Origin of the sequence: Pseudomonas agarici, assembly GCF_900109755.1 — a bacterium.
Lineage (GTDB): Bacteria > Pseudomonadota > Gammaproteobacteria > Pseudomonadales > Pseudomonadaceae > Aquipseudomonas > Aquipseudomonas agarici.
Window position 1 is genome coordinate 1 of sequence record NZ_FOAR01000013.1, and the last position, 57,671, is coordinate 57,671.

The 57,671-nt window shown below is 60.8% G+C and carries 34 protein-coding genes and 1 pseudogene (1 of these 35 running past the window's edge); 21 read left to right on the top strand and 14 right to left on the bottom strand.

Annotation, left to right across the window (positions count from 1 at the left end):
• The coding region (locus BMX68_RS13535; RefSeq protein ID WP_143063288.1) for a condensation domain-containing protein at window positions 1-2,017 on the bottom strand (2,017 nt) is incomplete at its 3' end.
• Between the two features lie 174 nt (window positions 2,018-2,191).
• Here BMX68_RS13535 and BMX68_RS13540 point away from each other — a divergent pair.
• The 12 genes from BMX68_RS13540 to BMX68_RS13600 all read left to right on the top strand — a co-directional run bounded on the left by BMX68_RS13540 (window position 2,192) and on the right by BMX68_RS13600 (window position 22,118).
• A complete protein-coding gene (locus BMX68_RS13540; protein ID WP_017131855.1) occupies window positions 2,192-3,166 on the top strand; it encodes a siderophore-interacting protein in 975 nt (324 codons plus the stop codon).
• Window positions 3,167-3,385: 219 nt separating this feature from the next.
• Window positions 3,386-4,588, top strand: coding sequence for a PepSY-associated TM helix domain-containing protein (locus BMX68_RS13545; RefSeq protein WP_017131854.1), 1,203 nt, complete (start codon window positions 3,386-3,388; stop codon window positions 4,586-4,588).
• Entirely contained in the window at window positions 4,585-5,127 is a 543-nt protein-coding gene (locus tag BMX68_RS13550) for a PA2404 family protein (protein WP_017131853.1), read from the top strand. Before BMX68_RS13545 ends, BMX68_RS13550 begins: the two co-directional genes overlap by 4 nt.
• A complete protein-coding gene (locus BMX68_RS13555; protein WP_017131852.1) occupies window positions 5,124-5,471 on the top strand; it encodes a hypothetical protein in 348 nt (115 codons plus the stop codon). The genes BMX68_RS13550 and BMX68_RS13555 overlap by 4 nt, the downstream gene beginning before the upstream one ends.
• Window positions 5,468-6,040 carry a DUF6162 family protein gene (locus BMX68_RS13560; RefSeq protein WP_017131851.1) on the top strand — a complete coding sequence of 191 codons (573 nt, stop codon included), beginning with the start codon at window positions 5,468-5,470 and terminating at the stop codon, window positions 6,038-6,040. Before BMX68_RS13555 ends, BMX68_RS13560 begins: the two co-directional genes overlap by 4 nt.
• A 28-nt stretch (window positions 6,041-6,068) precedes the next feature.
• Window positions 6,069-6,998 carry a metal ABC transporter solute-binding protein, Zn/Mn family gene (locus tag BMX68_RS13565; RefSeq protein ID WP_017131850.1) on the top strand — a complete coding sequence of 310 codons (930 nt, stop codon included), beginning with the start codon at window positions 6,069-6,071 and terminating at the stop codon, window positions 6,996-6,998.
• Window positions 6,995-7,765: a metal ABC transporter ATP-binding protein gene (locus BMX68_RS13570; protein WP_017131849.1), complete on the top strand. Its 771-nt coding sequence runs from the start codon at window positions 6,995-6,997 to the stop codon at window positions 7,763-7,765. The genes BMX68_RS13565 and BMX68_RS13570 overlap by 4 nt, the downstream gene beginning before the upstream one ends.
• Window positions 7,762-8,661: a metal ABC transporter permease gene (locus BMX68_RS13575; RefSeq protein WP_017131848.1), complete on the top strand. Its 900-nt coding sequence runs from the start codon at window positions 7,762-7,764 to the stop codon at window positions 8,659-8,661. Before BMX68_RS13570 ends, BMX68_RS13575 begins: the two co-directional genes overlap by 4 nt.
• Window positions 8,662-9,579, top strand: coding sequence for a metal ABC transporter solute-binding protein, Zn/Mn family (locus BMX68_RS13580; RefSeq protein WP_017131847.1), 918 nt, complete (start codon window positions 8,662-8,664; stop codon window positions 9,577-9,579).
• Between the two features lie 294 nt (window positions 9,580-9,873).
• Entirely contained in the window at window positions 9,874-15,018 is a 5,145-nt protein-coding gene (locus BMX68_RS13585; RefSeq protein WP_060782794.1) for a dermonecrotic toxin domain-containing protein, read from the top strand.
• A gap of 725 nt (window positions 15,019-15,743) precedes the next feature.
• Window positions 15,744-19,235, top strand: coding sequence for a hypothetical protein (locus BMX68_RS13595; protein WP_074862274.1), 3,492 nt, complete (start codon window positions 15,744-15,746; stop codon window positions 19,233-19,235).
• 69 nt (window positions 19,236-19,304) lie between these two features.
• On the top strand, window positions 19,305-22,118 hold the full coding sequence (locus tag BMX68_RS13600) for a membrane-targeted effector domain-containing toxin (RefSeq protein ID WP_248672827.1): 2,814 nt from the start codon (window positions 19,305-19,307) through the stop codon (window positions 22,116-22,118).
• Window positions 22,119-22,159: 41 nt separating this feature from the next.
• Here the strand turns inward: BMX68_RS13600 and BMX68_RS13605 are convergent, their stop codons facing one another.
• The 4 genes from BMX68_RS13605 to BMX68_RS13620 all read right to left on the bottom strand — a co-directional run bounded on the left by BMX68_RS13605 (window position 22,160) and on the right by BMX68_RS13620 (window position 26,120).
• Window positions 22,160-22,384 (bottom strand): MbtH family protein, encoded by a 225-nt coding sequence (locus tag BMX68_RS13605; protein ID WP_017125732.1) that lies wholly within the window; start codon window positions 22,382-22,384, stop codon window positions 22,160-22,162.
• Between the two features lie 83 nt (window positions 22,385-22,467).
• Window positions 22,468-23,880, bottom strand: a complete 1,413-nt coding sequence (locus tag BMX68_RS13610) for an aspartate aminotransferase family protein (protein ID WP_074862277.1) — start codon at window positions 23,878-23,880, stop codon at window positions 22,468-22,470.
• A 237-nt stretch (window positions 23,881-24,117) separates the two neighbouring features.
• Window positions 24,118-25,443 carry an ATP-binding protein gene (locus BMX68_RS13615; RefSeq protein WP_017131840.1) on the bottom strand — a complete coding sequence of 442 codons (1,326 nt, stop codon included), beginning with the start codon at window positions 25,441-25,443 and terminating at the stop codon, window positions 24,118-24,120.
• Between the two features lie 2 nt (window positions 25,444-25,445).
• Window positions 25,446-26,120, bottom strand: coding sequence for a response regulator (locus BMX68_RS13620; protein ID WP_017131839.1), 675 nt, complete (start codon window positions 26,118-26,120; stop codon window positions 25,446-25,448).
• A gap of 228 nt (window positions 26,121-26,348) precedes the next feature.
• On the opposite strand from BMX68_RS13620, the gene dsbD reads away from it, so the two are divergent.
• The 4 genes from dsbD (at window position 26,349) to BMX68_RS13640 (ending at window position 32,009) form a co-directional block, all read left to right on the top strand.
• Window positions 26,349-28,085, top strand: a complete 1,737-nt coding sequence (gene dsbD, locus BMX68_RS13625; protein WP_017131838.1) for a protein-disulfide reductase DsbD — start codon at window positions 26,349-26,351, stop codon at window positions 28,083-28,085.
• Complete coding sequence (locus BMX68_RS13630) at window positions 28,086-28,955, top strand: TlpA disulfide reductase family protein (protein ID WP_017131837.1); 870 nt, start codon at window positions 28,086-28,088, stop codon at window positions 28,953-28,955.
• Complete coding sequence (dsbG, locus tag BMX68_RS13635; protein ID WP_017131836.1) at window positions 28,931-29,710, top strand: thiol:disulfide interchange protein DsbG; 780 nt, start codon at window positions 28,931-28,933, stop codon at window positions 29,708-29,710. The genes BMX68_RS13630 and dsbG overlap by 25 nt, the downstream gene beginning before the upstream one ends.
• 190 nt (window positions 29,711-29,900) lie before the next feature.
• Window positions 29,901-32,009 carry a hypothetical protein gene (locus BMX68_RS13640; RefSeq protein ID WP_017131835.1) on the top strand — a complete coding sequence of 703 codons (2,109 nt, stop codon included), beginning with the start codon at window positions 29,901-29,903 and terminating at the stop codon, window positions 32,007-32,009.
• Between the two features lie 64 nt (window positions 32,010-32,073).
• On the opposite strand, the gene BMX68_RS13645 is transcribed toward BMX68_RS13640, so the two are convergent.
• The gene (locus BMX68_RS13645) at window positions 32,074-45,090 is read right to left on the bottom strand and encodes a non-ribosomal peptide synthetase (RefSeq protein WP_026013163.1); all 13,017 of its coding nucleotides are present in this window, start codon (window positions 45,088-45,090) and stop codon (window positions 32,074-32,076) included.
• A 72-nt stretch (window positions 45,091-45,162) separates the two neighbouring features.
• Entirely contained in the window at window positions 45,163-45,921 is a 759-nt protein-coding gene (locus BMX68_RS13650; RefSeq protein ID WP_017131833.1) for a thioesterase II family protein, read from the bottom strand.
• A 300-nt stretch (window positions 45,922-46,221) separates the two neighbouring features.
• Between BMX68_RS13650 and BMX68_RS13655 the strand changes: the two genes are divergently transcribed.
• Window positions 46,222-46,770, top strand: coding sequence for an RNA polymerase factor sigma-70 (locus BMX68_RS13655; RefSeq protein WP_026013162.1), 549 nt, complete (start codon window positions 46,222-46,224; stop codon window positions 46,768-46,770).
• An 18-nt stretch (window positions 46,771-46,788) separates the two neighbouring features.
• Here the strand turns inward: BMX68_RS13655 and BMX68_RS13660 are convergent, their stop codons facing one another.
• Window positions 46,789-47,802, bottom strand: a complete 1,014-nt coding sequence (locus BMX68_RS13660; protein ID WP_017131831.1) for a GNAT family N-acetyltransferase — start codon at window positions 47,800-47,802, stop codon at window positions 46,789-46,791.
• 85 nt (window positions 47,803-47,887) lie between these two features.
• On the bottom strand, window positions 47,888-48,646 hold the full coding sequence (locus BMX68_RS13665; protein WP_017131830.1) for a substrate-binding periplasmic protein: 759 nt from the start codon (window positions 48,644-48,646) through the stop codon (window positions 47,888-47,890).
• Window positions 48,647-49,056: 410 nt separating this feature from the next.
• Between BMX68_RS13665 and BMX68_RS13670 the strand changes: the two genes are divergently transcribed.
• The gene (locus BMX68_RS13670; protein ID WP_026013161.1) at window positions 49,057-49,599 is read left to right on the top strand and encodes a 3'-5' exonuclease; all 543 of its coding nucleotides are present in this window, start codon (window positions 49,057-49,059) and stop codon (window positions 49,597-49,599) included.
• Window positions 49,600-49,708: 109 nt separating this feature from the next.
• Window positions 49,709-49,990 carry a pyrimidine/purine nucleoside phosphorylase gene (gene ppnP / locus BMX68_RS13675; protein WP_017125714.1) on the top strand — a complete coding sequence of 94 codons (282 nt, stop codon included), beginning with the start codon at window positions 49,709-49,711 and terminating at the stop codon, window positions 49,988-49,990.
• A gap of 266 nt (window positions 49,991-50,256) precedes the next feature.
• Here the strand turns inward: ppnP and BMX68_RS13685 are convergent.
• Window positions 50,257-52,016 (bottom strand): annotated as a pseudogene (locus BMX68_RS13685) (ABC transporter transmembrane domain-containing protein).
• Window positions 52,017-52,257: 241 nt separating this feature from the next.
• Here BMX68_RS13685 and BMX68_RS25940 point away from each other — a divergent pair.
• Window positions 52,258-52,434 carry a PA1571 family protein gene (locus BMX68_RS25940; protein WP_017131828.1) on the top strand — a complete coding sequence of 59 codons (177 nt, stop codon included), beginning with the start codon at window positions 52,258-52,260 and terminating at the stop codon, window positions 52,432-52,434.
• A gap of 58 nt (window positions 52,435-52,492) precedes the next feature.
• Here the strand turns inward: BMX68_RS25940 and pdxB are convergent, their stop codons facing one another.
• The 3 genes from pdxB to BMX68_RS13700 form a co-directional block, all read right to left on the bottom strand.
• Entirely contained in the window at window positions 52,493-53,635 is a 1,143-nt protein-coding gene (pdxB, locus tag BMX68_RS13690) for a 4-phosphoerythronate dehydrogenase PdxB (protein WP_017131827.1), read from the bottom strand.
• Window positions 53,636-53,751: 116 nt separating this feature from the next.
• A complete protein-coding gene (gene tusA / locus BMX68_RS13695) occupies window positions 53,752-54,003 on the bottom strand; it encodes a sulfurtransferase TusA (RefSeq protein ID WP_017131826.1) in 252 nt (83 codons plus the stop codon).
• 81 nt (window positions 54,004-54,084) lie between these two features.
• Complete coding sequence (locus BMX68_RS13700) at window positions 54,085-55,044, bottom strand: terpene synthase family protein (protein WP_248672820.1); 960 nt, start codon at window positions 55,042-55,044, stop codon at window positions 54,085-54,087.
• A gap of 413 nt (window positions 55,045-55,457) precedes the next feature.
• On the opposite strand from BMX68_RS13700, the gene BMX68_RS13705 reads away from it, so the two are divergent.
• Complete coding sequence (locus tag BMX68_RS13705; protein WP_248672819.1) at window positions 55,458-56,957, top strand: prenyltransferase/squalene oxidase repeat-containing protein; 1,500 nt, start codon at window positions 55,458-55,460, stop codon at window positions 56,955-56,957.
• On the opposite strand, the gene rlmM is transcribed toward BMX68_RS13705, so the two are convergent.
• Window positions 56,941-57,671 carry the 3' portion of a 23S rRNA (cytidine(2498)-2'-O)-methyltransferase RlmM gene (rlmM, locus tag BMX68_RS13710; protein WP_017131823.1) on the bottom strand. The gene runs 337 nt beyond the window's last position, so 731 of the gene's 1,068 nt are visible here — the last part of the coding sequence; its start codon lies beyond the right edge, outside the window; it ends in the stop codon at window positions 56,941-56,943. The two genes, BMX68_RS13705 and rlmM, sit on opposite strands and share 17 nt — an antisense overlap.

Consider the following 57,671-nt stretch of genomic DNA (forward strand, 5'->3'; position numbering starts at 1 on the left):
CTACGCCTTTGGGCCGACCGGTCGAGCCCGAGGTGAACATCACATACGCCAGGTTGTCCGGGTCGGCGCGGTTGGGCAGATCGCCGTCGTCCTCCTCGCTCCACGCCATCGCCTGGTCGAGGCACAGGCTGCGCACGCCCTCGGGAATCGGCAGGCGTTCGAGCAGCGCGGTCTGGGTCAGCAACAGGCGGCTGCCGCTGTCTTCGATCATGCACCGCAGGCGCTCCGCTGGATACTGCGGGTCCAGCGGCACATACGCGCCGCCAGCCTTGAGCACCGCCAGCAACCCCACCACCATGTCCAAGCCACGCTCGACGGCAATCCCCACCAGCACTTCGGGACCGACGCCCAGCGTTTTCAGGTGGTGGGCCAGGCGATTGGCCTGGCGATTGAGCTGGCGGTAGCTCAGGCTCTGGCCGGCGCAGATCAGCGCGATCTTGTCCGGCACCCGTTGGGCCTGCTGCTGGATCAACTCGTGAATGCACAGGTTGCTCGGATACTCGCGGTCGCGGCGGCCCCAGTCATGGGTCAGCAGCCGTTGTTCGTTCGTGTCCAGCAAAGGCAGTTCGCCGAGGCGCTGTTGCGCATCGCCAACCACCCCCCGCAGCAAGCAGGTCCAGTGAGCGGCCATACGCTCGATGGTTGCTGCCTCGAACAGGTCGGTAGCATAGGTGATCGACGCATAAAGCTGGCCGGCCTTTTCATGGGTGTCCAGGCTCAAATCAAATTGTGTACTGCGGCTTTCCCATTCGAGCGCCTCCAGCTCCAGGCCGCAGCCAAGCTTGACCGAAGTGATATCGGCAACCTCCGGCTGATGGTTGTACATCACCTGGAACAACGGATTGTGGCTCAGACTGCGCTCCAGTTTCAGCGCCTCGACCAGACGTTCGAAGGGCAGATCCTGATGCGCCTGGGCACCCAGTGCCGTCTTCTTGACGAGCTGCAACAGCTCGCCGATTCGCGTCTGGCCATCCAGTTGCACACGCAACACCTGAGTGTTGACGAAGCAGCCGATAAGCCCCTCGACCTCGCGGCGGTTACGGTTGGCTATCGGCACGCCAATACGCAGGTCGGTCTGGCCGGTGTAGCGGTGCAGCAGAATGTTGAAGGCGGCCAGCAACACCATGAACAAGGTCACCTGATGCTGGCGCGCAACCTGGCGCAACTGTTCGGCCAACGCCGCTTCCAGGGCAAACTCGAAGCGCCGCCCCTGGTAGCTGGGCAACAGCGGACGCGGATGATCGGTGGGCAGCTCCAGGACCGGCTGCTCATCGCCCAGTTGTGCCAGCCAGTAATCGAGCTGGACCTGCTGCTCGCCCGCCTCCAACCAGCGCCGCTGCCACAACGCATAGTCGCTGTACTGGATCGGCAGTGGCTCCAGGGTTGCCGTCCGCCCTTGCTCGCGGGCGTCGTGGAAATGGCAGAACTCGTCGATCAACACGTTCATCGACCAGCCATCGGCCACGATATGGTGCAAAGTCAGCAGCAGCACATGTTCCGTATCGGCCAGCTTGAGCAGGCGCACGCGCAACAGCGGCCCGTTCTCCAGATCGAAAGGCTGCAACGACTGCCGTTGCGCTTCCTGGCGCACCCGCGCTTCGCGCTCATCGACGGGCAACGCGCTCAGGTCGAGCTGATCGACGTGCACTGGCTGCCCGGCGGGCGTTTGCTGCACGGAGTCATCGGCCTGACGCTGGAACACCGTGCGTAAGGTCTCATGCCGCGCGACGAGATCGGCAAACGCCTGCTCCAGCGCTGACGTGCCCAGGCGACCACGCAGACGCACCGCCCCAGGCAGGTTGTAGGCACCACCCTGAGGATCGAGATGCCAGAGAAACCACATGCGCTGCTGGGCATAGGACAGGGATTGACGATCCGCCGCCGGGACATTGGTGGGGATCGGAAACAAGGAGAAGTCGACCCCCTCCCCACGCAGTCCCTCGAGGAACAACCGACGTTTTTCCAACGGCAGCTCGATGAATCGGCGGGCAAGTTTCAGGGACTTCTCAGCATTCATCTGGTTGCTTCCGTACAGGTTGGATACCGGGCATTGGCTCGACTACCCCTACAAAACGGATGAACTCTGGGGAAAATTAAGCCACGCCCGCCGCCGCAAAGGCCCAACCGGACTAAATTCACCGTCGTCGCGTTCGTTCATCAAAGACCTCCTTTTTTTGCAAAGGCGACGCTCATGACCACGGCAGCTTCCCTGGCAACCTCACTGGCAAAAAATCTACGCAAACTGGTGAGCGGCAACCCTTCACGCAGTAAGCCCTATGACTTGTTCGATATTGAACTCAAGCAGCGGATCACCCTCAGCCCATCGCTGACCCGCTTCGTCTTCACTGGCACCGACATCGCTCTGATGCGCACCCTGGCACCGGACCAACGGGTCAAGCTGTTCTTCCCCAGCGCCACTGGAAAACCGCCCAACCTCCCCAGGCAGGGCGATTGGCAAGCCGCGCGGCGCGATCTTTGCCCAGAACAACAACCACCGATGCGCACCTACACCATTCGTGCCCTGCGCCCCGCAATGGGCGAGCTGGATATCGACTTCGTCCTGCACGGCGAAAGCGGACCGGCATCGACCTGGGCCACTCACGCCCAACCCGGCGCCGCCCTGCAGATCGTGGCCCCCAACCGGGCACACAACGGCGATCCAGGCGGCTATGAATGGCAACCGCCGACAGGGATCCGAAAAGTTCTGCTCATTGGCGACGAAACCGCACTGCCGGCGCTCGCCGGTATTCTCGAAGAACTGGCCGATCGGCCCGAAGCCATTCAGGTACAGGCATTCATTGAAGTTCCCCACGCGCAGGACTGCCTGCCACTGCGCTGTCCGCCTGACACCGAACTGAACTGGCTGCCAAGGGATGTGCTCAATAGCCAGCACGGCGAAGCCATGATCCATGCCGCTCGGGAACGGGCCAGACTGCCCAGCGTAAAGGCAACCGACAGGCCACTCGGCCCGCTCAAGGAGGTCGACATCGACAGGGACATCCTCTGGGAGCTGGCGGAGCCGAGCAACAACGAGTTTTACGCCTGGGTCGCCGGTGAGTCCGGGGCGGTCATGGCCATTCGCAAACACCTGGTCAACGAGCGCGCCATGGATCGCAAGGCACTTACCCTGATGGGCTACTGGCGCCTGGGCAGAACCCTGGCCTGATATCGGCCTGGCCAATCGCCCTTGTTTCTGGCAAGAGCGACTGTGGAAACATTTTCTTTCATCTTTCCCTTCAGGATTCCCACGCCTGGTTCGTCTTAAAGATATATGGCCGTTTCTCATCGAAAACGGCAGTCCCTCCTGGACCGCAGACAGATCACCCGTGTTGCTGTGGCTGCTGCGCAATCCGGGCGGCCCGCCCTGGAACAAGACGCGTATTCAATGTCGAAGAAGTCCCGCTCGAAAATCTGGTTTCTCGTCCATAGCTGGCTGGCGCTGCCCATCTGGTTCTTTACTCTGATCGTCTGTATTACCGGAACCCTGGCGGTGGTCAGCCAGGAAATCATCTGGCTGGTCAACCCCGAGGTCCGGGCAAGCCAACCATCAGACGACGCGCAACCGCTCAGCTACGAGCAGATACTGGCCGCCATCAAGCGCGCCGAGCCGCACACGGTCGTCGAATCCATCAGCCGCCCGGATGAAGCCCACTTCGCTCTGAATGTCGCGGCCAGTTATCCCGATGGCCGTTCGCTGACGCTATTTGTCAATCCCTACACCGGTGCCATCCAAGGCTCCAGCCCGGAGTTCGACTTCAAGGAATTCACTCGTGCCCTGCATGGCTGGTGGCTGGTCCCATTCACCAATGGCTACAGCTGGGGTTGGTATCTGGTGTCATTGTTGGGCCTGCCGCTACTGGCCTCGCTAGTCACCGGGTTGGTGGTCTATAAGCGTTTCTGGAAGGGCTTTTTCAAGCCCACACTGCGCTTCAACCATGGCGCGAGGATTTTTTGGGGCGACTTTCATCGCCTGAGCGGTATCTGGTCGATCTGGTTCATTGCGGTCATCTCCATCACCGGCATCTGGTTCCTGATCCAGGCCATTCTCGGCGACAACCATGTCACCCTCTCGACCCAGCCCGTACTCCCAGTCATCGCCCGGGAAAACGTACCGGTCTCGCCAACGGGAGAGCCGACCCGAATGATCGGGGTAGACCAGGCCATTACCCTGGCAGCCCAGCGGATTCCGGGACTTGAGCCCAGTTTTATCAGCCTGCCGGAGAATGCCTACAGCCATCTGCAAATCGGTGGTCGCGGCTGGTATCCGTTGATGTACCAGACTGCCGAGATCAACCCCTATAACGGAGAAATTGCCGCATCGCGCCTGCTGTCCGACCGCTCCGGCCTGGAGTTCGTCACCGAGTCGATGAGGCCCCTGCATACCGGCGACTTCGGTGGTATCTGGGTCAAGCTGATCTGGTTCTTCTTCGGCCTGCTGCTGAGCATGATGGTGTTGAGCGGCCTGCTGATCTGGAGCAAACGCACGGTACTGGCCACCCTCAATGCGCTCAAGCGCGGCAGCCAGGTCGCCCGCCCACATCCCAGCACTGCCGCCCTGGCACGTGAAACGCCGGAGGGCAATCTGTGAGCAAGATTCAAACCGCACCGCCATCTTCGACCTGGCGCAGTCTGTGGCGACGCTGGCGCTTTCACCTGAACATCCTGCTTATATTGATCCCACTGGGACTCATGCCCAAGTACTTCGCCAATGAGTCGTTGTTTCGCGGAGACAGCGGCTTGGGTGAGCGCGAACTGGGGTCTATCCAGGTCGGCCCCTGGAGCCTTGAGCTGGCGGAGCTGCGCGACGAACTACCGAGATTCGCAGGTCCAGCCGGCTACATGAAGAGTTTCAATGCCGCCCTGTGCGAGCGTTGCATCAATCAGGTCAAGGCAACCTATCTGCGCATCGGCAAACCGCGCAGCCTGAGAACCGCGGGAGTGATTTTCTTCGGTTCACCCTATCGCATGAGCGCTAGCGTTCCCATCCCCGAACGTACCCGGCTCGACGAGAACCTGTGGATCACCCTGGAAGGCTGGGACGGCTCGATGTACCAAGCCGCCATCCCGCTTTCCAAGGCTTCGCCAGCAACCATCGCCTGGCTGAAAAAACGAGGTGCCAAATCATGAGATTCGCTTCTTACCACACTTCGTTGCGACGCATCGGCGCCCCTTTGCTACTGGTGCTTTGCACCGTGTTCAGTACCAGCGTCCTGGCCCACAACCCCTTGTGTGAGTGCAAGCAAGTCGACAGCGAGCATATCCGTTGCAAGGGCGGTTTCTCTGACGGCAGCGACGCCCCAGGAGTGACGCTGGATGTGATCGGCTACGACGAGACCATCCTGCTACCCGGCAAGCTGGGGGCGGACTCGACGCTCACCTTCAAGAAACCGGGCACTGACTTCTATGTACTGTTCGACGCCGGCCCCGGCCACGTGGTGGAGATCGATCAGGCGGATATCCAAGCCCCATGAGCACCTCTATCACCCAGGTCGTGCGCCCCGCCGGCGCCGGCCACGAAACCCTTTATGTCTTGCTGTTCTGCCTGGTCGTGCTGCTGGTCGCCGGTGGCGTGGTGGCGTCGCATGGCGAGAAACCAGAGGCCAGCCCGATCGCGGCCCATCAGTTGGATGCACGCCGCGACCTCACTCCTGGCGAACAGGGGGTCTACGCCGACCTGCGGGTCACTCTCGATGAAATCCACCTGCTGCAACAGGACCAACAGAGCCTGCCCACCCCCGAGCAACTCGGCGAAGAAGGTTTTGCGCCCTTCGCCCAGGACGCCAGTGCGGTGAGCCGTGGCGGCCATGTCTGGCAGTTGCTGGACCAGGCTTACCTCGGCCTGAGCCAGGCCACCGCCATCGCCGGTTCGTTCCTGATGCGGGTCGGCGGCGACAGCAACGCCGCGCCGGACATCTGGCTCAATCGCAGCAGCGCCCTGGCGGCCCCTGTCGACCTGAGCGACAACGCTCTGATCACCAGCGGCTGGCAACAGGTGGTCACGCAATTCGATGCCGGCGTGACTCGCCGGCATCGGCACTGAACCTTTCGATTCAACCTCGGGGAAGATTATGTCCATTTCAGCTCTGTTCGGCCGCCGTCGCCTGCTCCTGGCGCTGCTGCTCTGGCCCCTGTTGCTGTCCCTCCAGGTCCAGGCCGACTCGGCCAAGCGCCTGCGCATCGGCATTACCCTGCACCCTTACTACAGCTACGTCGCCAATATCGTCGGCGACAAAGCCGAGGTGGTGCCGCTGATCCCGGCCGGTTTCAACCCGCATGCCTATGAACCCCGCGCCGAAGACATCAAGCGCATCGGCACCCTCGATGTGATCGTACTTAACGGTATCGGTCACGATGACTTCGCCGACCGCATGATCGAGGCCAGCGAAAAGCCCCGGATCGCGGTGATCGAAGCCAATGCAAACGTACCGTTGCTGGCCGCTACCGGCACCGCCGCCCGTGGCGCCGGCAAAGTGGTCAACCCGCACACCTTCCTGTCCATCAGTGCCTCCATCGCCCAGGTCAACAACATCGCCCGTGAACTGGGCAAGCTCGACCCGGATAACGCCAAGACCTACACCGCCAATGCCCGGGCCTACGCCAAGCGCCTGCGACAGATGCGCGCCGAGGCCCTGGCCAAGCTGAGCCAGGCACCCAAGGCCGACCTGCGGGTGGCCACGGTGCATGCGGCCTATGACTACCTGCTGCGCGAGTTCGGCCTGGAAGTCACCGCCGTGGTCGAGCCGGCTCATGGCATCGAACCCAGCCCGAGCCAGTTGAAGCAGACCATCGACCAACTGCGCGAGTTGGACGTGAAGGTGATCTTCTCGGAGCTGGACTTTCCTTCCACCTATGTCGAGACCATCCAGCGTGAGTCCGGGGTCAAGCTCTACCCGCTGTCGCATATTTCCTATGGCGACTACAGCGCCGACAAGTACGCCAAGGAAATGACCAGCAACCTCGACACCGTGGTTCGGGCAATCCAGGCAGCCGGCGCATGACGGTCGCCGAAAGCATTACCCGCGAGACTGTCGGGCCGGCCCTCGATTTCACTGCCGTCAACCTGACGCTCGGGCGTACCGCCATTCTCGACCATGTCACCTTCCAGGTCCGCCCCGGCCATGTGCATGCATTGGTCGGGCCTAATGGCGGCGGCAAGAGCTCGCTGATCAAGACCCTGCTCGGGCAGATGCCGCACCAGGGACGCCTGAGTCTGCAATGGCCGGGTACACCCGGCACGATTGGCTATGTACCGCAGGCTCTGGAGTTCGATCGGGGCTTGCCGATGACCGTCGACGACTTCATGGCCGCCATGTGCCAGCGCCGTCCGGCATTTCTCGGCCTGTCGCGGCATTTTACCGGGGCAATCGGCGCGGCGCTGGAGCGGGTCGGTATGCAGGACAAACGCAAGCGCCGCATGGGCGCCTTGTCCGGTGGCGAACGGCAACGGGTGCTGCTGGCCCAAGGCCTGATTCCCCCACCGCAATTGCTGGTACTCGACGAACCAATGTCGGCCCTGGACGAGGCCGGTATCCAGGTCTTCGAGCGCCTGCTCGGCGACTGGCGCCGCTCCGGTATCACCGTGTTGTGGATCGAACATGACCTGGAAGCCGTCAAGCGCCTGGCCGATCGCGTCACCGGCCTCAACCGGCGGGTACTGTTCGACGCCTCGCCAACCGAGGCCCTGACCCCGGAGCGCCTGCTGACGTTGTTCTCCACTCATCCGCGCGGCCTCGACGCGATGCCCCCAGACGGTACCCGAGCATGACCTACGAAGCTTTTCGCCTGACAATCCAGGGCTGGGCCACTTCCGGTTTCCTGCCGGCGGCGCTGGCCTACGGCTTTGTGATCAACGCGCTGATCGCCGGACTACTGATCGGCCCTGTATTAGGCGGTCTCGGCACCCTGGTGGTGGTCAAGCGTTTCGCCTTCTTTTCCGAAGCGGTGGGCCATGCGGCCCTGACCGGTGTGGCCATCGGCATCCTGCTCGGCGAACCCTACACCGGTCCCTATGGCAGCCTGTTCGGCTACTGCCTGCTGTTCGGCGTGCTGCTCAACTACCTGCGTAACCGCACCGGACTGGCTCCCGATACGCTGATCGGCGTGTTCCTTTCGGTGTCCCTGGCCCTCGGTGCGAGCCTGCTGCTGGTGCTGGCCGGCAGGATCAATGTGCATATCCTCGAAAACGTGCTGTTCGGCTCGGTGTTGACGGTCAACGGCAACGACCTGCTGGTGTTGCTGATTGTCGGCTCGCTGGTAATGAGCCTGAGCCTGGCGCTGTACAACCGCATCATGCTCGCCAGCTTCAATCCGCAACTGGCGGCGGTGCGTGGCGTCGCGGTGACGGCCCTCGACTACCTGTTCGTGGTGCTAGTGACACTGATCACCGTGGCCGCGGTCAAGGTCATCGGCGCTATCCTGGTCGGCGCCCTACTGGTAATCCCGGCGGCCGCCGCGCGTCTGCTCAGCCAGTCGCTCAAAGGCTTCTTCTGGATCTCCGTGGTAATTGCCACCGTCAGTACCCTGTGCGGCATCTTGCTGCCGATCCTGTTCGACCTGCCCGTGCCGTCCGGCGCGGCGATCATCTTGATGGCCGGTATCGCCTTCGCCCTGGCGGCGATCGCCCGTGGCACCGTGCCCAGTCTCAAAGGGAATATTGGATAAATGCCGAATCTACGTCCCCTGACATTCATGCTCCTGCTGAACGGGCTGTTCAGCACCGCACTGTGTGCCAGCCAGGCACCGAAGCCTATTGCCGCCCAGTCGGTGCGTATCCTCGCCAGCCTGCCAGTCACCTATGGTCTGGGCGCGATCCTGCTCAAGGACACCGACGTGGTGCTACAACGTGCCGCCGACGCCAATCTACCCGGCAGCCGCCACAGCGCCTACTTCAGCGGGCGCGGCGCGCCGAACCTGAAAAAGCTGGCGAGTCACGCCGATGCGGTGATCGGCCTGCGCTCGCTATGGCCCGACGACCCGCTCTACCCCATGGCCCGGCGCAGCAATGTGCGGATCGTCGAAGTGGATGCGGCTCGCCCGGTGGACGCCGGCCTACCGGGCATCGCGGTGCAGGCGGGCCAGGGGGTGGACGGCCTGGACAGCCAGCCGTGGCTGTCGAGCAATAACCTGGGGCGCATGGCCGATGTGATTGCCGCCGATCTGGTGCGCCTGGCTCCACAAGCCAAGCCAAAGATCGAGCGCAACCTGGCAACGCTCAAGCAGCGCCTGCTGCAGCTCAGCGCCGACAGCGAGGCGCGGCTGGCAAAGGCCGACAACCTCGGCGTATTCAGCCTCTCGGAACGATTCAACTACCTGCTGGGCGGGCTCAACCTGGACCTGATCCAGGTTGATGCCCGCACCGATGAGCAATGGACGCCCGAGGCCGTGACCAGACTCAGCGAAACGCTCAAGGGCGCCGACGTCAAGCTGGTGCTGGACCACCGCCAACCACCAGAGGCGGTGAAATCGGCGATCCGCCGGGCCGGCAGTACGCTGCTGGTGCTCGATACCAAGAGCGCCGACCCACTGACCGGGCTTGAGGACTCGATCAGCCAGGTGCTGGAGAAGCTGGCACCACCCTAGTAGCCCGTGTGGGGTGAGTTCTGTTAGTCAATTTCGCTGCCACCCGCCGCTGGCCGCTGGCCGGCGTTGCTGTTGCTCGCCATAGCCGGGCGAGACGGGTCACAGCGCCTTGGCCATGAATTTGTGGCATCTGAACTTGAGCTAACGAACTCACCGTATAGGCCACAAGAGCGAGGCGCATGAAGCAATCGCGCCTTCAAAAAAACTCATGCGAAAAATAGTAATTATTTACCTCCGCAGCATTGCTTTATTTATGCAACATACATAAATCAAAAGCACAACCGAGGTAGCACGATGGACAACTCATCATCTAAAAAAACACATGTTACTTATTTTACCAGAGAAATTGAAAACAACTATTCATTTATCAAAAAAAAACTTCCGGAGTGGATAACCACTGCATCACAGGATCAACGTCGATCCCTGAGCCAAAATATTCGTCAGAGTCAATTTTACAAAAACAAAACAACAGAACACTTGAGAGATCTACAAAGCATTGATGAATTTGCGCAGCCTTTACTACAAAAAGCACTTGATGATGAGTTCGGCTCCGGATTGGATGTCAAACATGACACACTGAAACATGTACATCTCATCAACGCAGGCACCATCAGCACCCCAAGAAATGAAAAAATAACTTATCAAAGCTTATTAGAGGCCGCCCTACAGAACTTTGAAATGTTCGAGACCCTCCCCCATGGTTTCAATACTGGTTCTGCCCTATTACGAAAAAGCAACGTTCCGCTGAAAAAGACAATACGCCCTCAAGATTTCGCTCGACTTTGCCGAAAACTTGACTTGGGAGAACAATACCAAAAACATATCAATCATTTTTATTGGCCGAAAACCACGACTGGCGCGCCCCGCCGTCAATTTGCCGCAGACTCTGCACTCAGAGAACGCTATGAATTACAAGTAAAAGCCCATATTGCCTTTATGAAAGGAGAAATCGATCAGTCCGCTTTTGACCTTTTGATAAGCCTGGGGGAGACGCCTCGCTGGAAAGGAAAACCGGTGCGTTGTTGCCGATTGGAAATGTTGGATATCGCGGTCCCTCAGCAACAAACACAGAACGACACACTGCCGTCTTCAGACCCTTTGGTGGTACTGTATGAGTCCATATTTACCGCAAAGCAGTATAAAAAAGCTCATTTGAAAGGCGTTTTGCTCATTGAACATCTGTCCGCGGCCGATCATGAAGACCAACCTTGCCTGGTTTTTTTATCAAAGGCCGAGCGCCCCTTCAGAGAATATAGCTCGTTTACCTTATTCAAAGAAGACATCAAAAAAGATTTGAAATCAAGCATCGATTTCAAGAAAAAATTCGCCACCTACCTGGATAAACGAATCCAACCCGCTTTTTTTGCCAGGCTTGATGAAAAATTTTATCCTTATAATATTTTGGCCAAAAAGCGCATTGAGGATCCAGATGCGGATTTACAAATAACCCGAAACGCCATCAACGCCCCCTATGATTTTCTTGTCTATCAGCATTTCTCAAAAGTCGTCGACGATGCACGTGTATTAGCCGTTCCTACCGGAGACGAAGACAAAAAGTCTCGATTGGAACGAGCAGAACTGATCTCTAGTTGGTCGCTAAATCTATTTAACGTCATCGCAGCCTTTATACCAGGCCTGAATACCGCAATGCTCGGTGTATTTGCAGCACAACTATTGAGTCAAACTTATCACGGCATAGAGCAATGGCAAGAAGGGGATAAAACAGAAGCGCTCATGGCTTTCCTTGGCGTCATTGTCAATATAGAGCTTATTGGCGCTGGTGGCATTATAGCCCATGATTTCGAAGGTTCATCACTGGTCAATGACCTGGAAAAAGTCAGCTTACCCAATGGTGAAAAACGCCTATGGAAACCTGACCTGAGTGCCTATGAACACACACTGGATCTTCCTCGGACGTTGGAGCCTGACTCGCGGGGTATCTATACCCATGCCGGTGAACAAATTCTGCCGCTGGAGGGAAGGCACTATAAACTCGACTACGACCCTGTCAAACAAGACTACAGCGCATGGCACCCCGACAACCCGGATGCCTATAAGCCAACCTTTGAGACTAATGCCAAAGGCGCCTGGTTTCATTGGTCCGAGAGGCCCATGACATGGCAGAGAGATCAGTTATTCAAACGTCTGGGCCCTGATGCGACCAATCTTTCCGAGAGCACGGCCGAACGTTTGATGAAAACAAGCGATATCTCAGAGTCGGCGTTACGCCGCACTCACCTTGATCATCAGTCGCCACCCGCATTATTGGACGACAGCCTGACACGCGTGAAGCTGGATCAGGACATCAACCGTTTTAAAGTGCGAATGGACAACGGCAACTCGCCCGCCATCGGCAGAGACGAGTTCAGCATGCAACTTCAATTGCTGGTCAGCGATCCGAACTGGCCAGCATCGAAAACAATCCGCTTGCTGGACGATCAAGGGCGACCCTTGCGGGTCTATCCAAACGCCCAGAGTACCGGGCAACCATTTGATATCAAATGGACGGACTTTCAAAAAGCCGAATCACTCGATCGCATTCTAGATGGATTGAGCGACGCCGAAAAGAGAACCTGGCTCGGCCAGGACGTGGACCGTCTTGAGCCCCTTCACCTGTTAAGGAAAAGACTGGGAAGCCTGGCTGAAAAACATCGACGAAACTTATTTACTTCTCATTACCAGCAGAGGGCTTCCAGCGAGCATGCAGGAGTGAGGTTGATCACAAATGAATTCCCCGAACTGCCACCTTCAGCGGCTCTGGAACTGATTGACAACGCCCCCCCGGCAGAGTTGCAACACTTGAATTCAACCCAACGACTGCCACTGCGAATGGCCGAGGAGGCACGCGCCTATGCGCAAGAGACCCGCATAACCAGGGCCCAGGAAGGTATCTATCTCGACTCAGTGTTCAATCCGGACAGTGAAATCTTGATTATGCGGATGCTCCAGCGCCATCCGGGGTGGACCAAGGATATACGCATTGAAATTCGCGACCGCGCTTTCAACGGACCGTTGTTGGACAGCGTGGGAGACGTGAATACCCCCGCCGAAAAACTCAAGGTCCTGGTACGCGACGACAACCGCTACGAAACCTATGCCGTCGACCAACAGGAACTGCATGGCCCCGATAATCTGTATGCCTCAATCTTGCACGCCTTGCCGGATCGGGAACGTGCAGCGCTGGGTTTTCCAAACACCGGACAAGGCTGGCAACTAAAACAATGGCTGCACCAACAGCCTCCATTGTCCCGCCAAGAGATTCGCGCGGATCTTGGTATGCCTGCCCTTGAGCCTGATCGTGCTCCGCCCATGAGATTAAGTCGCGACAGAATCGGTTATCAGACAGACGACCGCTTGAACCGCTGTCCGCGACAGGTCCTCGGCTGCCGCCCGGAAGGGTTGAAGAATCATATGGAGAGATTGTATCCGGGCTCTCCTTACAATGAGGTGGAGCGTTTCCTTTCGCTGCAAGGCGTTTCCGATACACAGGTTCATGCACGATTGGTGGAACTCGAACATGAGTACCAGACGTTAGACGATCGACTCGCCTCATGGGCCGTGGATCAAACCATGCAGAACCTGCCAAACGGCTACGTTTACATCCCTCTCTCAGATGCAAGACAGTTCATACGCAATGAACTTCTTCGTTGCTGGCGTAGGCAGCCTCCGCTGCCCGGTCAGCGTCTGGCGCCCATCGGTAGTGAAGGGTATACGCTTCATCTTACCGGCGTTGATGGTGGCAACCCTCCTGCCATAACCGCCGACTTCGCCCACATAGAATCCTTGGCGATGACCAACCAAACAATGACCGGTTTGGCCGAAGTCAATGTATTTTTGAATCGCTTCGCGCATTTACGCTGGCTGGATATGAGCAGTGGCTACCTGACGGGGCTGCCTCAAGCCATAGGCCAAATGTCGGAACTGACCACACTTAGATTATCGGCGAACCGGATAGTGCTGACGCCGGAGATGGCCACGGCCCTGGCCAACCTGAGGCGATTGAGGACACTGAACCTCTCGAACAATCCGCTCGGCCAGGTGCCAGATGTCAGGGCCATGCGGGGCCTCACTGAATTGTCTTTGGCAAACACCGGTATTAACACATGGCCAGCCGGCTCAATGGAATTACCAAGCCTGCGCGCACTGGACTTGAGTGGTAACCAGATTACCGATATCCCATTAACGCTGACTGCCCGTAGCGCCGAGGAAAATAATGGTGTCCTGATTCACGACAACCCATTGTCCGACGCGGCGCAAGAGCGGTTGGCGGACTACCGGCAACGCACGGGTAGTCGATTAGGGCTTGAGCCTGAACCGGAGTCACCTTCCGACTCAGATATTGATGACTCAGATATTGATGACTCCGACATTGACGACTCTGATTTTGGTGACCCTGACGTTGATGACGCCCCCCCTGCAAGGGGCAGGGTTGATGCATGGCTACTGGATGTTCCACCAGGTGAGCAAAACGAGAAAGCGCAACTCTTTATGGATCTTCAAAAGGAGCCCGGAGCGAGTACATTTTTTTATGTGCTGAATAAAATGAAAACCTCCAGGGATTTTTCCCATCCCACCTCGCGCGCCAGATTATCTCGGCGGGTATGGAGAATGCTTGAAGCAATGGGCGACAGCGAGGAACTTCGGCAAAACATTTTCTCCCTGGCGGAACGTCAACCGACATGCGGCGATGGCTACACGATTATCTTCAATGATTTGGGTACTGCCGTACTGGCTCACGAAGCTGGATCCAATATGACCGCCTTGATGCGCGTTATAAAAGGCTCCGCACGGCAGAAACAGGTCAAGGTCATTGCGGCAGCCGAGGTCGAGCGGCTCAGAGGACTCGGACGAGCAGTGGATGATGTTGAAATTGAATTGGATTACCGCATCCGTTTGTCGGGCAAACTGGAACTGCCCTGGGAGGCGGAGAGCATGCTATTTCCTGGCATGAGCCATCTGACTCAAGCGGATATAGATACCGCCTATCGAACCATACAGGCCTTGGAGGCTACACCCGGCTACTGGACAGGCGCTTTTACCGATGACTATATCTGGGAAGAGTTTTTAAGAAAAAAATACGCACATGAATTTTCCATTCACTCGATTTCGCTTTACGAAAAAGCGGATGCCCTGCTCGACCTGAGCAACCATCAACAAGAGCTGCTGGACGCCGGGCGGCTTGCTCCACCGCAAACGCTGCAAGAACTTCAGAGTAACTTCAATAGCAGCCTTGATCGCGTCATGGAACTGTACCGCTTGACAACGGAAGATATTCTTGTCGACGCTCAGGTTCCCGATAGTTTTATAAAAACTCAGCTTGATGCCATCAGCACAGCCAGATCCGCGAATGAAAACGACTTACTGGAGCAACTGACCCAGATCGAGCTGGAAAGACGACCTATCGCCCCTCTCCCTGAACTTGAGACGTCGATGACGTGAAATAGCTGCCGCTTTTCCCCGGTATCTAGCGGCCTGTGCGGTTAGTTCACTAGTTCAAGTTCGAATGCCATCAGCGCCTTGGCGACGAGCAGCAATGCCCCTCAGGGGCTGGTGGCACCGAAGTTGACTAACAAAACCCGCCACACAGACCACTGGAGTCATCGTCGCTCACACTCGATCCGCATCTGTCCGAAAGGTCCGGGATGCGGTTTCCACCGTTTGTTCCTGGAGCACGACATGTCGCCCAAGCTTCCTGCTCGCCCTGTATTACCCGCGACCCAAAACGCCCGACCGTCCTCGATTCCTATCCCGGTATTACCTGCCGTCCGAGCCAGCGACACGGCGATTGCCGGCCCCTCGACTCGGCCCCACTTCAGCGCAAGCCAAGACACGCCCTGGCATGTTTTGTATCAACCGCACGCACGACGGTGCCCAGATTATCCACAGAGCTTGGGACAGGTCGATACGGCGGACGCTGATCAGCCGCGATGAATCCGCTCAATACCATGTCACGCGCGCCGAATGGAATTTGAGTGACGCCAACCGTTTCGACAGCATCGACAGCCTCGCCCACCATCTGTTGACCGTGGCTGGCCTGACTTCGCGGGTAATCCTCCCGACGTAGAAGGGCACACTGAAGACAAATAAGTACCGCAGCGTCAAAAACACTCGTGGCGATACTCCTTCGTGTGTTTCCTCGAACCTCACGATAAAAGGATTTATCCATGGTAAACATGCGCAACAAGGCCGAACAGGTTAGTCGCTCCATCGACGGCATCGTCATCTCGGACATTGTTTCAAACTCGACCTTACAGAATCTGTCCAGCAAGCCCGCCCCTCCGTCGGTACGGCCCCATGTCCCCCTACCAGCCAAGGGAAGGGCAGGCCTCGCCGAACTGGACACGCGCCTGGGACCCATCACCCTGGACACGTTTGTTATCAGTCGCGTGGAACTCTACGACATGGGAGCCCGACTCAACGGCCGCCCTCTCGAGAGCACCGGTCCGCTGCTCGAGAACAGCGCCAGGTCGCTGATCGATGGCCTGCGATTCGAAGCGGCTGAACTGCACCACCATCTGAAGATGGCGGGCGACATCGATCAGCGTTCGGTCGATGTGCTGTTTGAAATTGCCTCGCACCGTTCGTTACAAGCTCCACCCTTGCTCAACACGAGCAAACAGCCCCTTGCCGACAGCCTGATGAAGCACCTCAATCATTTGCTTATCCGACTGCAGAACATGCAAGTCCTGACGCATAAGTATGTCTCTTTCAATTTTCCTGACTGGGTCGATTCGACCAAGAGCGGCAGTGCGCTCACGGCGGGAATGGGGATGCAGGCCTATGGGATCTACAGCGGCCTGGTCGGTATCAGAGAAGCGCTGAAAAGCGCCGACTACACGGACGCTGCGGTGAACGCCGGCAGCGTTGCCACCGAACTGACATCCGTGTTGCTCGAACGTGGCCTGAGGAAAACCGGGGAAGCCCTGCTCGGCCAGGGCGGCAGGATTTTCCAGGGTTTTCGTGCAACTTCCGCCGGCCTGATGCTGAGTCGCAGCGCCGGCCTGCTGGGCAATGTGCTGACCCTGCCGTTCGATATCCACAGCGCGGTCACCGCCTTCAAAAATGCCGCCAAGACCAGCGGCAAGGAAGCGATGGACCATTACGTCGGCGCCGGTTTCAGCGTTGCCAGCGCCACCTTGTCGCTGGCGCTCGGCGCGGCCGCGGCCGCCGGATTCAGCTCCGCCGGCCCGCTCGGTCTGATGGCGTGCGCAGTGTTGATCGTCGGCGCAAAGATCTACAGCGCCGTGCGCCAGGTCGACGATATCGACGATTACATCGAACTGACCGTCAACGAGCGTTGGCGCTCGGGTTGGTTCGCCTTTACCGGACAGGCACTGGATCGTGAAGTCACGGACCGCTACCTGCTCGAACGCACCCGGGTCGACTATGGCAACGCCCTGGAAACCCGGGCCAGGGCGCTGCTCGACGTGGAAATGAAGGAAACCCTCGCTGGGGTCGTCAACGGCAGCTTCCACGTCGAGCTGGAGCCTGTCAAACATTGGGCACACCGCTGGGAGGGCGAGGAACAGCCTTATACGACCGTCAATACCCCGGTTATCCACGAGGGCGATGATGTCATCGATGCCGCGACGGGCCTGGAGCAAGTCCCAGGCTCGATCATCGGCGCACCTGGGAAAAAAAAAGCCGTGCTCTGGCAATTAGGCGGCGGCAACGATCAGGTCACTGGCGCACGCCAGCAAGCCAACTACTTTGCGTTTTCCACCGGCGCCAAGAGCCTGATCGGCGGCGACCACGATGACGCCTTTCTGTTTCAGGCCCAGGCAACCTTGAGCGCCCCTGGCGTGCCCGCCCTCAGTACGTTACAGGGCGCGCACGGCCAGGATACGCTATCGCTGCAAGGGCAAGTGCCGCCACGCCATACCCTCCACTTCGTCGGCCACGAGATTGATCTGCACAGCGGCAGGCTGGGTTTGCGCCGCCATAGCGCTGACGCCGATCCACTCGCCTATGCCACGCTGGCCTCCATCGAACATGTCGAGACGCTTGCCGGGGGCAGCAGTCGCGTGACCGGCGATGCGCGGGCCAATCACATCACCCTGTTGGGGCTCGATGACCAGGCGAGCGGTGGCGACGGCGACGACCATTTCACACTCAAGGGCACTGCCAGTACAGTCGCCGGAGGCTCCGGCCAAGACCACTACCGGCTGGCTGCGACGGCAAGGACCGTGACACTCGAGGAGGACGGGCGCGAGCCCAGCACCCTCGTACTGGACTGGCCCATGGAGCGTATCCAGAGCTGGCGCGTTGTCGGCACCGCGCTGCTCGTCACCTCGTTGCCCAACGAGAAGGGCGGACAGCCCGCTCACCAATTAACCATCAAGGATGTCTATCGCAATGACGGCGGGCGGCAACTGCAAAACGACCTGCTGTTGTTTGTCACCCAGGAGGGTTTCACCCTCAAACCCGACCTGCCGACGACGCTGCCAGGCACGCGCGACCAGGATATCCAGGTCACGGTGCTAACCGTCGGACAACTGCCACCAGCGCCGCAGCCGGTCAATGGCGGCGAATACCTGCTCCCCGGAGCCTCGACAAACGGCTACTTCCTCGCCAGGGAGACGCTGGACACCACCTTCCAGATCACCTATGACGATACGCGGCCATCAACCACGCTCTACCTGGACTACGCCAGCGATGAGATCGAGCAGGTCAGCGCGCATTACCACGTGCAAGCGCGGCGCATCGGCGCCTTCAACTATCTGGACTACAACGATGCCCGTCTGGTCATACGGTTCCACGACCAGAGCCAACTGACGCTCAAGGACTGGGTGGTCCGGGGCACGGGCAAGCCGACAGATGTCGGCGCCTCGCTGCATAGCGCCGGGTTCGACCTGAACCATGGGATAGTCCTGGCGCTGCGCGATGGCAGCTCTTACCAGGTCGGCGCGCCGACCGCCAGCTATACCGACGACTACCACAACCCAGGCACCAGGACCCTCGATGGCCGTGGGTCGTTGCATAAACGCACAGGCCACCGCCTGTTCCGCTCACCGGAAAACCGCAACGTCCTACTGAAAAACCACGCGCAACGCGTCGACTTCAAGGCCGGCAGCGATTCGACGATCTACAACCTGGAAGGCATGAGTTCAACCTATGAACTCTATCCCCGCGCTGGCACGACCATCCGCCTGTCGACACCGGCAGCCCTGGCGAAAACCGCCAACGCATCGACCTGGTACATCCATACCCAGGCCAGCGCCCAGATCATGACGCGTGGCGATATCAAGCTCACCCCCCAGCAGCTATGGATCGGCAATATCCGTGTACTGCTGCCCGCCGACGACGATCCCAGGCAACCTTTGGACCTGATTCACATCGTCCTGACCTCCGGCGACCGCTATGAGGTCGATCGGATATTCGATCAACTCTTGTTGCATGAACTGAACGCCCGCGCCCACACCAATATCGAGGCCATAACACGCTGCATCGAACAGCATCAGGCGCACGGCGAGCTGGCCAGCAGTCGCGTCAGGGTCAGAGGATTGAGGGTGAGCAGTGCGCCGGATTCCAGTGCACGACCACAGGCGGCCTACGATGCGCTCATCTACGACACACTGAGGCGCCAGTGGCGCACGGACAACGTCCAAGCGTCCCTCGTGGACCCCACGGACCTGTTTATCCATACCCCTCGCTAAACGGACAGCGCCGGCCCGAGGCGCACGACGCCCCGATGGCCGTCCGGCAATCAACGAAAGGATTCCACCATGTCCCCCAAGACGCCCATACGCCCTGGCACATCAAACACCGGCCAAGCCAACACACCGACCATCAGAGCGCCCGACAGCAACCCACCGATACTCAGCCGCCGTCCCGGCACCGCTCACCCGATGCTGCCAGGCGTGGCCGCGAATCTTCCGGCCACTACATCAGCAGCGGCTGTCAGGGTGCAACTCCCCGATCCGGTCCCAGTGACCATCAGCAATATCGCCGGTGCCCTTGCCAACCGCCTGCCGCTGGCCCGGCCCTTGAGCGCCTACGCCAGGCCCGCGCCCAGAGGCTTGGCGCCGCCCGACAGCGATGGCTTTCGCGTGGCCCAGCAGCGCAGGTTCGTCAACCTCGATGATGGCCAGATCGTTATGGTCCGCTATGATGAAAGCGCCGCAGCCTACCGCGTCCAGGCCAGGGAAGAACATCTGCCCTCCGGCCCGGCCTTGTACCGGGTCGAAGGCAGCGACATCTGGAGAGAAAGCGGCATTGCCGGCGCATTGCGCCAGTATCAGCTACCGGCAAGAAGCTCCGCGACGGAGGGTGGACATCCCGAGCAAATCACCAGCCACCACCCACTCCTGCAATACCGATCACGGTTGTTGAACGATGCCGAGAGCTACTTCAAAGACCACAAGATGCCCGATCGCCCGCCTGTGCCTAAACTGCATCCGGAGGCGAACGAACGGGTGCTGATCGAGACACTCTACCGACACAGCGAAGGGCTGATCATTGGCGAAAACCATGCCGCTTCAGGCGCCAGGCTGTTCCTGGTCACGAACATGGCGACATTGGCTGAACACGGGGTCAGGACGCTCTACGTGGAACGCCTGAGAACAGACGTCGAACAAGTCCACTTGGATACCCTCCATAACACCGGGATCCTGAGCAGTTCCCTGGACAGCTATCTGCGAATACTCGACGGCGACTACGCCCATGCAGCACCGGGCGCCTGCAGTTACTACAACCTGATCAGCACGGCACGGGCCCAGGGCATTCGGGTACAAGCGCTCGATTGTGCCGCGAGTTACTCCCACGGTGTGCCCCATGATGGCATGTTCAATCGAGCAACGGCCCTGAGCTACCATGCCCATCGCCTCATCGAGGCCGATCGATCGAGTGGTCGCCAGGGCCGGTGGCTGGCCCTGGTGAATATTCATCACGCCACTGGCTATGCGCCTAAAACCACGCCGGGCCTGAACCGACTACAAGGCGTAGTAGGACTGGAGGCCGAAGATGTCATGAGCGGACCCGCCATGCGCGCGATCCCTGTGCCGCCGCTCAACGCGGACGATCCAATGCGCCTGGTCCGCTCCGACCTGAAGTTGTCCGTGAAGGTGCCATGGCGAGAAGCCCTTGAAATACCTCTCCAATACCGAAACGCACTGCAAGTTCGAATTCGCAGCCCGGAAGAGATTGTGCGCAGAACCCACTTCGGAATTGACGAGCGAGCCACGGACGAGATGATCATCGATGACTTCCTGCGACGCGAGGAGCGCCTGAACGGCACCAGCGAGAGGTTTTTCCGGCGGCACTACGCCAGCCGCCATGCTAATCCGCGAGCGCTCCAGTCGCCAGCCGACAGCAGCGAGTCGCGAGTCCTTGAAAGCCTCTATGAAGGGCATGATGGGCTGGTACTGGGGACTGAGCCGGGATCAATCACCGCCAGGAAGCTTTTGCTCGACAATATGCAGACCCTGGCGACACTCAAGGTTGAAAAACTCTATGTGCAAAACCTTCTGACAGATCTGGACCAGCCTTTTATCGACGATTTTTATGCCACGGGCATCATGCCCAAGGCTTTTGAAACGACCCTTGCCGCCGAAGATTCGCGACAAGCGCTGGGCCTGACCAATGAATACTCACTGCAACGCCTGCTGATCAGTGCGCGTGAGCACGGCATCAAGGTCCAGGCACTCGACATGGCCGCCAGCTACAGAAAACAGCAACAGAAGCACAATGTGCCGACTTTCAACTACATCGCCCACACAATCATCGACAACGATCAACAACACCACGGCGCCCACAAATGGTTGGCGCTGGTGCTCGACGTCCACGCGGGCAACGTCAGGGGAGTGCCGGGCATTGCGCAACTGCAAGGGGTGTCAAGCCTGCGGACTGTCGCCATAGGACCGCAGACCAGTCCAAAGCTAGACCGCGATCCCGGCTACGTGGGGCGCTTTTATGATCGTAATGAGTATGTCCGTACCGATCTGGTACTGGAGGTCAACACTGATTCGGCCCCCGGGCAGCGGGTTGCGCAGGACCCAAGAAGCTGTCTGGACTGGCGGGAGGTTGAATCCAGCTTCCTGGTAGAAAGACAGGGCGACAAATTCATACTTGTGCAGAAAAGCTACCGCCTAGATGAAGAGCACTATGTGGAGACGCCCATCGAAGTACATGACGGCAAATACTCCCTGCCGCAAGGCGTCACCCTGCTCAACGGCGTGCAATACCACAGCCTCGCGGATCTGGTCTGGGGACTCAAGGGCGCGGGTTACGTACAGGCCGCTGAAATCCCTGGGGTGATTCCTATTCCCGCCACGCCCAGGCTCGACACCCATCCGCAACTCCATCGGCCCGGCATGTTTCTCTTCGATGAGACAGCGAATGGCCCGGTGCTCATCAATCGATCAAGGGATCGTTCGTTGACGGTGACACCTATCCGGCGCAACCCAGCCGGCAAGTTGTATATCAACCACGCACGCTGGGGCTACGACGAAACCAGACTGTTCGACAGTCAGGACGACCTGAGCAGCGATTTGATTCAGCATGTAAGCCTGATGCCTTATAGGGCCTCCTTCGACTTCTGAGAACCGGCCCCCGGCCCGCCGTGCGGAACGGGGGCCGACTTTCAGCCGGCCAGGGCCTGGGCATCCATCTTCTGGCGCAGGCTCAGCGGGCGCATATCGGTCCAGACCTCTTCGATATATTCCAGGCACTCCTTCTTGAAACCGCTTTTACCCACGGTGCGCCAGCCGTTGGGAATCGCCTTGTAGTCCGGCCAGATGGAATACTGCTCCTCGTGGTTGACCACCACTTGGAAAAGAATATCGTCGCGGTCAAATACTGAAGTCATTGCGGTTCTCCGTGAGAGTGGATTGAGGCTGCACCCGTCGCACAGCACTCGTGTAGATGAAAACGTTCGCCGCCGCCGAAAAATTAGAGCATGGCCACCGCAGCGGCCACCGCCCGGCCAAAAATCCGCGCCACTTCGTCGACCTGAGCGGCGGTGATCACCAACGGCGGCAGGAAGCGCACCACGCCGCCGTGACGCCCGCCCAGTTCGAGGATCAGCCCGCGCCTGAGGCACTCGCGCTGAATCAGCGGCGCCAGGCGAGGCAGCGCCGGCGGATGGCCCTGGGCATCCGGGGTGCCGTTGGGGTCGACCAGTTCGACGCCCATCATCAGGCCACGGCCGCGAATATCCCCCAGGTGCGGAAAGTCGCACTGCAGCAGGCGCAGATGCTCGCCAAGGCGCTCGCCCATGGCCGCCGCGTGGGCTGGCAGATCATGCTCCGTGAGATAACGCATCACCGCCGAGCCGGCGGCCATGGCCATCTGATTGCCTCGGAACGTTCCGGCATGAGCGCCCGGAGCCCAGGTGTCGAGCCAGTCGCGATAGACCATCACCGCCAGGGGCAGGCTGCCGCCAATGGCCTTGGACATCACCACCACGTCCGGAATGATGCCCGCATGCTCAAAAGCGAACATCTTGCCGGTACGGCCAAAACCGCTCTGGATTTCATCGACAATCAGTGCCACGCCGGCTTTTTCGGTGATCCGCCGCAGGCCGCGCAACCAATCGAGATCCGCCGGGATCATGCCGCCCTCGCCCTGCACCGCCTCGACAATGATTGCTGCCGGCAACGGCACGCCGCCTTCGGGGTCGTGCAGCAGGTTTTCCAGATAATGCAGATTGACCTTCACGCCCTGCGCGCCGCCGAGGCCGAACGGGCAGCGATAATCGTAAGGATAAGGCAGGAACTGCACGCCACTGCCCAACAGCGCGCCCAGCGGCTTTTTTGGCCCCAAGCTGCCCATCAGGCTCAACGCACCCTGACTCATGCCATGATAGGCGCCCTGGAACGACAAAACGGTACTGCGGCCCGTGGCGCTGCGCACCAGCTTGAGGGCCGCCTCCACTGCATCGGTGCCGGTCGGACCGCAGAACTGAATCTTCGCCTCGTTGGCCAGGGCCTTGGGCAACACGCCGAACAGGTCCTGGACAAACCGGTCCTTGACCGGTGTGGTCAGGTCGAGGGTGTGCAGTGGCAGCTCATCGATCAATACCTGCTGGATCGCCTCGATCACCACCGGGTGGTTATGCCCCAGCGCCAGGGTCCCGGCGCCCGCCAGGCAATCGATGAAACGTCGACCCTCGACGTCTTCGACATACAGCCCGCTGGCCCGCTTGAGCGCCAGCGGGATGCGTCGAGGGTAGCTGCGGGCATTGGATTCCTGACGGTTCTGCCGGGCCAGCAACGGCGACTCGTCGAACTGATAAAGCGTTTCAACCGATGCGGGGCTGATCCGGGCCGGCTGATCTTCGATAAGGCTGGTAGCGACTGACATCTCTCGATCCCTCAATACACAGGTGTGATGACCCAAACCTCTACCCGCCTGCACGCACGGGTTTCATGTTCTGGAAACGCACCAGCGTCGAGGGGATTTACACCCGCCCGCGCTCGAACGAGAAATGTGTGTGGCGGAATCGCCCGTCCGTCCACGAAAAAAACCCGCGCCAGCGCACCGCCCATGAGGTAGATGGGCGAGCGGCTTGTGCTAGCGGGATTTGTCCGGCGCTGTGCGTCACACTGCCTGCAGCGGCATGATCAACTCGACCCGCAGGCCGTCGGGCTGGCTGTCGAAATGCAAGACGCAGTCGCAGCGCTGGACGATCGCCTGGACAATCGCCAACCCCAGGCCGCAGCCGGTGCTCTTGCCATTGCGCCAGAAGCGTTGCGTCAGGTGCTGCAAATCATCCTCGGGGATTCCCGGACCGTGGTCGCGAACCACGAAATGCACGCGATGGCCGATACTAGTGACCGTGAGCTCCACGGGAGCATCTCCCGGCGTGTGGCGCAAGGCGTTGTCCAACAGGTTGCGCAAGGCGGCAATGGACAGGGTCGAGGGCATTTCCAACGGCGCGGCTGAGCAATGCTCCGACAAATGCAGTTCGATCCGCTGGCGGTCGTCATCGGCCGAATCCTGGATCGCCAGGCGCGCTACCTGCTCGGCGGTACACTGCACGCCATCGTCGAAGGACAGGCTGCCTTCGACCCGCGCCAACAACAGCAACTGTTCCAGGGTTCGGTGCAGGCGGTCGGCACCGGCCTCGGCATGCGCCAGGGATTGATCGCGAGCGGCGCCTTCGGTCATGCGCGCCACCTGCAGATGGGTCTTGATCGCGGTCAGCGGGCTACGCAACTCGTGGGCTGCGTCACCCGTCAGGCGTCGCTCGCGCTCGATGGCCTTGCCGACGCGCTGGAGCAACTGGTTCTGGGTGTCGAGCAACGGCTGTAACTCGCGGGGCAGCGGTTGTACCCGTAAGGGTTCGAGGGAGTCGGGGCTACGCCGCATCAGCGCGTCACGCATGCGATTGAGCGGCGTCAATCCCTGGCCGATCCCCAGCCAGAGCAAGCACAGACAGCCGAGCAAAGCGACGCCAACCGGCACCGAGGCAGCCAGCAACACCGACAGGTTCAAGGCCTCGCGCTCGACCTGGCGATCGGCGGTGGTGATGTGCATATCGCCACGCACCAAGGTGAAAGTGCGCCAGGGCGCGCCATCGATTATCTGGTCATGGAAACCGATATTCTGGGCTTCCAGGGCTTGTTCGGGATTGTTATGACTGCTGGCCAGAACCTCTCCGCGCAGGGAACTGACCTGGCAGGCCATCCCACCGCTGATATTCAACTGTTCGGAGCTGAAATGCGTGCCCCCGTCCTGACCCGACATCGGCGGCAATTGCTCCAGCAGCCCGGCCACCATTCGCGCCGAAGCCACCAGGCGCTGGTCGAGGGAAAACATCATCTGCAGACGCAGGTCGCTGAGCATCCAGGTCGCGGCCAAGGCCCAAATCAGGATGAATGCCGAGCCGATGGTCAAGCTCAGGCGCAGGCGCAGGCTCATCATGCCTACAGCTCCGCGCCACCCGCGTGGCCCAGGCGATAACCCAGGCCACGCACGGTTTCGACGATGCCATTGCCCAGCTTGCGGCGCAAATGATGGATATGCACATTCAGGGCATTACTTTCCAGTTCGTCGTTGAAGCCATAGACGCTGTCTTTCAACTGGTCGCTGGAGAGGACCCGGCCAGGGTTGTGCAGCAACGTCTGCAACAGCGCCTGCTCGCGCCGCGAGAGGTCCACTGGCTGGCCGTTCAAGGTGGTGATCCGGTTACTCGGGTCGTAGCTCAGCGGACCATGCTCGATCACGTTGACACTGCGCCCGGCCACCCGTCGCAGCAACGTCTGCAGGCGAGCGAAGAGCTCGCGCAAGTCAAACGGCTTGAGCAGGTAGTCGTCGGCACCGGCCTGCAGACCGTCGACCCGGTCGCTCACCGAATCGCGGGCGGTGAGGATCAGCACTGGCAGTTCCACGCCCTTGCCGCGCAACTGGGTGAGCAATTTCAGACCGTCTTCGTCGGGCAGCCCCAGATCGAGCACCATCACGTCGAACGTTGCCGCGCGCAACATGGCCCGCGCGGCAGATGCCGTGGCCACGTGCTCCACTATCATACCTTGGGCAGTCAGTCCGGCAACGATGCCGCTGGCAATCAACTCGTCGTCTTCGCAAACCAGTACGTGCATGGGAATACCTGTGCAAATATATCCATCGGAACACAAATGGATTAAGCCACGATTATGTCGCCAATGAGCCAAGGATAGGTAACTGTGAGTTCCCTGGCGAGCGACTCGGCCACACGCTTCTCCGGCACCGGTTTAGAATGTATGCACTCGGCGGCTGCATGGGTTAATAATCGGTTAATCGCTGCCCGGCACACTTGCTCGGATAGCTTCTTGCATTAAGGTTTTTTCATGCGTTGGTTATTCACCCTGATTTTTCTGCTGTTTGCCGGGCTGGTCCAAGCCGGCAACGATCCCTTTGCGGTCAAGAAAAACGAATTCCTGCCTGTCGGCCAGGCGTTCGCCTTCAGCTCCGAGAAGCTCGAATCCGGCCAGACCCGGCTGTACTGGCAGATTGCCGATAATTATTACCTGTATCAAAAACGCCTGAAGTTCGAAGGACTGGACCCGGCACAGCGTCCCGTACTGCCTCAAGCGCAGTCCCACAGCGACGAGTTCTTCGGCGAACAGCCGATTTATCGCAACGAACTGGAACTGCTGATTCCGGCCGGCGCCAGCGGTCAAGTCACCGTTGGCTGGCAAGGCTGTGCGGATGCCGGACTGTGTTATCCACCGCAAAGCCAGGTGCTCGATCTGGGAGGAGCAGCTGCCCAGCCGGTGGTTGGGCAGGCGCAAGACCAATCTCTGGCCAACCGCCTGAGTGAACACGCATTGGGCTGGAGCCTGCTGGTCTTCTTCGGCCTGGGCCTGTTGCTGGCCTTTACCCCTTGCACGCTGCCCATGCTGCCGATTCTCGCCGGCCTGGTGGTCGGCAGCGGCGCCAGCCCGCGACGCGGCTTTGCCCTGGCGGGCAGCTACGTGGTCAGCATGGCGCTGGTGTATGCCGCTCTCGGTGTGATCGCGGCCTTGCTGGGCGGCAACCTGCAGGCCTTTCTGCAACAACCCTGGTTGTTGGGCAGCTTCGCGGCGCTGTTCGTGGTCCTGGCGTTGCCAATGTTCGGTTTTTTCGAACTGCAACTGCCCGCGGCCCTGCGCGACCGCCTGGAGCGTGCCGGCCAAGGACGCCAGGGCGGTAGCCTGGTGGGCGCGGGAATCATCGGTGCGCTGTCCGGACTGCTGGTCGGACCGTGCATGACCGCACCGCTGGCCGGTGCCTTGTTGTATATCGCCCAGAGCGGCAACCTGCTGTTCGGCGGCCTGGTCCTGTTCAGCCTCGGCATCGGCATGGGCCTGCCGCTGTTGCTGTTGGTGACCGTGGGCAATCGCTTCCTGCCCAAGCCGGGAGCCTGGATGGATCGGGTCAAGGCGATATTCGGCTTCCTGTTCCTTGGCACCGCGATCCTGATGGTTCGCCCGGTGCTCGACGAGTCATTGTGGGTCGGCCTCTGGGGCGCGCTGGCGTTGATCGTCGCATGCTGTGCCTGGCGGCTGTCGCACCAACCAGGGCGTGCCGCCTTGATCGCCCGTTGTAGCTGCTTGCTGCTGGGTCTCTGGGGCACGCTGTTGGTGATCGGTGCCGCAGGCGGCGGCAGCGATCCATGGCGACCGTTACAGGTGTACACCGGTTCCACGGCAGGCGGCAGCACGGGAGCCAGCCATGACGCTTTTGTCACAGTCAACGACCCGGCAGCCCTGCAACGCGAACTGGACAGTGCCAAGGCCCAGGGCCAGTGGGTACTGGTGGACTATTACGCGGACTGGTGCGTGTCGTGCAAGATCATGGAGAAACAGGTATTCGCCAAGGCCGAAGTGATCGATGCCCTGCGCGATGTACGCCTAGTGCGCCTGGACGTGACCGCCGACACTGGCGCCAGCCGCGAACTGCTCGGTCGCTTTGAAGTGCCCGGTCCACCGACCCTGCTGTGGATAACCCCCGAAGGCGTCGAGCAGCGCTCCAGCCGCATCACCGGTGAAGTCGACGTCAGCGCGTTCCTGCAAAACTGGCACAACACACGAGACGCCCGCTAAATGCTTACCTTGACTCTCGGTACCTTCGCCCTCTCGATCAACCACCTGCTGTTGCTGCTGGCCCTCGCCCTGGCGACGCTGGTCGGCTGGCGGGTGGCCAGGCACGGCGGCGACAACCCGGAGTCAGTGCTGTTCGGTCTGTTCCTGCTAGCGATGCTGGTAGCCCGGGGCAGTTTCGTGATTGCCTATTGGAGCTACTTTCGCAACGACCCGCTGCAGATCCTCGACATCCGCGACGGCGGCTTCCTGCTCTGGCCCGGCCTGCTGGCGCTGCTGATCGGTGCCGTGGCCTGGGGCTGGCGGCGCCCGGCACTTCGCAAGCCGTTAGGCGTGGGCCTGGGCAGCGGGATCGCCTTCTGGCTGCTGGCGACCTTATCGACCACCCTCTACGAGCAAGGCTCGCGCCTGCCGGACATCACCCTGCTCAATGCCCAAGGGCAGACCGTACATTTGACCGACTACGCGGGTGGGCCGCTGGTGATCAATCTCTGGGCCACCTGGTGCCCGCCGTGCCGCCGGGAAATGCCGGTGCTGCAAAAGGCCCAACGGCAACGCCAGGACGTGACCTTTCTGTTCGTCAACCAGGCCGAAAGCATCCAAAGCGTGGCGACTTTTCTCATGACCCAAGGCCTGAATCTCGACAATATCCTGTTCGACGGCACCGGCCAACTGGCCCAGACCGTCGGGTCCATGGCCTTGCCCACTACGCTTTTTTACAACGCCAAAGGCCGTCTGCTCGGCAGTCACCTGGGCGAACTATCCGAGGCCAGCCTGGCCCGGGCCTTGGAAAACTTCGGCCCTGTCCCATCCAATACGGCCTCTCCGGCCCTAGCAAGGAAACCGCTATGTCCTTCTACCGCCGCCTGTTGAACCGGAGTCTGAGCACCGCCTTTGGCGCGTGGCTGTTGCAGGTGCCCGTGTCACAGGCAGAAGAGCTGCCTGCGCCGATCAAGAGTATCGAAGCCAAGGGCGCCAAGATCATTGGCAGCTTCGACGCCCCTGACGGCCTGCGTGGATATGCCGCGCAGTATCAGAACCGTGGCATGGCCCTGTATTTGACGCCCAATGGCAAGCATGTGATCGCCGGCAACCTGTATGACACCGAGGGTAAAGACCTGAGTCAAGCGCCGTTGCACAAGCTAGTCTATACGCCAATGGCCAAGCAGGTCTGGGGCCAGATGGAGAAGAGCAACTGGATCGAGGACGGCAAGCCGGATGCGCCGCGCATTGTCTATCTGTTCAGTGACCCGAATTGCCCGTACTGCAACATGTTCTGGGAGCAGGCAAGGCCGTGGGTCGATGCCGGCAAGGTGCAGTTGCGGCACATCATGGTCGGAATCATCCGCGAAGACAGCGCGGCCAAGGCCGCCGCCCTGTTTACCGCCAAGGACTCACAACTGGCCCTGCACGACCATGAAAAGGCCGGCAAGGGCAGTTCGCTCAAGCCGCTGGCGAGTATTCCGAAAGAAATCCAGGCCAAGCTCGATGCCAATATGGAGTTGATGGAAGAGCTGGAATTATCGGCCACGCCATCGATCTTCTACCTCGACGACAACGGCGACCTGCAACAGCAGCAGGGAGCACCGTCGGCTGACAAGCTGGTGCACATGCTCGGGCCTAAGTGACTGACGTGCAAGCAGGATGATCGCTCCCCTACTCAAGTGGGAGCCATCGAAAAAGTAGCCCGGCGCAGCTCGTCTCCCACACATTGCTTTGACATTGTCCGTCCGTTGCTGTCGGCAAAGCACAAACGACAGGCAACAGTGTACTCCCTAAGCTGGTGACTTCACTCAGTCACAACGCTTAAGGGCAGTCATGTCACTCAATATTTACCTGGCGCAGATACGCCATATCCCACGCTCCCGCGCCCCCTCGTTCGCTGACAATCTTGAGCCCATCTGGGCTGAGACCGGCCAGGTGCCCACCATGGAAGCCAATGGCCTTGTCACGGTAATCAGCCAGGGCTGTATCGACTACTGGCCGCTCAATAATCTGGAGAATCCCGGCGAGCTACAGGTGTTGGCATACGGTCCGACGCGCCAGCTACTGGGTCAGAAAGTGCTGAAACTGGGCGACCAGAGGCTGGTTTCGATCCACATCGAGCGTTCGGAATGGTTGGTATTCCTGGATGGACAACAGGGTCGCCACACCAGGACCCGCTCCATCCTGCACGAAGCCGCGCAAGATACTCACCAGTACTTCTGGATCATCAATAGCCACAGTGGCGCCGCCTTGACCTGGGACAGCGCCAGCCCAGCCGTTAGCCTGGAACCTCTGGCCGCCAGCAGCCAGCAGATTTGGGTCGTCGACAACATTGGCGCGATCTTTACCGGTCGAGAGAATCGACGCTTGTCGGCTGCGCAAAGCGCTTCCGGGACTTCGTCGATACGCCTGATGGAAAGTGACGAAGGGGGCAATGATCAGTGGAATATCGACCGTCAGGGCAGCATCCGCTCTTTCAGCAATGATCTGGCCTGGACGCAAACCGGCGAACGGGTCGTGGAACTCACCGAGTACGCAATGTCTCCGACAGAACGTCAACAGTGGTTTTTCAAACCTTACATGGTTTCGCCTTTCACCCGCGAGAATCAGCTTGCACAATTGTTACCCGAGCAGCACTTCTTCCTCAGTAGCAACAAGCACACGGGCTCCAGGTTGGTATTCAATGCCTCACAGGCGCAGTTGGTGTCGGTGGAGGATGCGCAGGAGCAAGACGGTGCCTGGCGCTACGAACAGGAAAAACTGATCGATGTCGCTACCGGACTGGCCTTGACCACGAAGTCCGACAGCATCGTCCTTGCCGCTCCCGATCCGGAGAACTCCCATCAGAACTGGTACATGAGCAGCGACGGCTACCTGATTCAGCCCTTGAGCGGAAAAGTGCTTGAGTTCGAAGACGGGCGAATCCAGTTGATGGACTATGACACGCTACGCGCCGAACGCCTGCACTGGCGGATACGTCATATCAGACAGCGCCGGGCCATTAACGCAGTGTTTCAGCGCCGGCAATTGGGCTACATCATCAAGTTGTCGGTCACCGTCACTGTCGCCAACGTATTCTGGGCCGGGACTTCGGACAAGATCATGATGACCCTGACCTCCCTCGACAAAGCCGTGCGCCTGTTCGATGCGCCCAGCGCGGGCGATTCGGTCACCATTGATATCGATATCCAGGCGATGTTCGGCAAGCCCAGAATCCCGATGCGCGATGTCCATACGATCCTGTTCTATCAGGAATCGAGAGCCGAATCGGGAGGCAACGACCAGTGGAAGCTGGAATCCATCGTATTGAAAGCCAACGACCGCTACCTGAACGACTCGCTGCGCAGCATCAATCGCTGGGTTTCGCCGCCCTACCGCTCCGCGCATATTTCCTGGGGAAGCACGATTTCCTGGTGCAACTGGCGAGACATTCGCTACAACCGGCACATAGACTTCAACGGTCAGACTTATCCAGTGACGCTGATGCCCTACATAGGTGACTTGAAAGCCTGGCGCAACTATGACCCGTCCAGCATTGACGGTGTCGGTCAGTTGATCGGCATGAACAATGGCCGATTGATCGGCGAAATCCTCAAAACCCGCGACTGTGAAGCACTCAAGCCCAACGACAGCAACAACAGTTACACCTGGGTATTCACACCGGAAGGCTCGATCATTTACCGACTCTGGAACCACGAGGACAGTGCCGACTATGTCCGCCACAGCCAACTGGGGAATGGCAGGCCGGTGATATGCGCGGGCGAATTCAGGATCGAGAGAAGAGCGGACGTTGACGGTGTGGTGGATGTTATCGCCATGGTCAACGACGCCTCGGGTCACTACAAACCCGATGGTGGCGCCTGCCTGGGCTCGGTGGAGGAGAAGTTCAAGGCATTGGGCATCCCCACCGACCACATAAAATGGTCCTATAAAGGTCAGTGACCAAGGCCATTCTAAAGGATCATTCCCGTGCTCCGGCGCGGGAACGATCATCGGTCGCCAACCGTTACAAACCTTCCAACTCCGCCATCAGGTCGCTCAGGCGGTCGACTTTCTCTTCGTTGATTGCATTGGCCGCCAGCCCATCGATATAACGGGCCAGGTCCTCCACGGTGCTGCATTCGAACATCGCCCGCAGCGGCACGTTGCGTTGCAGGGTTTTCTGTACCCGTGAAGCGATCTGCGTCGCCAGCAACGAATGCCCGCCCAGCTCAAAGAAGTTGTCCAGCACCCCGACCCGCTCGACCTTGAGCACCTCGGCCCAGATCGCGGCCAGGGTCCGCTCCAGTTCGTTGCGCGGCGCCAGGTAGTCCTGGCCGTGTAACTGGCCGATCTCCAGGTCCGGCAGCACCTTGCGGTCGAGCTTGCCGTTGGCATTGAGGGGCAGGCGCTCCAGCCACAGCCAGTGCAACGGCACCATGTACTCTGGCAGTTGCGCCCGCAGCCGTTGCTTGATCCGGTCCAGGCATTCGCGCGGATTCGGCGCCGTGTCGAGCGCCACCAGATACCCGACCAAATGCTTGCCGTTGATGCCGTCCTGGACGCCGACCGCCGCCTCGCGGACTTCCGGCTGCTCGTGCAGGCGGGCTTCGATTTCCCCCAGTTCGATCCGATAACCGCGAATCTTTACCTGATGGTCGATGCGCCCGATGTATTCCAGCACCCCGTCGCTGCGCCGACGCGCCAGGTCGCCGCTACGATACAGGCGCTCGCCCGCCGCGCCGAACGGGTTGGGCACGAACACCTGGGCGGTGCGCAGCGGATCGCCGACATAACCGCGCCCGACACCGGTGCCGGCCACGCACAGCTCTCCCACCGCGCCCAGCGGCACCAATTCATCGGCACCGTCGAGCAGGTACAGGCGGTTGTTGTCGGTCGGCGTACCGATTGGCAGGTAGCTGGCGCAGGTCGACGCCAGGTCGACGCGGAACAACGCCACATCGTCCGAGCACTCGGCCGGACCATAGGCGTTGACCAGCCCAATCTGCGGATAACGCAGTAACCACTGGTGCGCCAGTTCCGGCGGCATTGCCTCGCCGGTCGGCAGCAGCCAGCGCAGGCCGTCGAGGCTGACCCGCTCCTGGGCCAGCAGGCCCTGGATCAGCGATGGCACGCTTTCCAGCACGCTGATGCGCTGGCGCTGGACATGGGCCAACAAACCTTGCGGATCATGGGCGATGGCATTCGGCACGATATCCACCCGGCCACCGAACAAGGGCGCCGCGAGGAACTGCCAGACCGAAATATCGAAGCTCTGCGAGGCCGTCTGGGCAATCACGTCGGCTTCGCTCAGCGCCAGGTACGGCACCTTGCTCAGTTGGTTGTTGAGCATGCCGCGCTGCTCGACCATCACGCCCTTGGGCAATCCGGTGGAACCGGAGGTGTAGATCACGTAGGCGAGGTTGTCCGGCGCGCTGTACAGCCCCGGATTGGACAGCGGGTACGAGCCCTCCTGCACCGTCTCCCAGACCAGCAGTTGCGGGCGCTCGGCAGCGACGAACTGATCCAGCAAGGCGTGCGCCTGGTCGCGACAGGCGCGGGTGCAAACCAGTAATGGCGTGCGGCTGCGCTCAATGATCCGGCCCAGACGCTGGCTTGGCAAACCGGGGTCCAGTGGCAGGTAACCGGCGCCGGCCTTGAAGCTGCCGACCATCATCCCCAGCAGATCGAGGCTGCGCTCGGCCAGCAGGGCGACCGGCTGGTCGAAACCGACGCCAGCCGCGACCAGGGCATGGCCCAGGCGATTGCCAACCTGGTTCAACTGTTCATAGCTGTACTGCTGTTCCAGGCAGGTCGCGGCGATACGTTGCGGATGCGCGGCCACCCGTGCCTCGAACAACGCCACGTAACTCTGCTCCAGCGGATATTCATGGCTACTGCGGTTGCAGCCTTCGAGCAGGAAGTCGCGCTCGTCGGCCCCCAGTAGCGGTAGCTCGGCCATATCGCCATGGAAACCGTCCAGCAGCGCCAACAGCAGCCGTTTGAACTCACTGAGCAGGCGCTCGACGCTGCTCTCCTCAAAGTAACGCCGGTCATAGGACAGGTGCAGCCCCAGGTCATCGCCCGGATAGCAGACCACGGTCAGCGGGAAGTTGGTGTGGGTGCGACCTGAATCGGAGCTCGCGTTGAGGCTCTGCGCCCGGTCCAGCACCGCCACTTGCACCGGCGCGTTTTCGAACACGAACAGGCTGTCGAACAGCGGTTGGCCCTTGGGCAGCTCGCTGTTTTCCTGGATCGTCACCAGCGGCAGGTACTCGTACTCGCGCAGTTCCATATTGCGTTCCAGCAGGCCGCTGAGCCAGTTGCGCACACTGCAACCGGCGCCGTCTGGCGGCAATGTCACCCGCAAGGGGATGCTGTTGATGAACAACCCGACGGTGCGCTGCATCTGCGGCATCGCCACCGGACGACCGGCCACGGTAACGCCGAACACCACGTCGCGATCACCGCTGAAGCGGCGCAGCACCAACGCCCAGGCCGCCTGGGCGAAGGTGTTGACGGTCAACTGGTGTTGCTGCGCCAGCTCGCGCAGCCGCACACCGTCACGGGGGTCCAGGCGAGTGTAGCGGTCGCCCACGCGCATGCCGCCGCTTTCCCCGGCATGCTCACGCAACAATGGCCGGTCGCTCGGAATTGGGGTGGTGCGCTCGAAGCCTTGCAGGTTGTGCTGCCACCACTGCCGCGCCGCGACCAGGTCCTGGCGTTGCAGCCAGCCGATGTAGTCGCGGTAGCGCGGTGATGCGGCCAGTTGTGCTTGCCGGCCTTCGCCGAGGGCGGTGTAGATCTCGAAGAAGTCGTGCATCAACAACGAGCGGCACCAGGCATCGATGAGAATGTGATGGTTGCTCATCATGAACCAGTAGCGCGCCGCGCCGACCTTGATCAGGCGCAGATGGAACGGTGCCTCGCGCAGCAGATCGAAACCCGCCTCGCGCTCTGCCTGGAGCAGGCGTTGCAAACGTGGTTCCTGCCGGTCCTCGGGCTCGGCGCTCCAGTCCAGGTATTCGATGGGCGTACTGCCCGGTTTGTGGATGATTTGCAGCATGTCTTCGCCGACGTTCCAGCAAAACGACGCACGCAAGGCTTCATGGCGGGCAATCACCGCCTGCCAGGCCTGAGCGAAACGCCGTGGATCGAGTTCGCTGTTGATCCGGTAGCGGTCCTGCATGTAGTACAGCCCCGTGCCCGGCTCCAGCAGGGTGTGCAGCAACAGGCCTTCCTGCATCGGGGTCAGCGGATAGACATCCTCGATCTGGCTGGCCGCCACCGGCAGTGCGTCGAGTTGTGGCTGGGTCAGGCGCGCCAATGGAAAGTCCGAGGGCGTCAGGCCACCGGCGGCGTCGCCCAGACAGTGCTCGATCAGACTGCTCAGCTCGCCCAGGTAGGCGTCCGCGAGTTCGGCCACGGTGGTGCTGGCAAAACGTTCGCGGCTGAAGGTCCAGCGCAGCACCAGTTCACCGCCATAGACCTGGCTGTCGATACTCAACTCGTTGGGCAACGGCGCCTCGGCGTCATGCGTCTCGCCCGGCGACTCTTCCAACGGGTGCCAGAGGGCGTCGTCGCCAAAGCTCTGGTCGAACTGCCCCAGGTAATTGAAGGTGATCGGCGCCACCGGCAAGGCCGCCATCGCCGCGCGCAGCGACGGCTCGGCCAGGTAGCGCAGCACGCCGTAACCCAGGCCTTTGTGCGGCACGCCGCGCAGTTGTTCTTTAATGGCCTTGATCGAGTCGCCCTGCCCCGCGCCTGCCTCGATATTCAGCGGGGTCAAGCGCACCGGATAGGCGCTGGTGAACCAGCCGACGGTGCGGGTCAGGTCGATCTCGTCGAACAGGGTTTCGCGGCCATGGCCTTCCAGTTGCACCAGCGCCGATGGTTGCCCGGTCCAGCGGCAGACCACCCGCGCCAGGGCCGTCAGCAACAGGTCGTTGACCTGCGTGCGGTAGGCGCTCGGTGCCTGTTGCAGCAAGGCGCGGGTCCGTGCGGCATCGAGACGCACGCTCAGCGTTTCGGCATGACGCTGTTGGCGCCCGCCCTGCGGGCGTTCGCAGGGCAGTTCGAAGCGCGGCCCAGCTAATTGCGCCTGCCAGTCCGCCAATTCTTCGCGCAGCGACTCGCTGCCCGCATAGGCCTGTAGACGGTCGGCCCAGTCACGCAAGGCACTGGTTTTCGCCGGCAGTCGCAGCGATTGGCCGGCCAGCGACTGGCGGTAGGCGGTCTGTAGGTCGTCTAGCAGGATGCGCCAGGAAACCCCGTCCACCACCAGGTGATGAATCGCCAGCAACAGGCGTTGTTCGCCCTGCGGCCCATCCACCAGCAAGGCCCGCAGCAACGGCCCCTGTTGCAGGTCGAGGCTGCGTTGGGTCTCGCTGAACAGTGCAGTGCAGTGTGTCAGCGAGGCAACGCGCACCTGTTGCAGTAGCGGCGTCTCGTCCGGTGCGCGGTATTCGGCTCGCCAACTACCCGCCTCGCCAGTAAAGCTCTGGCGCAATGCATCGTGATGCTCCAGCAATGCCGCCAGCGCCTGATCCAGCGCGTGAGGCTCAAGAGCCGACACTGGTTCCAGCACCAACGCCTGGTTCCAATGCTGGCGCTGGGCAATCTCGCTGTCGAGAAACCAATGCTGGATCGGCGTCAGGCTCGAAACGCCACTGAGCAAGCCTTGCTCGGCGTTGATCCGCTCGCTGCGGGTGGCCACTGCCGCCAGGCTCTGCACGGTCTGGTGCCGGAACAGGTCGCGGGGGCTGAAGTGAATACCCTGCTGACGTGCCCGGCTGACCACCTGGATCGACAGGATCGAATCGCCGCCCAGCTCGAAAAAGTTATCGTCCCGCCCGACCTGGGCGACGCTCAGCACCTCGCGCCAAATCCCCGCCAGGCTTTGCTCCAGCGCGTTGCTCGGCGCCACATAGTGCTGGCGGTTCAACTGCAGGTCGGGTGCCGGCAAGGCACGCCAGTCGAGCTTGCCGTTGGCGGTCAGCGGCATGCGCTCCAGTAGAATCAGGTGAGTAGGCACCATATAGTCCGGCAACTGGCTTTTCAGGTGGGCCTTGAGTGCGTCACGCAGTGGCGCCTGTTGCTCCTCCTCCTGCGTCGCCACATCGCTGACCAGGTAAGCGGCCAGTTGCTTGCCGCCGGGGGCATCCAGTGCCAGCACCACCGCCTCGCGAATCGCCGGATGGTCCAGCAACCGGGTTTCAATTTCCCCCAGCTCAATCCGAAAACCACGGATCTTCACCTGATGGTCGATCCGTCCCAGGTATTCCACCCGGCCATCGGCACGCTGGCGCACCAGATCCCCGGTGCGGTACAGCCGTGCGCCAGCGGTGGCGAACGGATCGGCGATAAAACGCTCGGCGGTGATCCCCGGACGCTGGTGATAACCCTGGGCCAGCCCCGCCCCACCGACATACAGCTCACCAGGGGCGCCTTGGGGTACCAGCGCCAGATTGGCATCGAGGATATAGGCCACGCGGGCACCGATCAGCCTGCCGATCGGTACGCTGGCCGCGCCCTCCTCCAGCCGTTCAGGCGCCAGGCTGGCCAGCGGCATCACCACGGTTTCCGTCGGGCCGTAGGCGTTGAAGAACAGGCTCGGCTTGAATGCCGCACGAATCCGTTGCAGGTGCTCGCCGGTCAGGGCTTCGCCGCCGGTAATGCACATACGCACCGGCAAGGTCTGCGCCTGAGTCGCCAGCCACTGGGCCAATTGGCTGCCATAGCTGGGCGTAAAGCCGAGGATATTGACTCGTTCCTGGCGAATCAGTTGGCAGATGGCCTCGGCATCCCACTGTCCCTGGGCTCGCAATACTACTCGTGCGCCGCTCAGTAAAGGCACCAGCAGACGCTCGGTGGCGGCATCGAAGTTGATCGAGTAGAAATGCAGCTCACAATCATCGGGCCGCATGTCGAAGCGGCGGATCACCGCCTGGCAATGCATGGCGATTTCACCGTGGGATACCACCACGCCCTTGGGTTTGCCGGTGGAGCCGGAGGTATAAATCAGGTATGCCTGGTGCTGTGGCAAGCTGATAAACGGCGGCTCGTCGGACGGATAAACCGCCAGCGCCGGACCGTCCTGCTCCAGGCACCATTGCCCGACACCCGCTGGCAACGGGCCAAGCGCGGCGAGCAAAGCACTGTTGCTCAGCAGCAAACCGATGCCGCTGTCCTCGATCATGTACTTGAGGCGCTCCAGCGGGTATTCCGGGTCCAGCGGCACATAGGCGCCACCGGCTTTGAGAATCGCCAGCAGGCCGACGACCATCTCCAGCGAACGCTCCAGCGCCAGACCGACCCGCACCTGCGGCCCCACGCCCTGTTCGCGCAGGCGCCAGGCCAGGCGATTGGCCTGGGCATTGAGTTCGGCATAGCTCAGGGTCTGGCCGGCAAAGGTCAGTGCCGGCGCCTGTGGCCGAGCCTCGGCCTGTTGGCTGAACAGGCACTGGACGCACTGGTCGAGCCGGTGCTCGCCGTCTTCGCCCGCCAGGCTGGCGAACAGCGCCTGTTGCTCGTCGGCCTGCAACAGCGACAACTCGCTCAGGCGCTGTTGCGGATCGCTGATCAGTGCTTCAAGCAGGTTGCGCCAGTGCGCGGCCATGCGCGCGATGCGCGGTTCATCGAACAGGTCGGTGCTGTAGGTCAGGCAGCAACCCAGGCGATGATCAAGGTCGGTGACTTCCAGGTTGAGGTCGAACTTGGTCGCCCGGGCATCGTTGACCAGGTAGTCGACTTTCATCCCGCCGAGGCGGCGGCTTTGCTGGAACTCCCAGCGCTGGACATTGCACATCACCTGAAACAACGGATTATAGGCCGCGCTACGCGGCGGTTGCAGGGCCTCCACCAGATGATCGAACGGCAGGTCCTGATGGGACTGGCCTTCGATCACGGTGTGGCGTACCTGGTCGAGCAGCTCAGCAACGCGCATCTGCCCGTCGAGCTGACAGCGCACCACCTGGGTATTGAGGAAGGCACCGATCAGGCCTTCGCTTTCCGGGCGAATCCGGTTGGCCACCGGTGCGCCGATACGCAGGTCGGTCTGGCCACTGTAACGATAGAGCAGCACGGACAGCGCAGCCATCACGGTCATGAACAGGGTCAGGCCCTGTTGTGCGTTGAAGGCGTGCAACCGCGCAGCCAGCTCGTCACTGAGGTCGAAGCGGTACAACTCGCCGCGATGGCTTTGTACGGCGGGCCGTGGCCGGTCACCCGGTAGTTCGAGCAACGGATGTTCGTTGCCCAGTTGTGAACTCCAGTACGCCAACTGGCGCTGGCGCTCGCCAGATTCCAGCCATTGACGCTGCCAGACGCTGTAGTCAAGGTACTGCACCGGCAACGGCGGCAGTGGCGACTGGCGATCATCGATAAAGGCTTCGTAGAGCGCACTCAATTCACGGGCAAAGATATCCATCGCCCAACCTTCGGTGACGATGTGATGCAGGGTCAGGACAAAATAGTGCTCCTGCGCTCCGGCCTTGACCAGGCAGGCCCGTAGCAACGGTCCGGTCTCCAGGTCGAAGGGCCGATGCGCCTCGCGGTCGGCCAGTTGTTGCACACGCTGCTCGCACGTCTGGCGATCAAGGTCCGAGAAGTCTTTCCAGGCCAGGCGGATGCCGGTTTCGGTCGTCACCCGCTGATAGGCCACACCGTCAATGCTCGGGAAGCGGGTGCGTAGGGTTTCATGGCGCAGGATCAGGGCTTGCAGCGCGGCCTCGAAACAGGCGACATCGAGCACGCCGGTCAAACGCGCCATGCCGCCGACGTTATAGGCCGGGCTGTCCGGCTCCAGTTGCCAGAGGAACCACATGCGCTGCTGGGAATAGGACAATGCCACCGGCTGGCTGCGGTCGACAGTGCCGATTGTCGATTGCAGGTTACGCTGGCCGGACGCCTGGATCAGACGGACTCGCTCGGCAAACGCACCCAGCTCCGGCGTCTCGAACAACACCCGCAACGGCAGGTCGACATCGCAGGCCTGGCGGGTCCGGGAAATGATCTGGGTCGCCAGCAGCGAATGGCCGCCAAGGGCAAAGAAGTCATCGCCCAGCCCGACGCGCGCCAGGCCCAGCACTTCGCACCAGATCGCGGCGATTTGCCGCTCCAGCGCCGTGCGCGGCTCGATAGGCTCGCGTACCTGCCACTGCGGCTCGGGCAGAGCCTGGCGGTCCAGCTTGCCGCTGGGGCTCAGCGGCATTTGGTCCAGGCGCATCAGTTGCGCCGGCACCATATACTCCGGTAGCTGCGCCGCCAGGGCGGTCTTGAGCCGGAGAGCCTGGAGTTCGGCGGTTTCAGTCGCCTCGGGGCTGGTGTAGTAGCCGATCAACTGGCCGCCGGCGGCGGTCTCGCGCACCAACACCACGGCCTGAGCAACGCCGTCCTGAGCCAACAGACGTGCTTGGATTTCCTCGGGTTCGATCCGCAAGCCGCGCAGCTTGACCTGCTGATCCAAACGGCCAAGGTATTCCAGCACACCATCGGCGCCCCAGCGCACACGGTCGCCGGTACGATACAGGCGCTCGCCCGCCGTCCCCAGCGGGTCGGCGACAAAACGCTCGGCGGTCAGGGCGCTACGTCCCAGGTAGCCACGGGCCAGACCGTTGCCACCGATGCACAGCTCACCTGGCACCCCGCTGGGCAGCGGGTTCAGGTCGGCATCGAGCACCCGGCACAGCACGTTGCCCAAGGGCCGGCCAATCGGCGAACGCTCGCCGTCGGTCAATTGGCAGTGCCAGTGGGTGACGTTGATCGCGGTTTCGGTCGGGCCATAGCGGTTATGCAGCTGCACGTCCGGCAACTGCTCCAGCACCCGGTTGCGCAGCTCGGCGGGCAACGCTTCGCCACCGCTGAACAGCCGTCGCAGACTGGCGCACCGCGCCACCTGCGGTTCATTGATAAACAGTTGCAGCAGCGGCGGCACGAAGTGCAACGTGGTCACGCCGAACGCTTGCACCAATTGCGCAATGCGATAAGGATCGCGATGGTCGCCGGGGCCGGCGAGCAGTAACCGGCAGCCGGTGATCAGCGGCCAGAAACATTCCCAGACCGACACATCGAAACTCATCGGGGCCTTCTGCATCAGCACATCGCTGGCATCCAGGACGTAGGTCGCCTGCATCCATTGCAGCCGTTCGGCCAGAGCCGCATGGGTATTACCGACGCCCTTGGGCTGGCCGGTGGAGCCGGAGGTGTAGATCACATAGGCCAGGTTGTCGCCGTGCAGATGCAGGCCGGGTGCCTGGCTCGGCCAGTTGTCGAGCTTGAGCAGGTCCATCGCCACGGCACTGACGCTGGCTGTCACCGGCAGGTCGGCGAGCAGATGACTTTGGGTCAGCAGCAGTTCGGCGCCGCTGTCGGCGAGCATATAGGCCAGGCGTTCGCGCGGATAATCCGGATCGAGCGGCACATAGGCCCCTCCTGCCTTGATGATCGCCAGCAGGCCGATCAGCAACTGCGGTGAACGCTCCACGGCGATGGCCACCGGCACATCCGGACCGACACCCTTGTCCCGCAGGTAATGAGCCAAGCGGTTGGCCCGGGCATGCAGTTGGGCAAAGTCGAGGCTACCGCCCTCCCACACCAGCGCGACGCGCTCGGGGGTCAGCAGCGCTTGCCGGCTCAACAGCTCCGGTAACCACTGACGGGCTTCGGCACAGGGTGCCACGCTCCATTGGCGTTGCTGGGCCTGTTCGCTGGCCGTCAATAACGACAGCTCACCGACAGCCTGCTGTGGCCGGTTCGTGACTTGTTGCAGCAGGCTGACGAAATGCTCGGCCAGGCGCGCAATGGTCGCCTCCTCGAACAACTCGTCGGCATAGTCGAAAGCCAGGCTCAGGCGGCCATGGCGATCTTCCTCGCTGTGCAGTTGCAGATCGAACTTGGCCTCGCGGCTGTGCCAGGGCAACTCCTCGGCCAGCAGTCCCGGCAAGCGGCGCAAGGCATCAAGGTCACGCTGCTGGTGGTTGAACATGACCTGGAACAGCCCCTGCTCGCGGGCCTCGGGGAATGCTTCGAGCAGTTGTTCGAAGGGCAGGTCCTGGTTGGCCTGGGCCTCCAGGGTCGCCTGGCGGGTTTGCGCCAGCAGGTCGGCGAACGGCTGGCACGGGTCCAGCTCAACGCGCAGTACCAGGGTATTGATAAAGAAGCCGATCAGCCCCTGGGTTTCCAGGCGCGGGCGATTGGCACTGGGCACGCCGATACGAATGTCGCGCTGGCCGCTGTAGCGGTGCAGCAGACTCTGGAATGTCGCGAGCAACAGCATGAACGGCGTCGCCTCGTAGGCTCGGGCGGTCTGGCGCAGCGCCTCGCTGAGTGGGGCATCCAGGCGCAGGCTCAAGCGCGCCGCGCTACGGCGTTTGTATGCCGAACGCGGGTGGTCGGTGGCCAGGTTGAGCAGCGCTTGCCCGGCACCCAATTGCACTTGCCAGTACGCCAGTTGACGCTGGCTTTCGCCCTCGGCCAGCCATTGACGCTGCCAACTGCCGTAGTCAGCATACTGCAGCGGCAACGGCGTCAGTTCGGCGACCTGGCCTTGGGACGCCGCCGCGTACAGCCGGGAAAACTCGTCGAGCAGAATATTCAGCGACCAGCCATCGGCAATGATGTGGTGCATCGTCACCAGCAATTGGTGCTCCTGATCATCCAGGCGCATCAGGGTCACCCGCAACAGCGGCCCCTTTTCCAGGTCGAACGGGGTATGCGCTTCATTCTCGCGAATCTGCCGGGCGCGGGTTTCCCGCTGATCCGCCGGCAGATCGCCGAGGTCGATCAGCCGCAGTTCGAACGCGGCATCGGCGTCGACCCGTTGCAGGGCCTGGCCATCGCGCTCGTAGAAACGCGTGCGCAGGGATTCGTGGCGGTCGATCAACTGTTGGAAGCTGCGGCGAAGCGCCGCCTGGTCCAGTTCGCCGCGCAGGCGCAAGGCGCCGGGAATGGTATAGGCGCTGCTGTGAGGATCCAGTTGCCAGAGCAACCACGAGCGGTTCTGGGCCAGGGACTGCGGCAAATCCTCGTGGCGCGACAAGCGCGCAATAGCGCCCTGGGCCACCCCGCCGTCCTGTTGCTGGCATGCCACTTGGGCGGCGAATGCGGCGAGGGTCGGGGCCTCGAACAACAATCGCAGGCTCAATTCAATACCCAGTTCTTCACGCAACCGGGCCACCACCTGGGTCGCCAGGATCGAGTTGCCGCCGAGCAGGAAGAAATGGTCGTCGCCGCCGATCCGCTGCAGTTGCAGTTGTTCGCACCAGATCCGCCCGATTATTTCCTGCAGATCATCAGCCAGCGTATCGGTCGCCTCGCCTTGCGCAGCCGCTTGATCGGGGAACAACGCATAGCTGTCGAGGCCGCCGTCGGCCAGTTGGCTGCGGCAGGCCGAACGTTGCAATTTGCCGCTGGAGGTCTTTGGCAAGGCGCCCGGATTAAGCAGCACCACCACGCTGGGCGGCTCCTGGTAAGCCTCGGCCACGGCCTGACGGATAGCCTTGATCAATGCTTCAGGGGGCAAAATCTTCTGCACGCCGCGACTGATTTCCGCGGCGATGCCGATGCCTTCCTGGCCATCGCGAGTGACGGCGAAAGCAGCGACGCGACCCTGGCGCACCACTTCCACTGCGCGCTCGACGGTCTGCTCGATGTCCTGGGGATAGAGGTTGTGCCCGCGCACGATCAACAGGTCTTTCAGGCGCCCGGTGATATACAGCTCACCGTCGCGCAGGAACCCCAGGTCGCCGGTGCGCAGCCACGTGTGGCCATCATGGTGGACAAAGGTCCGGGCCGACGCCTCGGGGTTGCGCCAGTAACCCTGGGCAATGCTCGGACCGGCGGCCCAGACTTCACCAATGCTGTTGTCGCCGAGTACCTGTAAGGTGTTCGGCTCGACTACCCGCACCGCATGCCCCGGCTGGCCGGTGCCGCAACTCATGATTGGGCTACCCTCGCCCGGTTCCGCACGGTTCTGGGCCAAGGCCAGGTCATTCAGACGCAATGCCGCAATCCCCCGGCCACGCTGACCGCCAGCAACAAACAGGGTGGCTTCCGCCAGGCCATAGGAGGCGAAATAGCTCTGCTCGCTGAAACCGCACGGGGCGAACTTCTCGGCGAAACGTTCCAGGGTGTCGAGACGGATCGGTTCGGAACCGGAATACGCCACGCGCCAGCCGCTCAGGTCGAGCCGCGCCAGGGCAGTCTCGCTGATCCGCTCACTGCACAGCCGATAGGCGAAGTCCGGCCCGCCGCTGATGGTCCCACCGTACTCACTGATCGCCTCCAGCCAGCGTAATGGCCGACTGAGAAAATAACCTGGAGACATCAGTACACAGGGCACGCCGCTGAAGATCGGTTGCAGCAGCCCGCCGATCAGGCCCATATCATGGTACAGCGGCAACCAGCTCACGATCACGTCGTCGGGATTGAGGTCGATGCCGAAACCGTGGCGGATCAGCAATTCGTTGGCCACCAGGTTGCCGTGGCTGATCTGCACGCCCTTGGGCAGCGCTGTAGAGCCGGAGGTGTATTGCAGGAAGGCGATGCCATCAGGCTGTATGTCGGCTGCCTCCCAGGCAGCGGCCAAATCACTGTCGAGGGTATCGACACAGAGCAGTTGTGGCGCATCGACAGCCGACAACTCGTCCATCTGCAACAACGACTCGCGCAGATCGGCACGGCTCAACAGCAGGCGCGGTTGGGCATCGGCGATGATCGACAGCAGGCGCTCCCGGTGATGACGACGGCTCGACTCCGGCGGATAGGCCGGCACCGCGATCACTCCGGCGTACAGGCAGCCGAAGAACGCCGCGACATAGTCCGGGCCGCTGGGAAACAGCAGCACCGCGCGATCGCCCAGCCGGGCATTAGCCTGCAACGCCGCCGCGATGGTGCGTGCCCGCAGATCCAGGTCGCGGTAACTGAGGACTGCGCCCTGCTCCTTGTCTTCGGCGAGAAAACGCAACGCCACTCGCTCCGGAGTCTGCAGCGCACGGCGTTGAAGGGCCTGGGCCAGGGTATGGGGGAGTTCGAACGCGTCCATCATGGGATTCCTGCCTGGAGTCGGCTAGTCAATTGAATTCTGGGAAAGGGCTGTACGGGCGAACGCAGTACAGCTTCAGCTGGCGGCCTGGGCCCGTTGGCGAATCGCGCTATTGCGCCAACGCGCCAGATGCTCGTCGGCATAACGGCACAAGAGGCGCAAGAGCGCGGCTTGCTGATCGATCAGGTAGAAATGGTGGCCCTCGAACATATCCAGGGAAAAACCACCAGTAGTCTCCTCCTGCCAGTCGAGCAATTCATCGACGCGCACGCTGTCCTGCTTGCCACCGAAGACATGGATCGGCAGCGCCAGGGGGTCGCGCACGCCATAGCGGAAACTGCCGCAGAGCAGGAAATCGGCGCGCAGGATCGGCAACGTCAGGCGCATCAGCTCCTGATCGGCCAGGGCCTCCTGCGTCGTGCCCTGGAGCTCGCGCAGGCGCGTTATCAATTGTTCGTCGGTCTTCGCCTCGGCGTATTCGCTGACATCGCGCCTGGCCGGCCCGGCCGTTGCCGATGTGAACAACGCCAAGGGTGCCGGCAACCCTCGCTCCCGCAGCGCATGCGCCAGTTCGAAAGCCAGCAGGCCGCCCAGGCTGTGGCCGAACAGCGCGTAGGGACGCTCAAGTTCGGCACCGATTTCATCGGCCAGTTGCTCGGCCAACCGCGCGATGTCGTTCTGCAACGGCTCATCCATGCGCTTGCCACGTCCCGGTAACTCCAGGGGACACACTTGCAACCACTCGGGCAGGTTGCGTCGCCAGCGGCTGTAGACCACGGCGCTGGCGCCGGAATAGGGAAGGCAGAACAGGCGAAGGTTCAAAGAGGTGCTCATGCCCAGCCACCGTTGCGATTAACCATTGCGCCCTCCTCACGGGTATCGATCCTGAACCGGGTCGCTTACCCGGCCTATCACCCATGAGAACGGATGGCACTGGCAAATAATTAGTCCGCCAGACTGGCGGAACAACGACCGCCGAAAGCCCGGAAGCGAGCGTCATATTTCGGTAACGCACCGCAAAGCATTATTAATTCTACTTCGCAATTGACAATCATTATCATTAATAATAATTTGTCTCTCGATGTGTAACCAGCCGCTTACAGACCTCGACCTATTCGCTACCAGGTGATTTCCATGACGGAACAAGTATCCACAAGCAGGTGTGATTCACCATTGCTCCAGGCTTTTGTCGACAATCGTCTGATCCTGGTCAAGATCGCCGCGCGCATCACCGGCTGTCGTTCACGGGCCGAGGATGTGGTGCAGGATGCTTTTTTCCGATTGCAATCGGCACCGAGGATCACCTCCTCGTTCAAGGCCCAGCTCAGCTACCTGTTCCAGATCGTGCGTAACCTGGCGATCGATCACTATCGTAAGCAGGCGTTGGAACTGAAGTATTCGGGGCCGGAGGAGGAAGGGTTGAATGTGGTCGTCCACGGCGCTTCACCGGAAACCTCGCACATCAACTTCTCGACGCTTGAGCATATCGCCGATGCGCTGACCGAGCTGCCCCAGCGCACCCGCTATGCCTTCGAGATGTATCGCCTGCACGGCGTGCCGCAGAAGGACATCGCCAAGGAACTGGGCGTATCGCCGACCCTGGTGAACTTCATGATCCGCGATGCACTGGTGCACTGCCGCAAGGTCTCGGGGACCCGCGGTGACAGCTTCGCCCGGCGCTAAGCCATTGCCTGTTTTTCATCAGGCCAGCGAACAGCGTTCAAAAAAACGTTCACGCCCCAGCATCATCAAAGCTGCGCGCTTGTGAGGAAAGTCGAACTCCTTCTCGCAGTGAAAACATTGGTTGTGCATATGAGCGATCATCTTGGCGTTGTCGGCACGCGGCTCGGCCACCACGCGCTGGGTACGTGGATCATCGAGAAACAGATAATGCACCAGTGCCGACAACCAACTGGCGACCTTGTGCGGACCGCGATGATTCTCCTCCCCCACCAGCATGTGAATACCCCGATCGTAGTCGGCAACCTCGTAGAACGGCGCGATCCGATCCTCCTTGGCCCAGTACGCCTCGAAATAAGCGAACGGTTGATCATCGAAACAGCCGATCAAGGTCAGGGTATGCGGGTCGGCCTCGAGCTTTTCGAGATACTCGCGATGTCGCTCGATACTCCCGCCTTCCTGCCAGAAATTGAGTACCCGTGGGTGGTTCTGCCAGCGATTGAAGCGCGCTACGTCGCGCTCGATCTCCACGGTGCGCAGGGATACCCAGGTACCGAGCCGGGCATCGAAACGGCGGTACACCTCGCCAAGGGGTTTTGGCTCGCGAAAGGGGTGGCGCCGACCAGCACTGAGGACCATCTGCTGCGGATAAGGAGCGCTGCGGGAGCGCCCCAGCCAAGGCTGCGGCAGTTGCCAGAACAGCGTTCGCTCACAGCGGTATTCGCCGCTGATCGACGTCGCCAGCAATAAGCCGGTGGACAAGGCTTCATAGGGTGATTGCGGCAATTGCCACAGCAGTTGCTGACAGTCCGGGTCGCTGGCGAATAACCAGTAGCAGGCTGCCCACAAGGCCTGGGGATCGGGCTGTCGCTCGTCCTGTTCAAGGGCAATCCGCAACGTTGCCTTGCGCCTCAGTACCAGCCGGATCAGCGGCTGTCCCTCCAGCGTCAGGCTCAATCGGCCAGCGGTTTCATCGGCACCCAGGTGAACGCCCGAAGGCAGCGGCAAGGTGGTCAGCTCTTGGAGATAGGACATGAATGGGGCTCACGATAATCATCGAGGATACAGGTAAAGAAACGTGAGCGAGGAAGGCAAATTTAAGCGCCAGACAACCACTTCATCAGGGCTTGGCAGCGGTCGCATGGACGGCAGACATGACCTCGATGCGATAAGGCTGGAAGATCTTCATCAATTGGCCATTGTCACGCAGCCGCTGCAGCAATTGGCCGAACGCCTCGGCGCTGATCGGTGCCTTCGGCCGCAACAGGGCGTAGTGGTGATAGATCTGGTCAATGCGCTCGGAAATCAGCAACTCCTTGGCGACTCCCGGATTACGACTCAGGTAGTCGAACAGGTAGGAACGGGTGACCAACGCGATATCCGCCCGGCCGCGCAGCACCATCAGCAGGTTGCTGTCATGGGAATAGGTCAGCGTAGCGTTGTAGGTCTCGGCGAGGTACTTGGGGTCGGCATTGAACTGCGCGAACTCGTAGTGATAGCCGCTGAAGAGCGCGAGGCGCTTGTCTTTCAAGTCGGTAAAATAATCCTGGTCACGATCCGGCTTATTCTGGGCAACAAATATCTCGGCATCTTCCAGGCCCATGTCGACATTGACGTGGGCAATCGCGTTCCAGCCCCACTCCGGATTCTCGAAGATGGCCATGTCGGTACGACCGTCTTCGAAATCGCGAAAACGTCGGGGCACCGAGGTCGGCACCAGGACAAAGCGGTAGTCGCTCTGTAAGGCATTCAAGGCTTCGATCAGTTGCGGCAGCACACCGGTATCGGCCCCCTGCTCGGGTCGAATGGTGTAGGGTGGAAAGTGGGCGGCGCCGATCCTGACTTCTTGAGCGGCCGACACGGACTGAACCGCCAGCATCCCCAGCACCAACCCTAGAATTCGCAATGCCGTCCGTACTGGCGAAAGGTTCAAGGCCACGCACCTCAGAAAATACAATCGATGTTATTAAACTAAGCGCTTTCGACCACTTAGACAACGCCGCACCGATTAAATAATGACTTGCACAACGCGCACTTAGCTATCTGTGCGGGCCAGCATCAGGGCATCGTCAATCAGTTGCTTCGGCGTCGGACTGCCCCGGCGGGCAAAAACCTGGTGGCGCCCAGGATAAAGCCCCAGTCAGCGCACACCGGGTAACGAGTGCGCAGGGGCCGGAGCGATCAGGCCAAAAATCGGCAGATACGACGGCGACCGAATAAGCACCTAGGCGGATGCTTCGGCTTTGGCTACGCTTGATCCCGACTAGGATGCTGTCTTCGGAGCTCGATATGCCGCACTGGCTAGTGATTGATCTGGAAGCCACGACGGATGAAGGGGGCTGGCCGCTGGCGGAGATGGAAATCATCGAAATCGGTGCCACTCTGGTCAACCGCGAGGCCCGCGAGCAGGACCACTTCCAGCGTTTCGTGCGTCCCCTGCGCAGGCCACTGCTGACGCCCTTTTGCCGGAAACTGACGCATATCACCCAGGCTAACATCGACAGTGCCGCGCCGCTGACCGAGGTCTTGGAAGCATTCGAGCGCTGGCTCGGCCAACATCGGGAACGACTGGAGGGCTGGGCCAGTTGGGGCGATTATGACCGTCGACAATTGGAGCAGGATTGGCGACTCCTGCAACTGAGCAGCCTATTGAACCGGCTCCCTCACGCCAACCTCAAGCAACGTTTCGCCACGGCCCGTAAGTTGCAAAAACCTCCCGGTCTGAACACCGCCCTGCAACTGGCAGGCATGCAGTTCAGCGGGCAGCAGCACCGGGCGCTGGAAGACGCGCGCAATACCGCGCGGTTGTTACCGCTGATCCTGCCGAGCTGATGTCAGCTTTCCGCACAAACCTGCAACAGCGTCTTCAATGCGTGACGAGGCAAAAGCGCTTGGGCATACTGGTCGGCCAATTTTTTCAGCTCATTTCGAGGAGTCGCCCATGTTTAAAGTCAACGAGTACTTCGACGGCACCGTCAAGTCGATTGCCTTCGCACAAGCCGAAGGCGCGGCCACCATCGGCGTCATGGCTCCAGGCGAATACGAGTTCGGTACCGCCCAACGTGAAATCATGCACGTGGTGTCCGGCGCCCTGACCGTCAAGCTGCCTGACAGCAGCGACTGGGAAACCTTCGCCAGCGGCAGCCAATTCAACGTACCGGCCAACAGCAAGTTTCAGCTGAAAGTCGCCGTGGAAACCGCGTATCTGTGCGAATACCGCTGAGTCCGGGCGGGTAATACCAGAACGGCGCCCGCGGGCGCCGCTTTTGATGGGCCGGATTCAAGTCCCGCATCAGCGCTTGCGTGCGGCATCGCGAGCAGCAATGCATCGAGCATGAACTCAACGATTGCCCCAACCGCTCGCTGATATCGGCAACCAGCGAAAACATGCGGAGGGTCAACGTCAAGGGCGGCTGATAACGGATCATATCCTCGTCCGACTAGCCATCATGGGGAATCATAATGCCCGATCATGCAAGCTGCGGCCTATCAATGTTCAACAGTATTGAACTGCAACGCCGCCAGCCGTGCATACAAAGGGTTGCTCGCAATCAGTTCGGCGTGGCTACCGACCGCCACCAGCTTGCCCTGATCCATCACCGCAATCCGGTCGGCGTTCTGCACCGTGGCCAGGCGGTGGGCGATCACTAGAGTGGTGCGGCCTTGCATCAGGTTGGGCAGGGCTTGCTGGATCAGGTGTTCGCTCTGGGCATCGAGGGCGCTGGTGGCTTCGTCCAACAGCAGGATCGGCGCATCCACCAATAATGCCCGCGCAATCGCCAGGCGTTGGCGCTGGCCGCCGGACAGGCCCAGACCGCCATCGCCCAGATGGGTCCGGTAGCCGTCGGGCATCTGCAGGATGAAATCGTGGGCATGGGCGATCCGCGCCGCCGCGCGAACCTGCTCGTCGCTGGCCGTCGGGTTGCCGTAGCGGATGTTCTCCTCGACGCTGCCGAAAAACAGCGCCGGACTTTGCGATACCAGGGCAAAACAGCGCCGTAGGTCAAGCGGGTCGAGCTGGGTCAGGGGTTGCCCATCGAGCAGCAAGCGTCCCTGCTGCGGGTCGTGGAAACGCAGCAACAGGTCGAACAGGGTCGACTTGCCCGCTCCCGAGGGTCCCACCAGGGCCAGGGTCTCACCGGCCTTGACGGTCAGGTCGAGGCCGTCGATGGCGTAGCTGTCAGGTCGTGACGGATAACTGAAACGCAGGTTCTCCAGCACCAGGTTACCGTTGACCCGTTCGGCCAGCTGTACCAGACCACTGGCCGGCGCGGTGATCTCGTTGTTCGAGCGCAGCAATTGGCCGATGCGCTCCGCCGCCCCTGCCGCCCGTTGCAGTTCGCCGATCACCTCGCTGAGGGTGCCGAAGGCGCTACCGACGATGAGGCTGTAGAAGACAAAGGCCGCCAGTTCACCGTTAGAGATGGTGCCGGCGATCACGTCCATGCCGCCGACCCAGAGCATCACGCCGACCGCCCCGAGCACCAGCACGATCACCAGGGTAATCAGCCAGGCACGCTGGACAATACGCTGGCGCGCAGTTTGGAAGGCCTGCTCGACGGTCACCGCAAAGCGCTGCTGGTCCTGCATCTGGTGGTTGTAGGCCTGCACGGTCTTGATTTGGCCCAGGGTTTCGTACACATAGCTGCCGACATCGGCGATACGGTCCTGGCTCAGGCGCGACAGACTGCGCACCCGTCGTCCGAAGATCAGGATCGGCGCCAGTACCAGGGGCAAGGTAACCACCACGATACTGGTCAGCTTGGGGTTGGTGATAAACAACAGTACCACGCCACCGATAACCATCAGCGTGTTGCGCAGGAACAGCGACAAGGAGGAGCCGATCACCGACTGCAGCAAGGTCGTGTCGGCGGTCAATCGCGACTGGATCTCCGAGCTGCGATTGTTCTCGTAGAACCCCGGATGCAGGTAGATCAGGTGGTTGAAGACCTGTCGACGAATGTCGGCCACTACCCGTTCGCCGATCCACGACACCAGGTAGAAGCGCGCGAACGTACCAACGCCAGGCCCAGCACCAGCAGCAGGAACAGGCCGATGGATTGGTTGAGCAGGTCCGGCGACTGGGTCATGAAGCCCTGGTCCACCAGCAGGCGAATACCCTGGCCCATGGACAAGGTGATGCCGGCGGTGACGATCAGCGCCAGCAAGGCACCGATGGCCTGCCAGCGATAAGGCGCGACAAAACGGCTGGCCAGGCGGATGGCCCGGCGTTGGTGAGCTGAAAGCATGAAGGCGGATCCATGAGGGAATGAACAGAGCCTACACCGAAGTTCGGCTGAACTTTCGCAAACGCAATCAATCAGGTGAATGATGACCGCGAGCGCCAGCGCCCGGTGGCCTGACACTCAACCGGCGACAATGTGCCCTTTCGATTGCCCTACTTAATACAGCCTTATGTGGTAGAGGGTTGTCACAGCCCGGTCATGCCACGGTTATACACTTGCCAAGCACCTGATGAGGAGACAGGCCATGGACTTGCAACACAACACCCACCGGATCCCCGTGATTCGTCATCCCAAGCCCGAAACATTGGGCTGCGCGGTTATCGACGCAGCCGGGCGCGAAATTCCGATCACAGAAGAAATGATCCAGAAAGCCTGCCGCGAACTGGAACCGCAATTGGACAAGCCCACGCCGCAAAACTGACAGCCCGAAGGCTTTTATCGACCCGGTCTTGATACCGGGTTTTTTCTGTCCGGCGCTATCAGACCAACACCGCGCCCAGGGCCAGGACCATCTGCCGCAACGCCACGGACTCGCCGTTGATCTTCACCGACAGCCCTTCGATTTCACGTCGCTCGGGGTAGTGCTTGCGCAACAGGTCGAACGCCACCCGTTGTTCGGCCACATTGCCGGTCAGGCTGCGGCGAAAATCCGCGTCGTCGCGGCGCGGGTCGTACACGGCGCGACAGATCATCGCCATGGCCCAGGCCGGGTCTGTGTCGGCATCGAGGGTGATTTGCGCCAATGCCGGCTTGGGCAGCAGGTCGTCGAGGCTGACCATCGGCGCCTGGTCGATAAAGGCGCAGTAGGCCTGATAGATCTGCGCCGTGCCACGCTGCTTGCCGTCGAGGCTGTAGCCCGCGATATGCGGCGAACCGAGTACGCAGAGTTCTGCCAGTTCGATGTCCACCTGCGGCTCGGCTTCCCACACGTCAAGCACTGCTTGCAGGTCTTCGCGCTCCAGCAGTACGTCGCGCAAGGCGGCGTTATCCACCACCGGACCACGGGCGGCATTGATCAACCAGGTGCCGGGCTTGAGTTGCTCCAGCCGTTGGCGATCCAGCAGGTGCCAGGTCGACATTGCCCCGGAACGGGTCAGGGGCGTATGCAGGCTGATCACGTCGCACTGCTCGATGATCTGTTCCAGCTCGACATAATCCCCGCCCTCGACCGCCTGGCGTGGTGGGTCGCACACCAATACCTTCCAGCCCAAGCCGCGCAAGACCTTGATCAGGCGCCCGCCGACTTCGCCGGCACCGATCACGCCATAGGTACGACGGGACAGCTCGGCGCCCTCAATCTCGGCCAGGGTCAACAAGCTGCCCAGCACGTAGTCGACCACGCCACGAGCGTTGCAACCGGGTGCGCTGGACCAGTGGATCGCGGCCTCCTGGAAATAATCCAGGTCCAGGTGATCGGTACCGATGGTGCAGGTGCCGACAAACCGCACCGCACTGCCTTCGAGCAGCTCGCGGCTGACCGGGGTCACCGAACGCACCAGCAGCACATCCGCCTCGGCCACCGCCGCACGATCGATGGCGCGCCCCGGCAGGCGGCGGATCTCGCCGAAACCGGCAAAAAAGGCATCGATCAACGGGATATTCTCATCGGCAACAATCAGCATGGCAGGCTCCTTTCGCGGACCCGCAGTGTGGCGCAGATTGTCAGCCACGGCCAGTCGGCGATTGGCCTGGGATTAGAAGGCTCATCCCGTGCGCCTACACCAAGTGCCCTTCGTTCCTAACCGAGTTTCTTGCGGATCCAGTACAGATAAGTACCGGCTTCTTCCCGCTGTTCCACCAGTTGGTGATCAAGGAACACACAAAACTTGGGGATATCGCGGCGGGTCGACGGGTCGGTGGCAATCACCTTGAGCAGGCCTCCGGGCTGCAGGTCGCGGATATGCTGGTGCAGCATCATTACCGGCTCGGGGCAGTTGAGGCCGGTGGCATCGAGGGTGCCGTCAACGTTGGGGTCGTGGGACTGGGTCATGCTTCACTCCTGAAACCAGACCGACATTGTCGCGCAAACCACAACGTGACGTCACCTATCACGGCCTTTATCAACCCTCATTCATCCGGCACGCGCCGGATCGTAGTGCCACCACCAGGCGATAGCAGCAATGGGCAACGGTTCGATGCTCTCATCCAACGGTCTGTCCGCCAGCTCTCCACCCTCCAGACAGATCTCACCATCAAGTCCATTGAGAAAAATATAGCGCGGATTGTTCAAGTGCCACTTGAGCACGCCACTGATGTAGTAACTCAAGCGCTCGACATAGCGTCTGATCGCAGGAGTCCCCTCCTCGATCAGTTGCTCTTGCAGCCGCATAAACAATCCCTGGACCCGATCTCGCATACGAATCGCTGACATAATAGCGTCCTCTACCGAACAGCCCTGCGTCCGCCTGATGACATCGATCAGGTTATGCCCACGCTTATCACGGCTACGCATCATCTCCTTGGGAAAAGAGAACAAATCGTTATCCCAGGTCGCAAAAGTCGCGGCCATTTCAGTCAATGCCATGACCGGCCGACTCGCCAACTCTCCCTCACTGATGTCAATACGCGGAACCACATAACAGAACGGTGGAAATGTCATGCCTCCACCGCCAAAAAGACGCTGAATGATGTAGTCGTTCAATGACGGCTGCAAACTGACCGATTTCCACATTTCAGCCATGAAGTAGGTGCGCATGACCGAGACGAAACGTGAAGCATGGAGTGGCAGACCGTGTGCCTGCATTCGAATCCGGATGTCTCTCAAGGCCATCCCATATCGGTCCTGCGTATCCAGTGGCAACTCGGGAGATTCCAGATGTCTCTGGATCCGGCTTGTCGTGTCAATCAATGCCCGGGTGTCCTGACTCTCGGGACCTTCGTCGCACACCTCATCGTCGTAGGCAAATGTCCACATCATATAGTCGGTGCCGATCTGTGCCAGCTCATCCGATCCTTGCGGATAGATCATGCCGCACAACTCGCCGATTCCGCTGACTTCCAGGCGTCGGCGCTGCAGATCATCGGCGAACAACTTCCAACGCTCCATCCAGGTCATGCAGCGAGGTAACAACAGATCGGTATTCGGGTGTCGAGCATGCGGAAGTGGGCAATAAACAGGGGGCAATCTGACAGGCCGCATCGTGGATGCTCCGCTCAAGAAAAGTAACAACCCGAGCAGCAAACACCTTTGACAAATAACACGTCAACGAAATTAACGAAATAAGCCGACTGCCAGCAGCTTATTAATAAATATAAAAGATAACTAAAGGCACTTAAAAACAACCTCCTATCTCAAAAAATTCTACGCCTGGATTTAACACGATTACTTAATTCAAAAAAATGACGTTATTCTCAGCCGAACAACCACCATGTAGAAAAATGAGCATGAGGATGTCCGTCGCAAAGGGCTCTCTCATATCATCCATTGACCGTTGCGTTCGCCAGGTGAGCGATCATCTGCAGACAGGGATCGATGATCGAGGTGCCGTCAATCAGCGTTGCCAAAGCCGGATACTGGAATCGGTGCTGATGCTGCACCTGTTGCGCCAGACGAAACGTTATCCCGCCGCGCAGGATCGACTGCTCTCGTTTCTGCGCGAGCGCCATGGGGCGGTTGGCAACAACCAACTGGACAATCTGCTGCTGGACGCCTTCCTGAGCGCAACTCCCAGCCGAGTGGAAGAGTTTGTCGCCCTGGCTCCCGAGCACTTGGCCACCCCGCGCAAACGCTGGATGTTATCGACTTGTCTGGCCCTGTCGGGCGCCTGCTCCTACCTGCCCGATGCCGACATTGGCGCTATCCACTATGAAAACCAGGTCTCCTGGGTCGGCATGATGTTGTGTGCAATCAAGATAGTGAATGCTTGCGCAAGGCAACGCCAGGCGCTGCTGGAGCCAAGGGACTGTCAGTTCCTGATTGATCAACTGGAGCATGGCAGCCAGCGGGAACTCTGGGAGGGCAATCTCCTGGCCCATCTCTGGGCCCTCCTGGCCCTGCATGCACTCGAACCGGCGCATCCGTTGATTGACAATGGCCTCATTATTATCCTCGACAACCACAACCCGGACGGTGGATTGCCTTTTATCAGCCACATGACTGTCTACCTGACAGCCTTCGCCGGCATCGCCCTGAAGAACGCGGATGGCCCCTCGTCCAGGCTTGGACAGATGGCCGACTACCTCGCGAAACAGCAAACGCCCAATGGCGGCTGGTCCTACAGTGAAGGAGTGCGGCAGACCGATGTTGATTGCACGTGCTGTGTCATCGACTATCTGTTTTCGATTGCACCGCAGCGCCATGCCCGAACGATAAAACATGGTCTGGCCTATCTGTCAGCCATGGCCAACCCAGACGGCGGCTTTCCCACCTACCGGCGTCAACAACCGTCGGAAGTCACGATGACCGCGAATGCGCTCATCGCCTTTACTCCACACTGGCAAGCCCATGCCGATGTGCTGGTTGCGGCTCTCGGATTCCTGCTCCACGCGCAAGCACCGGGCGGCGCCTTCGAGCGCAGTTGGAGCCTGAGCGAAACCTTCGCCATTTCCCGGGTGGTTTCGGCCCTGAAGCGAGCCCCGAATGCCTGCACCCACACACTGCACAGCGCCATCGATGCCGTGCGCGAAAATGCCACCCGGTATCTGCTGACCGCACAGCATCCGGACGGTGGTTGGGGCCACACTCCGGGCGAATCCAGCGATGTCATCAGTTCCGCCCACGGACTGTGTGCAGCGGCCCTACTGAACCATGACGGTCTCATGAAGCGCGGTTGGCATTATCTTCGTGCTCGGCAGTTGGCAGATGGCGGTTTCATCTCGATTCCCGATCAAGCAGGTCCACGCCCTTTTGCCTACGACTTTCCGATTCTGGCGAATATCTTTGCATTGAACGCTTTGGCCGAGTTGCGCCGATCCCGTCTTGCCAGCATCAGGTCTTCTTTTTGACATCCAGTCGACGCAGGTGGCAGGTCACTTCCTCGCGGTCGTGATACAACTGCTTGCAGCCGATCGCCACCTTGATACCACGGGCCTTGAAGCCAGCCTCAATACGCGCCAGCAGACGCCGGACCTCGGCATAACGCTGCTTCATCGGTAGTTTGAGGTTGACCACCGCTTCGCGACAATGGCCCTCGCCGATCCAGGCCTCCAGTAACGCCGCGTTGCGTGCCGGCTTCTCGACGATGTCGCAGACCATCCAATCCACTGGCTGCTTGGGCTTGAAGGTGAAGCCGTCGGCCATCAAGTGCTGCACCAGCCCTGTGTCCATCAAGCTTTCGGCCATCGGGCCGTTGTCGATGGCGGTCACCAGCATGCCGCGATTGACCAGTTGCCAGGTCCAGCCGCCGGGAGCCGCGCCGAGATCGACGCCGGTCATGTCGCCATTGAGCCGTTCTTCCCACTGATCGCGGGGAATGAAGTGATGCCAGGCCTCCTCCAGCTTGAGAGTTGAACGGCTCGGGGCGTCCTTGGGAAACTTCAGGCGCGCAATGCCCATCGGCCACATCGCCGAATTATCCGCCTCGGCCATGCCGAGGAAGACTTCCCTGCCGCTCTTGAACGTCAGCAACAAGCGCGGCTTACCGGCATCTTCCACTAGTTTGCCGGCCTGGGTCAGGGCTTTGCGCAACGGACCTTCGAACTTTTTGCAGAAATTCGACA

Excerpts from the sequence above, each read along its gene's own strand:
- BMX68_RS13540 (WP_017131855.1), top strand. The coding sequence starts at position 2,192 with ATGACCACGGCAGCTTCCCTGGCAACCTCACTGGCAAAAAATCTACGC.
- BMX68_RS13545 (WP_017131854.1), top strand. The coding sequence starts at position 3,386 with ATGTCGAAGAAGTCCCGCTCGAAAATCTGGTTTCTCGTCCATAGCTGG.
- BMX68_RS13555 (WP_017131852.1), top strand. The coding sequence starts at position 5,124 with ATGAGATTCGCTTCTTACCACACTTCGTTGCGACGCATCGGCGCCCCT.
- BMX68_RS13560 (WP_017131851.1), top strand. The coding sequence starts at position 5,468 with ATGAGCACCTCTATCACCCAGGTCGTGCGCCCCGCCGGCGCCGGCCAC.
- BMX68_RS13565 (WP_017131850.1), top strand. The coding sequence starts at position 6,069 with ATGTCCATTTCAGCTCTGTTCGGCCGCCGTCGCCTGCTCCTGGCGCTG.
- BMX68_RS13570 (WP_017131849.1), top strand. The coding sequence starts at position 6,995 with ATGACGGTCGCCGAAAGCATTACCCGCGAGACTGTCGGGCCGGCCCTC.
- BMX68_RS13575 (WP_017131848.1), top strand. The coding sequence starts at position 7,762 with ATGACCTACGAAGCTTTTCGCCTGACAATCCAGGGCTGGGCCACTTCC.
- BMX68_RS13580 (WP_017131847.1), top strand. The coding sequence starts at position 8,662 with ATGCCGAATCTACGTCCCCTGACATTCATGCTCCTGCTGAACGGGCTG.
- BMX68_RS13585 (WP_060782794.1), top strand. The coding sequence starts at position 9,874 with ATGGACAACTCATCATCTAAAAAAACACATGTTACTTATTTTACCAGA.
- BMX68_RS13595 (WP_074862274.1), top strand. The coding sequence starts at position 15,744 with ATGGTAAACATGCGCAACAAGGCCGAACAGGTTAGTCGCTCCATCGAC.
- BMX68_RS13600 (WP_248672827.1), top strand. The coding sequence starts at position 19,305 with ATGTCCCCCAAGACGCCCATACGCCCTGGCACATCAAACACCGGCCAA.
- BMX68_RS13605 (WP_017125732.1), bottom strand. The coding sequence starts at position 22,384 with ATGACTTCAGTATTTGACCGCGACGATATTCTTTTCCAAGTGGTGGTC.
- BMX68_RS13610 (WP_074862277.1), bottom strand. The coding sequence starts at position 23,880 with ATGTCAGTCGCTACCAGCCTTATCGAAGATCAGCCGGCCCGGATCAGC.
- BMX68_RS13615 (WP_017131840.1), bottom strand. The coding sequence starts at position 25,443 with ATGATGAGCCTGCGCCTGCGCCTGAGCTTGACCATCGGCTCGGCATTC.
- BMX68_RS13620 (WP_017131839.1), bottom strand. The coding sequence starts at position 26,120 with ATGCACGTACTGGTTTGCGAAGACGACGAGTTGATTGCCAGCGGCATC.
- dsbD (WP_017131838.1), top strand. The coding sequence starts at position 26,349 with ATGCGTTGGTTATTCACCCTGATTTTTCTGCTGTTTGCCGGGCTGGTC.
- BMX68_RS13630 (WP_017131837.1), top strand. The coding sequence starts at position 28,086 with ATGCTTACCTTGACTCTCGGTACCTTCGCCCTCTCGATCAACCACCTG.
- dsbG (WP_017131836.1), top strand. The coding sequence starts at position 28,931 with ATGTCCTTCTACCGCCGCCTGTTGAACCGGAGTCTGAGCACCGCCTTT.
- BMX68_RS13640 (WP_017131835.1), top strand. The coding sequence starts at position 29,901 with ATGTCACTCAATATTTACCTGGCGCAGATACGCCATATCCCACGCTCC.
- BMX68_RS13645 (WP_026013163.1), bottom strand. The coding sequence starts at position 45,090 with ATGATGGACGCGTTCGAACTCCCCCATACCCTGGCCCAGGCCCTTCAA.
- BMX68_RS13650 (WP_017131833.1), bottom strand. The coding sequence starts at position 45,921 with ATGAGCACCTCTTTGAACCTTCGCCTGTTCTGCCTTCCCTATTCCGGC.
- BMX68_RS13655 (WP_026013162.1), top strand. The coding sequence starts at position 46,222 with ATGACGGAACAAGTATCCACAAGCAGGTGTGATTCACCATTGCTCCAG.
- BMX68_RS13660 (WP_017131831.1), bottom strand. The coding sequence starts at position 47,802 with ATGTCCTATCTCCAAGAGCTGACCACCTTGCCGCTGCCTTCGGGCGTT.
- BMX68_RS13665 (WP_017131830.1), bottom strand. The coding sequence starts at position 48,646 with ATGCTGGCGGTTCAGTCCGTGTCGGCCGCTCAAGAAGTCAGGATCGGC.
- BMX68_RS13670 (WP_026013161.1), top strand. The coding sequence starts at position 49,057 with ATGCCGCACTGGCTAGTGATTGATCTGGAAGCCACGACGGATGAAGGG.
- ppnP (WP_017125714.1), top strand. The coding sequence starts at position 49,709 with ATGTTTAAAGTCAACGAGTACTTCGACGGCACCGTCAAGTCGATTGCC.
- BMX68_RS25940 (WP_017131828.1), top strand. The coding sequence starts at position 52,258 with ATGGACTTGCAACACAACACCCACCGGATCCCCGTGATTCGTCATCCC.
- pdxB (WP_017131827.1), bottom strand. The coding sequence starts at position 53,635 with ATGCTGATTGTTGCCGATGAGAATATCCCGTTGATCGATGCCTTTTTT.
- tusA (WP_017131826.1), bottom strand. The coding sequence starts at position 54,003 with ATGACCCAGTCCCACGACCCCAACGTTGACGGCACCCTCGATGCCACC.